This window comes from Anaeromyxobacter soli (assembly GCF_022808855.1).
Lineage (GTDB): Bacteria > Myxococcota > Myxococcia > Myxococcales > Anaeromyxobacteraceae > Anaeromyxobacter > Anaeromyxobacter soli.
Genome location: NZ_JAKZLF010000009.1, coordinates 122285 through 170226 on the forward strand (window position 1 = coordinate 122285; position 47942 = coordinate 170226).

Below are 47942 nucleotides of genomic sequence, written 5' to 3' on the forward strand. Positions count from 1 at the left end.
AGCTGCAGCCCGTCCACGTCCGCCATGCGGATGTCGGAGACGACGAGATCCACCGGCCCGCGCTCGAGCGCCGCGAGCGCGTCCTTGCCGTCCGGCAGCGCCAGCACGTCGTGGCCGCGCGCGACGAGGATCCGCGCGAGCAGCTCGCGGCTCGCGCGATCGTCATCGACGACCAGGATCCTGAAGCGCGCCATCGCCCCCCTCCTCCTCCGCCCCGTCCGCCGCCGGGGTCGGGATCCAAAGCGTGAACGTCGCGCCCGCGCCGGGCGTGCTCTCCACCTCGATGCGTCCGCGCAGGGCCGCCGCGATCTCGCGCGAGATGGCGAGCCCGAGGCCGGTGCCCTTGCCGGAGGGCTTCGTCGTGTAGAACGGCTCGAAGATCCGCTTGCGCTCCTCGGGGCGCAGCCCGGCCCCCGTGTCGCTCACCGAGAGCCCGAGGAGCCCGCCGCGCCGGGCGGCGCGCACCGCCAGCCGGCCGCCCCCCGGCATCGCCTCGACCGCATTCGACACGAGGTTCCCGAGCACGTGGCCGACCAGCGCGGGATCGAGGCGCACCTGGGCGAGATCGGGCGGCACCTCGCGCACGAGCTCGAGGCGCGCCCGGTCGGCCTCCGGCACGTTGAGGGTGAGCGCCTCGTGCACGAGCGCGGCGAGGTCCACCGGCGCCGCCTCGGGCCGCAGGCCGCGGGCCGAGTCGAGGAAGCGCCGGATGATGGCGGTCATCCGCCGCACCTCGCTCTCCACGACCTCGAGCCCGGCGCTGAGCTCGGGCGGGCACGCCGGATCGCGCGCGAGGAGCTGCACGTGGCCGCTGATCGTGTTGAGGGGGTTCCCGAGCTCGTGGGCGATGGTGCCGGAGAGCTGGCCGAGCGCCGCCAGCCGCTCCTTGGAGACGAGGTCCCGGCGCGCCTCGAACAGGAGCCGGTTCAGCTCGGCGAGCTCGCGGTTCTTGCGGGCGAGGTCGGCCGTCGCGTCGGCGACCATGGCGGCGAGGTCGTCGTTGAAGCGGCGCACCCGCTGCAGCATGGCGCGCAGGCCGCGGGCGAGCACGCCGATCTCGTCGGACCGCTCCGGGCCGGGCACCCCCTCCGCGTCGATGGCGCCCGACTGGACGCCCTCGATGGCGACCGCCAGCTGCGACAGCGGCCGCACGAGCATGTGACCGAGGAGGAACGTGAACAGCACGGCGAGGACCGCGGCCCCCACCCCGGCGACGAGGAAGAACTCGCGGCGCTCGGTGCTGGCGATCTCCTCGACCTCCGAGAGCGTCGTCTCGATCCGCAGCGCGCCGAAGGTGGTGCGCCCCTCGTGGAGGGGGAGGTCCACCCGCCAGCCGCGCGACTCGCCGTCGTCGACGAGCGACACCGTCGCCTCGACGGGGAACGCCCGCGCGGCGCGGGTCTCGGCCTCGATCTCGGCGCCCTCGAGCCCGAACGTCACGCGCGCGACGCGCACCTCGCCCTTGTGCCGGATGGCGAGCTCGGCGAAGCGCACGATGCGGCGCGGCCGGAGCTGCTCGGCCAGCGCGTCGGCGGCCTTCTCGATGTCGGTGCCGGGGGAGAGGTCCAGCTCCTCCGCGACCGCCTTCGCGAGGTCGACGCTGCGCTCGCGCAGCGTGGCCTCGATGGCGCGGGTCGCGACCCGCTCGCCGAGGTAGGACGCGACGCCGAGGGTGAGGACCAGCGTCGCGGCGAAGAGCAGGATGATGCGGGCACGGAGGGACATGATCGTTCCAGCTCACGCGCCCGGGGGACCCGGCACCGGCGGCGGGGGGTGAGCCGCCGGTGCCGGGAACCGTTCGGCTACTTCGACGCGGGCGCGGCCGGGGCGGCCTCGGTCTTCGCGGCCGCCTTCTTGGCGGTGTGCTTCTTCGCGGTGTGCTTCTTCTTCGCCGGCTTCGCGGCCGGCGTGGCCTCCGTCTTCGTCTCCGTCGCGGCGGCCGGGGCCTCCGGCTTCGTCTCCTGCGCGAACGCAGGGGCGGCGGAGGCGAAAACGGCGAGGGCCGCGAGGGTGCCGATCATCTTACGCATGTGAGTCTCCTCCGGGCGCCTGAAAGGATTGGGTTGGGCCCGGTGCGCGCGAAGGAGAGCACGGCGCGTGCCGGGCGGCGCGGCGCCCCGGTCGGACCGGATTCCGCGGTGTTGCGGCCCTCGAGGCAGCTCGGGCCGCCGCCGCGCGAGGAGATCCGGGACGGACGGCTCCGGGCGGCGGGGCGATTCTCCTCGAATTGACCCATCCGGATCCCGGCTGTAACTTCGTCGCCGCCTGCCCGGCCGGAGCTCGTCCGGGCGAGGCGCCCCTGGAGGTTCCATGCGTCGTCTGCTGGCGCCCATCGCCGTCGCCGCCGTCCTGTCGCTGCGCCCGGGCCTCGCCCTCGCGGGGGAGCCGCTCGATCTCGATCTCGCCCGGCTGGGCGCGCCGAGCGCCGACGTATGGAAGCGGCTCGCCAAGGTGCAGGACACCCCCTTCACGCTCTCCGACTCGGAGGCGGCGCTCCTCGCCAGCGAGGCCAAGACGCGCTTCGCCATCCTCTCCACCGAGACGGCGCTCGCGCTCTCGTCCGCGATCCTCACCCCCGCCTCCACGACCGGCTACGTCGGCTTCGACGTCGACCTCGAGGCGGCCTACGTCGCGGTGCACCCCGGGACCGTCGGCCGGACCTCGTTCGGCTCGCCGCCCGTGTTCGAGCCGCGCGGCCCGTGGCAGACCCGCTCGATGACGCCCCACGAGCTGTTCCTGCCCTCGGTGCACGTCCGTAAGTCGCTGCCGTTCAGCCTCGAGCTGGGCGGCCGGATGATCTACCTGTCGCAGTCCTCCTACTTCGGCGCGCAGGTCGAGGGGAAGTGGGCGCTCAACGAGGGCTTCCGCGTGCTGCCCGACCTCGCGGTGCGCGTCGCCCACACCCAGCTCTTCGGCCAGCGCGACTGGAACCTCGGCGCGACGGACCTCGACCTCATGGTGTCGAAGCGCTTCGGCGTGAACGGGGTCACGAGCTTCACGCCCTACCTCGCGGGGCGCTTCACCTACGTCGGCGCGTCCTCCGAGACGATGGACTTCGGCCCGCGCCGCGCCGGCGGGACGACCGCGACCGCGCCCGCCGACCTGCGCTCCACGCAGGCCGCGTTCCCGAAGCTGCGCGCCGGCTTCTACCGGACGACCGCGGGCGTGCGCTTCACCGCCCACGTCGTCTCGCTCGCGGGCGAGGTCACGTACTTCGGCGGCGCGACGAAGGACGGGAAGGCCAACCCCGCGGCGGACGAGTACCCGGACTACCGGCTCGCCTCCACGTGGGGCGGCGCGCTCAAGGCGGGCTGGGAGTTCTAGGGGCGAGCGCCGCGCGGATCCGCCCCGGCGCGTTCGTGATGATCGCCGCCGCGCCCAGCGCGGCGAGCCGGCGCGCCTCCTCGGGATCGTCCACCGTCCAGACGTTCACCGCGAGTCCGCGTTTCGCCCAGGCGCGCGCACGGGCGGGGGTGACGAGCTGGCGCTCGGGGTGGATCGCGGCGGGCCGCAAGAGCCGCGTCGCGAGCGCGGTCAGGACGCGGCGCGGACGCTCGGCCTCGACGAGCAGCCCCACCGGGAGCTCCGGCGCGGCGACGCGGAACGCCACCACGAGCCGGTAGTCGAACGACGACACGAGGACGCGGCCGCCGGCGCGCGCGCGGCGGAGGACCCCCGCGACCGCGGTGGCGAGCCCGAGGTCGGCGCGGCGGAGGCGCGACTTGAGCTCCACGTTCAGGACCGCGCCCGGCAGGGCCTCGAGCACCTCCTCGAGGCGCGGGATCCGTTCACCCCGGAAGCGGTCTCCGCGGAGCGCGCCGACGTCGAGCGCCCGCAGCGCCGCGAAGGGCGCGTCGGGGACGGAGAGGGCGACGCCGGTGAGGCGGGCCGCGTCCTCGTCGTGGAAGACGACCAGCTCCCCGGTGGCGCAGCGCCACACGTCCAGCTCGACCCCGTCCGCGCCCTGCTCGAGCGCGAGGCGGAAGGCGGAGAGCGTGTTCTCGGGCGCGTCGGCGCTCGCGCCGCGGTGCCCCAGGACGAGGGGCCGCCCCGCGACCCGCGGCGCATCGGTCATTGCTCCCGGCATGGGCGCGCTCCCCGCGCCTGGCATCGAGGGGGGCGCGCGGCTATTCTACCTCGCTCGCGGCAGCGGCCGCGCTGGATCCCGATGACCGAGCTCCTCCTCGTCCTGTTCGTCACCCTCCTCGTCTTCGGCGCGACGCGCATCCCCGCGCTCGGCGACGCGCTCGGCCGCGCCGTGCGCAACGCGCGCGCGGGCGCCTCCGGCGAGCCGCCGGCGCGCGGGCGGGAGGGTGACTCGCGGCACCCGAGGTGATCGCGAACCACGAGCCGTCGTCTAGAGCGGCCGCGCTTTCGGAGACGACCCGTCGCGGCGGCCCCGCTCCCGCCGGAGCTTCCGGGCGAGGGCGCGGACGAGCGGGTGGATCGCGAGATCCTCCGCCAGCGCGCGCAGGTCCGGCCCGGGGAGCGAAGGGACGAGCTTCAGCGCGAGCTCGGGCTCCGCGTACGGGTTCCGCGCCAGCGCGCGGGCGACCGCGGGCCGGCTGCACCAGCGCGACTCGAAGAGGCGGCGCAGGGTCTCGGGCCGGCACGGGCGGCGCGCCGCGATGCGGACGACGAACGGCTCCGTGAGCTGCGGGTTCCGCAGCAGCTCCTCGACGACGGCGGGATCGCCCTCCGCCGCCAGACGCGCGAGGAGATCGGGATCGCGGCGCCCGCGCGCGAACGCCTTCTTGTGACCCATCGACAGCCCCGCGAGCCGGGGATCCGGCCGGGCGCGCGCGGCGGGGAACGCGCGCAGCGGCGCGGGGGAGACGAGCAGGCTCGTGACCTCGTCGAGGCCGCGCTCGGTGGCGGCCGCGTAGAGCTCGGCGCGCCACGCGTAGGACAGCTCGGGATCGGGATCCGCGAGGGCCTGGCCGACCGCGGCGATGGCGACGCGAGACGCGGGGTCGGGCGCGCGGGCGAGCGCCGCGACGAGCACCGCCGCCGCGGCGGGCGCCTCGGCGCCGAGCGCGCGGCCCGCGGCGCGGGCGCGGATCTCTCCCTCCTCGAGCGCCCCGAGCCGCCGCGCGAGCCGCCGCGCCGCCAGGACCTCCGGCGCGGTCGCGCCCGTCACCTCCGGCGCGCCTCCTCCGGCGCGGCGGAGATGCGCAGCGCCGCCCCGGCGAGCTGCGGCGGGTACTCGTCGATCGCGACGAGGAAGGGCACCTCGTCCCCGGGCCGGATCTCGTCGGGCGCACGCCGGGCGGCGGCGCGGGACGCCCGGGCGAGCGCCTCCGGAGTGGCCGCGCGCCAGAGATCCTCCGGGCCCGGGACCGCCCCCGCGAGCGCCTCCCCGCGCGCGATCACCGTCCCCTCGCGCACCACCTCCACCGCGACCCGGACCGAGCGGACCCGCGCCGGCGCGTGCGAGACGATGGAGCCGCGGACGAACAGGATGGGGGCGGCGCGCTCCCTATCGTAGAGGCCGCTGCGGACGTCGGACGCGACGAACGGGCCCGCGGGCGTGCCGTGGCGGAGGGCGGCGGCGATGGCCGCCGGCCGGAACGCCGCGGCCTCGATGCGCCCGCCGCGCCACACGACGAGCATCGCGAGCGCGATGGCGAGCACGGCCACGAGCGCGACGGCGTTCACGGCGAGCGCGGTCAGCCGCGCGCCGCGCGCCGAGGAGCCTCGCCGCGCCGAGGCGGGCGGGGCCGTGAACGGCGCCGCGCGCACCGGCGCGTGCGGCTCCGGCACCTCGGCGACGGGGATGAAGTCTAGCGTCGTGGGGACGTGCGCCGGGATCGGCAGGGGCGGCGGGCGGAGCGGGGCGCGCGGAGCGGGCGCAGGCGTCGGCTCCGTGGCGAGGGCGAGCGCGGCGGAGGCGTGGTGCGCGGGTGCGAAGGACGGCTCGGGGTGCGAGGAGAGCTCGGACAGCTCGAGGCCCGGCGCACCGAAGGCGAACGCGGGCTCGGAGTCGAGCGCGAGACCCGGCCCGCCGAACGCCGGCTCCGAGCCGCCGAACGCGCCGCGCGAGCGGTCGCGGCCGCCGCCGGACGCACGGAACGCCGCCGGCGTCTCGCGATCCTCGAGCGTCAGATCGGGCCCGGAGGGCGGGGCCGCCTCGCCGGCGGGCTCGGGCGGCGGCTCGGCGGGAGCCGGCGCGGCGCCGAGCAGGTCGGCGAGGTCCGTGAGCGGCAGCCCGCGCGCGCGGCCCGAGGACTCCGCGGGACCGTCCGCCACCTCCGCGAGCGCCGCGCTGCCGGTCGCGGCCCAGGGGTCGGCCCCGAAGGAGGAGGCCTCTTCCTCGGGCGCGCCGGCGGCGTCGCCGGCGCCGGCGGCGAACGGATCGTCGCTCGCCGTCGAGGAGGCGAACGGATCCGCCGCCTGGAAGGGATCGGCCTCGGTCGCGTGCGGCTCGCGCGCGGCGGGCGCCGGGATGGTCCACGCGAAGGGGTCGGCCTCCGGCCCGGCGGGCGCCGCGGGGGCGAACGGATCGAACGAAGGGGCAGCGAAGGTGTCCGGGCGAGCGAACGACGGCTCCGGCGGCGGGGGGAACGCGAAGGGATCGCCGGACGCCGGTGCGGAGGAGCGCGCGGGCGGCTCGAGCTCGACGTCGAGCGCCGGCGCGCGCGGCGCCGGGGCGGGCACCGCGGCGGGCGGCGTCCCGCCGTGCTCACGCTGCACGGCGAAGACCGTCTTGCACTGCGAGCAGCGCACCTTGGCGCCGCGCGGGCCGATCTTCTCGTCCGCGACGCGGAACCTCGCTTGACAGCTGGTGCAGAGGACGATCATGCGGCCCCACTCGGGATCCGCAGATTACACCGCTGCGGCGCTTGACACAAAGCGTCCGCCCCAGAACAATCCTTTGAGTTCGCGCACTTACTCACCTCGGACGGCCCCCATGAACGAAGAACGCCCCGCAGCCAGCGAGCCCTCCGCGGGTGGGCGCGAGCCCAAGGTCATCAAGCGCTACACCAACCGTAAGCTCTACGACACGGTCGAGTCGCGCTACGTGACCCTCGACGAGATCGCCCAGATGATCAAGGCGGGCGCCGAGGTGAAGATCATCGACAACCGGACGAAGGAGGATCTCACGTCCGTCACGCTCGCGCAGATCATCTTCGAGGAGGAGAAGAAGACCTCGAAGATGAGCCTCGACACGCTGCGCGATCTGATCCGCCACGGCGGCGAGGTGGCGCAGCGGCTCGTCGAGGGGACGCAGGCCGAGCTGCGCGGCCGCGTCGAGGCGGTCCGCGCCGCCGCCGAGCAGCGGGTGCAGACCCTGCTCGTGAAGGGTCAGCAGACGAGCGATCGCGCCCGGGAGATGGTGCAGTCGTCGCAGGAGACGATGACCGCGTTCCAGAAGCGGGTCGACGAGCGGGTGCGCACCGCGGTCGAGCAGATGTCCACCGTCTCGGACGCGCGGAAGCAGCTCGACGACATCTCGCGGCGGATCGAGGCGCTCGAGAAGCGGCTCGACGACCTCGCCCCGAAGCCGTAGCGCTCAGGCCGCGGGCGCGCGCGCCAGGATCTCGTCGGCGATCGCGGCGAGGGCCCGCGCGCCCGACGAGCGCGGCGCGTACTCGAAGATCGTGCGCCCGTGGCTCTGGGCCTCGTCGATCTTGACGGACCAGCCGAGCACGTGGGCGGACAGCTCCGCCGGGAAGCGCGCGCGGAGCCGCGCGACGATCTCGTCCGCGAGCTGCGTCTTCCGGTAGAGCGTCGGGACGACCAGGGTGAGCGCGGGCGCCCTGCCGCGCGCCGCGCGCATCGCGTCGAGGCTCTGCACCATCTCCGCGCAGCCGTCGAGCGCCAGGTACGTGAGCGCGACCGGGATGACGATCTCGCTCGCCGCGACGAGCACGTTCTCGGTGACGAGCGACACCGAGGGCGGCGCGTCGATGAGCACCGCGTCGTAGCGGCCCGCCGGGATCGCGTCGAGGCGCCGGGCGAGCCGCTCGGCCCGATCGGGCGACGACGCCACCGCGACCGGGAACGCGGCGAGCTCCTTGTTCGCGGGCAGGAGCTCGAGCCCCTGGATGGGCGTCCGGACGGCGATCGCGTCCATGGGCCGATCGCCCGCGAGGAGGTCGTGGATGGTGGGGGAGAGCCCGCGCACGTCGACGCCCAGCGACTTGCCGGCGTGGCCCTGCGTGTCGAGGTCCGCGACCAGGACGCGCAGCCCGCGCGCGGCGAGGTGCGCCGCCACGTTCACGCAGAGCGTGGTCTTGCAGGTGCCGCCCTTCTCGTTGACGAAGGCGATCCGCCGCATGCTACTCGCGGCCGTCGTCGTCCGCGCCGCGCTCCACCTTGGCGGCGAGGCCGTCGATCATCGACTCGAGCTCGGACAGCTTCTGCTTGAGCGAGGCGACCTCGTCCTTGGAGGGCAGGTTCGCCGCGTGCAGCGCCTGGCGCACGCCCTTGTCGAAGGTCTCCTTGGCCTGCACCGCGGAGGAGAAGAGGGTCTGCAGCCCGGTGGTCACGCGCTCGCTCGCGAGGAGCTTGCCGACGAAACGCCCCATCCTTTCCTCGCTCGCCTCCAGGGCGCGCTTCAGCATGGGGTTCCTGAGCATCTCGTCGAACGGCATGTTGGACTTGTCACCCTCCCCTCGCTAGCTTGTCAAGCCTCGTGCCCACCCCGACCCTTCTCGATCGGAGGCTCGTCGTGGTGACGGGCAAGGGCGGCGTGGGGAAGTCGACCGTGTCGGCCGCCCTCGCCGTGCTCGCCGCGCGCGCCGGGAAGCGCGTGCTCGTCTGCGAGGTGAACGCGCGCGAGCGCATCGCGCCGCTCCTCGGCGCGCCGCCGGCCGGGGCGCAGATCCGCGAGGCGCGCCCGGGCCTCTTCACCTTGAACGTCACCCCGCCCGACGCGATGCGCGAGTACGGGATAATGGTCCTCAAGTTCCGGACCATCTACGACGCCGTCTTCGAGAACCGGCTGGTGCGGCACTTCCTCCGGGTGATCCCCTCGCTCGCCGAGCTGGTCATGCTCGGCAAGATCCTCTTCGAGGCGAAGTCCGAGGAGCGCGGCCGGCCGCGCTGGGACGTCGTCATCGTGGACGCGCCCGCGACGGGCCACGCGGTCCAGCTCCTGCGGGTGCCCTCGGCGCTCCTCGACACGGTGCCCGCGGGGCCGCTGCGCGGCGACGCGGAGTGGATGCAGGCCCTGCTGCTCGACCCGGCCCGGACGGCGCTCGCGATCGTCACGCTGCCCGAGGAGATGCCGGTGAACGAGGCGATCGACCTCGACGCCCAGGTGCGCAGCGAGCTCGGCGTCCCGCGCGCCGCCCTGTTCGTGAACGCGATGCCCGAGGCGCGCTTCACGCACGAGGAGGAGGCGCGCCTCGAGTCGCTCGCGGGTGAGCCGCCCCCCCTCGGGCCCGCCGCCGCCGCCGCCCGCCTGCAGGCGCTCCGCGCCGAGCAGGCGCAGCGCTACCTCGCGCGCGCGCGCGCCGCCCTCGACCTCCCCACCACGGTGCTCCCGCTGCTGCCCGTCGCGGAGTGGGGCGCGGCGGCCGTCGAGCGGATCGCCGACGCGATCGCGGCCGCGCCGCCGGAGCCGGCGCCGTGACGCCCGTGCGCGACACGACGGCGGGCCGGCGCATCGTGGTGTGCGTGGGCTCGGGGGGCGTGGGGAAGACCACCGTCGCGGCGGCGATCGCGCTCGACCGCGCGCTCGCCGGCGGGCGCGTGCTCGTCTGCACCATCGATCCCGCGCGCCGCCTCGCGAACGCGCTCGGCCTCACGTCGCTCGGGAACGTCGAGTCGCGCGTCCCCGATCACAAGTTCGCGGAGGCGGGGCTCCGGGCGAAGGGCGAGCTCCACGCCATGATGCTCGACGTGAAGCGCACGTGGGACGACCTCGTCGCGCGCCACGCGCCGGATCCCGCCCGCCGCGAGCGGATCCTGAAGAACCGGCTCTACCAGCAGATGTCCTCCGCGCTCGCCGGCTCGCAGGAGTACATGGCGATGGAGAAGCTGTACGAGCTCGCCACCGACCGCGACTACGACCTCATCGTCCTCGACACGCCGCCGACCGCCCACGCGCTCGACTTCCTCGACGCGCCGGATCGGATCCTCGACTTCCTCGGCAACGACGCGGCGCGCGTGCTGCTCGCGCCGGCGATCGGCGCCGGCAAGCTCGGGCTCCGGCTCGCGCAGCTCGGCGGCGGCTACGTCGCGAAGACGCTCGCGCGCTTCACCGGGCAGGCCGCGCTGTCCGACCTCGGCGACTTCCTGCAGGGCTTCCAGGGCATGTACGAGGGTTTCAAGGACCGCGCCGGCGCCGTGCGGGCCCTGCTCTCGCGCCCGGAGGTCGGCTTCGTGCTCGTCACCTCGCCGAGCCCGATCTCGATCGACGAGGCGATGGCGTTCCACGAGCGGCTCCACGCCGAGTCGATGCCGGTCGCCGGGCTGGTGGCGAACCGGGTCACCCCGGATCTGTGGCCGGGCGCGGCGCCCCTGCCCTCCCCGGAGGACCTCGCGTCGCCGCTCGGCGAGCGCGGGGGAAACGACCGCGGGTTCGCGCGCCGCCTCGCGGAGACGCTCGCCGAGCACCAGATGCTCGCGGCGGCGGAGCGCCGGGCGCTCGAGCGGCTGTTCGAGGCGGTGTCGGCCCCGTACGCGGTGGTCCCGCGCCTGGAGAGCGACGTCCACGACCTGCGCGGTCTCGCCAGGCTCGCCGAGCGGCTCTGAACGGGGACTGCGCCCCGCCCCGCCGACGGCTGACCGCCGTCGCCCGGGACCCCATCCCTGCTCGCCGGGTCCCGTGCGCCGCCGGGAGCGGCGTCCGTCCCGGCGGCCTCGCTCCGCTCGCGCGTTGTCGAATCCCGCGCGGCCGTTTAGCTTCCCGAGGCCATGCTCCTCCCTCCGCTCGAGATCAAGACCCGCGCCTCGAACGAGCTCGTCGACGTCACCGCGGAGGTGCGGGCGGCGCTCCACCGGAGCGGAGTCGAGAGCGGGGTCCTCGTCGCGTTCGTCCCCCACACCACCGCAGGGATCACCATCCAGGAGAACGCGGATCCGGACGTGCGCACGGACCTCCTCCTCGCGCTCGCGAACGCCGTCCCCGAGCGCCCGCCCGGCGGCGCGTACCGGCACGCGGAGGGGAACAGCGACGCGCACGTGAAGGCGTCGCTGGTCGGCAGCTCCGCCACGATCGTCGTCGAGCGCGGGGAGCTCGTGCTCGGCACCTGGCAGGGCGTCTACCTGTGCGAGTTCGACGGGCCACGAACGCGGAAGATGCTCCTCTCGGTCCTCGCGGGTTAGGCTCCTCCCACGATGCGCCGCGCCCTCCTCGTCTCCGCCACGCTCCTCCTCGCCTGCGCCACCGCCCGCCGCCCGCCCGGAGACCCGGGCGTGACGTTCGCTCCCGAGGCCCCCGCCCGCACCGCCCTCGACGCGGAGCTCGCCGGCAAGAACGACGAGGAGCTCCTCGCGATCGGCAACGCCGCCGCTGGCGCAGCCAGCCCGGGCGACGACGCGCGCGCCGCCGCCGCCTTCGCGGCGCTCGCCGACCGGTACCCGCGCTCGCCGCACCTCGCGGAGGCGCTCCTCGGAGCGGGCGCCGCCTACGCGCGGCAGGCGGAGTGGCGGCTCGCGCTCGAGCGGTTCCGCGCGCTCGAGGCGCGCGGCGGACCCGAGGGGCTCGAGGGGGCATTCCGCGCGGCGGAGGCGCACTACCAGCTCGACGACCTCCCCGAGGCACGGGCCGCGCTCGAGCGGATCCTCGCGCGCCCGGAGCTGCCCGCGGCCGCGCGCGTCCGGGCCCTCGCCGAGCGCGGCGTCGTCGAGATGGACGGCGGCGAGCCGGCGCGGTCGGAGGCCACGCTGCGGGAGGCGCTCGCGGCGTATGCGGCGGCGAGCGCGACGGAGCGGCTCGCGCCGGCGGCCGCCGCCCAGGCCCGCTTCTACCTCGGCGAGCTCCGGCGCGCGGCGCTCCTCGCCGCCCCGCTCGATCCGACGCAGGGCGACGACGGCGCCCTCGCCGCCGAGCTCGAGCGCAAGTCGCAGCTGCTCCTGTCCGCCCAGGAGGAGTACCTCGCGGCCATCCGGCTCGGCGACGAGCGGTGGGCGGTGGCCGCGGGATACCGGGTCGGCGAGCTGTACGACGCGCTGCGCGAGCAGCTCCTCGAGGCGCCGCTTCCGCCCGGGCTCCACGACGAGCAGGCGGCGAGCTACCGCGCGGAGCTCCGCCGCGAGGTCCGCGTGCTCGCCGCCAAGGCGATGACCGCGTACGAGGAGACGCTCGCGCTCGCCCGCCGCGTGCGCGTCGAGGACGTGCGGTTCCTCTCGGACGCGGAGTCGTCGCTCGGGCGGCTGCGCGCCACGCTCGCCGCCGAGTAGCGCGGCGCGCCCTCGCGTCAGGGACCGCGCGGCGGCTCGCGGTACATGGCGTCGAGCTCGGCGCGGTAGCGCTGCTCGACCAGCTTTCGCTTCAGCTTCTGGGAGGCGGTGACCTCCCCCGCGGCCTCGCTGAAGTCGCGCGGCAGGATCGTGAAGCGCTTGACGGTCGCGAAGCGCGGCAGCCCCGCGTTGAGCTGATCGACCGCGCGCTGGACGAGCGCCCTCACCTCGGGGGCGCGCGCGAGCGCGTCGGGAGAGAGGTTCCCCAGGCCGTGCTGCCCGGCCCAGCGGGCGGCCGCCTCCGGCTCGAGCGTCACGAGGGCGGTGACGTAGTTGCGGCGATCGCCGTGGACCAGCACCTGGGCCAGCACCGGGGAGAGCACCTTGAGGCGCCCCTCGAGCTCGGTCGGCGCCACGTACTTGCCCCCCGAGGTCTTGATGAGGTCCTTCTTGCGATCGGTGATGGCGAGGAAGCCGTCCGCGTCGAGGTGGCCGACGTCGCCGGTGTGCAGGAAGCCCTCCGCGTCGAGCGCCTCCGCCGTCAGCTCCGGCAGCCCGCGGTAGCCGCGCATGATCCAGGGGCCGCGCATCAGGATCTCGCCGTCCTCGGCGATCTTCACCTCGATGCCGGGCAGCGCCGGGCCCACGGTCCCGAGCCGCCGCGCGCCGGGCAGGTTCACGTGCGTCGCGGCGGACGACTCGGTGAGGCCGTAGCCCTCCAGGATCACGACCCCCATGGCGTCGAAGAACTCGGCGACGTCCTTGGACAGCGGCGCGGAGCCCGACACGAAGAACCGGAGCCGCCCGCCGAACAGCGCGCGGACCTTCTGGAACACGAGCCGGTCCGCGGCCGCGAACTGGGCGGCGAGCACGGCCGACGGCTGCTTCCCCGCCCGCAGCGCGCGCGAGCGCGCGAGGCCCACGTCGAGCGCCCAGCGGAAGATGGCCGCCTTCACGGCGCCGCCCTCGCGAGCGTTCTGGAGCACCTTGGCGTGGACCTTCTCGAAGATGCGGGGCACCGCGCAGACGAAGGTCGGCCGGATGACGCTCAGGTTCTCGACGATCCGCTCGATGCGCCCGTCGATGGCGGTCGGGAACCCGATGCGCAGCTGCGCCGTCCCGATCATCTTCCCGAAGACGTGCGCGAGCGGGAGCCAGAAGAACTGCAGCGGGTCGGGGTGGCCGAGGATGCCGGTGTCCTGGACCGCCTTCGACTGGGTGATCCAGCAGGCGTGCGTCAGCTCGACGCCCTTCGGCTGGCCCGTCGTGCCCGAGGTGTAGATGAGCGTCGCGAGCGCGTCGCCGCGCAGGGCGGCCGCGCGCTCCTCGAACTCGCCCGGATGCGCGGCGTCGTGGGCGCGCCCCCGCTCCTCGAGCTGTGCCAGCGTGATCACCCAGCCGTCAGCGCTGGGCGGGCCGTCGAAGGTCACCACGTGGCGGAGCGCCGGCAGCTCGGCGCGGCGGGAGGCGAGCTTGGCGATCTGCTCGCCGTTCTCCGCGAACGCGACCACCGAGCCCGAGTCGGCGAGGATGAACGCGCTCTCCTCGGGCGTCGACGAGGGGTAGATCGTGCTCGTCGCCGCGCCCGCGCAGAGCACGCCGAGGTCGGAGAGGACCCACTCGATGCGCGTGGACGACAGGATGGCGCAGACCTGCTCGTTCTCGACGCCGAGCGCGCGCAGCCCGCTCGAGATCGCGCGCACTCGCGCCTCGGTGTCCGCCCAGGTGAGGCTCTTCCACCCTCCGTCCACGGGGTAGCGGAACGCCTCCGCGGCCGGCGTCTTGCCGACGCGCTCCAGGAACAGCTCCGGGACGTTGCGAGGGGAGAGTTCGGCCAAGGGTCGGGTCTCCATGGTGAAAAGGGGGCTGGACTGTACCCCCGAGGCTGGGGAGACGCGACCGCGTCAGCAAGCGCGCAAGGCGGGGACGCGGCTTGACGCCGCGCTTGTCCGCCAAATAGGATGCTCGTCTCACTTAACGGATAACCCCGAGGACGCCGATGACCATCCCCTCCGACCGGAAGCTGCGCTTCGAGACGCTCCAGGTCCACGCCGGACAGGAACCGGCGCCCGGCACGAACGCCCGTGCGGTCCCCATCTACCAGACCACCTCCTACACGTTCGACAGCGCGGACCACGGCGCGAACCTGTTCGCGCTGAAGGAGTTCGGGAACATCTACACGCGGATCATGAACCCCACGACGGACGTCTTCGAGAAGCGGGTCGCCGCCCTCGAGGGCGGCGTCGCGGCGCTCGCGACCGCGTCCGGGCAGGCGGCGCAGTTCCTCGCCATCGCCAACATCGCCCAGGCGGGCGACAACGTCGTCTCCACGAGCATGCTGTACGGCGGTACGTACAACCAGTTCAAGGTGACGCTGCCCCGGCTGGGCATCGGCGTGAAGCTGGTCGACGGCGACGACGTGGGCGCGCTCGCGAAGGCCATCGACGGCCACACGAAGGCCCTCTACGTCGAGTCCATCGGCAACCCGGCCGGGAACGTGCCCGACTTCGAGGAGCTCGCGAAGGTCGCTCACGCGAACGGCATCCCGCTCATCGTCGACAACACCTTCGGCGCCGGCGGCTACCTCGTCCGGCCGATCGAGCACGGGGCGGACGTCGTCGTCGAGTCGGCGACGAAGTGGATCGGCGGGCACGGCACCTCGATCGGCGGCGTGATCGTCGACTCCGGCAAGTTCGACTGGGCGGCGAGCGGCAAGTTCCCGGTCTTCACCGAGCCCTCGCCGGGGTACCACGGCCTCGTGTTCAACGACGTGTTCGGGCCGAAGGGGCCGTTCGGCAACATCCAGTTCATCATCCGCGCCCGCGTCGAGGGGCTCCGCGACCTGGGGCCGGCGCTCTCGCCCTTCAACGCGTTCCTCCTGCTCCAGGGCCTCGAGACGCTCTCCCTGCGCGTGCAGCGCCAGGTGGACAACACGCTCGCGCTCGCGAAGTGGCTCGAGACGCACCGCTCGGTCGCGTGGGTGAACTACACCGGGCTCGAGAAGCACCCCCACCACCAGCGGGCCCGCAAGTACCTCCGGAACGGGTTCGGCGGCGTCTTCACCTTCGGGATCAAGGGGGGGTTCGAGGCGGGGAAGGCGTTCATCAACTCGGTGAAGCTCGCCTCGCACCTCGCGAACGTCGGCGACGCGAAGACGCTCGTCATCCACCCCGCGTCGACCACCCACCAGCAGCTCTCGGAGGCGGAGCAGCAGAGCGCCGGGGTCACGCCCGATCAGATCCGGGTCTCGACCGGCATCGAGCACATCGACGACCTCAAGGAGGACTTCGAGGCGGCGTTCGCCGCGGCGCGCTGACGCCCCCTCGTGCGGCGGGTCCCCCGGGGCCCGCCGCCGCGCGCCGTCGCCTGCCCCGGGCGCCGCGGTCGCGCGTCCTCCACCGCGCCCGCGGCGGACGGGCACCTTCCCCGCTCCCGTCCGCCCGCGGTAGGTTCCGGCGCCATGCCCGTCGGGACCTACGCGGCAGCGGGCCGCACCGCCCTCCTCCTCCTGGCCGTCGCGGCCGTGGTCTCCGGCGTCGCGGGCGCGTACCTCCAGACCGAGGAGGCGCACGCGGAGCGCCGGCTCGTGGAGGGTCGCGCTGGCGCGCTCGCCGAGGCGCTCGAGCGGTCCGTCACGGAGGCCATGGACGAGCACCGGCCGGAGAGCATGGGCGCGATCCTCGCGGCGGTGGCGCGCACCCAGGGCGTGGCCGGCGCGGCGCTCGCCGGCCCCGAAGGCCGGATCCGCTTCGCGGCGGGGGAGACGCCCGCGCGCCTCGACCTGGGCGCCGAGGCGCGCTGGACCGAGCGCCGCTTCGTCCTCTCGAAGCCGATCGCGAACGGCCCCGCGTGCCGCGGCTGCCACGGCGCCGCGACCGTGAACGGGGCGCTCCTCGTGGCGCTCGACACGACCGAGCTCGGGCCCAGGCTCGCCGCCTCGGCGCGACGCATCTGGGCGCTCGTGGGGCTCACCTTCCTCGCCATCGGCATCGCGGTCGTCCTCGTACTGCGGGCGGCGCGGCGCGTGGCCGATCGCACCCAGCGGCTCGCCGAGGCGCTGGCGGCGGCGAACGCGGCGCGCGAGGCCCGGGCCGCCGACCTCTCGCGGCTGCAGGCGATCCTCGACTCCATGGCGGACGGCGTCCTCTTCATCGACGCGGACGAGCGCGTCGCGCTCGTGAACAAGGCGGGCCGCGTGCTGCGCAACCTCACCGGCGGGGCGGGCCGGCCGCTCCGCGACTGCCACCCGAAGGCCTCGCACTCCATGCTCGACCGCGTGCTGCGCTACCTCCGCGACGGGGACGACGCCGGCCCGGCGCACTCGATCATCAAGGAGCGCGAGGGGCGGTTCGAGACGACCTACGCGCCGGTGAAGAACGCGGACGGCGCGTACCTCGGCACGGTCATGGTGATCCGCGACATCGCCGAGCGGCGGACGCTCGAGCGGCGGCTCCTCGACGCGGAGCGGCTGTCCGGGCTCGGGCAGATGTCCGCGCAGATCGCCCACGAGCTCCGGAACCCCCTCAACGCGATCGGCGGCGCGGCGCAGTTCCTCAGCCGGCGCTTCGACGGCGACGCCGAGGTCGCCGAGTACGCCGGCCTCATCGACGCGGAGGTCCAGCGGGTGAACCGCTTCGTCTCCGAGCTGCTCCAGGTCGCGCGCCCGGGCGAGCCGGAGCTGGCGCCGGTGTCCGTCAACCGGCTCCTGCGCGAGGCCGCCCGGAAGGCCGCCGTCGCGCGCGGCCTCCCGGCGGACGCGGTGCGGCTCGAGCTCGCCCCGGAGCTGCCCGTGCTCGACGTGGACGCCCCCATGATCACCGAGGCCCTGGTGAACCTCCTCCAGAACGCGTTCGAGGCGGGCGGCGGCGCGCCGGTCGAGCTCGCGAGCCGCTACGAGACCGCCGGCGGCGAGGGGACCATCCTGGTCGAGGTGCGCGACCGCGGCTGCGGGATCCCCGCCGAGGAGCTCGACGAGGTGCTGCGGCCCTTCGTGACCACGAAGCCGACGGGGACCGGGCTCGGCCTCGTCGTCGTCTCGCGCGCCGTCGAGCAGCACCGCGCCCGCTTCGCCCTCTCGCGCCGCGAGGGCGGCGGCACCGTCGCCGCCATCCGGTTCCCCGTCCGCCGCGCCGCCGCGGGGCCCTCCGATCCCGCGGCAGGCTCCGCCGCTCCGGAGGTGGCGTGAGCGCCCCGGTCGCCGCGGAGGGGCTCGTCCTCGTCGTGGACGACGATCCCGGCACGCGCAAGGTCGCGAAGGCGAACCTCTCCCTCGAGGGCTTCGAGGTGCTCGTCGCCTCCTCCGGCGCGGAGGCGCTCGCGCGGCTCGAGGAGTCGGACCCGCTCGCCGTCGTCTCCGATCTCAAGATGCCGGATCTCGACGGCATCGCCCTCATGGATCGCGTGCACGCGCTCCGCCCCGCGCTGCCGGTCGTGCTCGTCACCGCGCACGCGACGGTGGAGACGGCGGTCGAGGCGATGCGCAGGGGCGCGCTCCACTACCTCACGAAGCCCATCCGCTACGACGAGCTCGCGCTCGTGCTCCGCCACGCGGTGGCGCACGAGCGGCAGCGCCGCGACGTGACGCGCCTGCGCGGGGAGCTCGAGCGGGCGTCCGGGTTCGAGGAGATCGTCGGGACCTCGCCGGCGATGCGCGAGGTCTTCTCGATGGTGGAGCAGGTCGCCGACGCCGACGCGACGGTGCTCCTGCGCGGCGAGACCGGCACCGGCAAGGAGCTCGTCGCCCGCGCCATCCACCACCGCTCGGGGCGGCGGGACCGCACCTTCGTGGCGGTGAACTGCACCGCCATCCCGCGCGATCTCATGGAGAGCGAGTTCTTCGGCCACGAGAAGGGCGCGTTCACCGGCGCCGTCGCGCGGCGGATCGGCCGGTTCGAGCAGGCGCACGGCTCGACCCTGTTCCTCGACGAGGTCGGCGACCTCGATCTCGCCATCCAGGCGAAGCTCCTGCGGGTGCTGCAGGAGCAGGAGCTCACGCGCGTCGGCGCCCAGGACGCCATCCGCGTGGACGTCCGCATCGTGGCGGCGACGAACCGCGATCTCGAGGCGCTCGTCCGCGAGGGCCGCTTCCGGGACGACCTCTACTACCGCCTGAACGTCATCCCGCTCCGCCTGCCGCCGCTGCGCGAGCGGACGAGCGACCTGCCCGCGCTCATGGAGCACTTCCTGGGCTCGTTCGCGAAGCGCTACGGCCGCAGGGCGCCGCTGCCCCCGCCCGACGTCATCGCGGCCGCCCGCGCCTACCCGTGGCCCGGCAACGTCCGCGAGCTGCGCAACCTCTGCGAGCGCGCCGTGCTCATGGGGTGGGCGGCGATCGCCCCGATCCTCGGCGCGGGACCGCGCGCCGACGCGTACGGCGCGGCGGCGCTCGTGGACCCGTCCCTGCCGCTCCTCGAGGCGAAGCAGCGGCTCGTCGAGCGGTTCGAGCGCGAGTACCTGACGCGGCTCCTCAAGGAGCACCGCGGGCGGGTCGGCGAGGTCGCGCGCGCCGCGGGGATCGCCGAGCGGAACCTGTACGAGAAGATGAAGGCGTACGGGCTGTCGCGCGACGACTACCGGTGAGCCCGCCGGTTCGCCTCCCCCGCAAGCGGCCGTTTGCACGTCGTCCCTGGCGGGCGTGCCCCGCATTGGCAGTCCTCGCCGCGGGGAGGCGTGCTGCACAACGGGGCCATGACCGACCGGACCCCCAAGAACCGCCGCGCCGCGCTCGCCCTCGGCCTCGTCGCGCTGCTCGGCGCCGCCGCGACGCTCGCGCGGGCGCAGACCCAGGAGAAGCCCGCGAGGCCCGCCCCCGCCGCCAAGGCGCAGAAGCCCGCCGCGAAGGCGAAGAAGCCGGCCGCGAAGGCCGCGCCCGCCGCCGCCGGCCCGCAGATCACCGACGAGACCGTCGATCCCGCCGTGTGGGGCAAGCAGTATCCGCTCGAGTACGAGACCTACAAGAAGACCGTCGACCAGGTCCGCACGAAGTACGGCGGCTCGGAGGCGCTGCCGCGCACGCCGGACGAGGCGGACCCGCGCTCGGTCGTCTCGCAGGAGAAGATCGAGGAGGACCCCCGCCTCAAGACGATGTGGGCGGGCTACGCCTTCAGCGTCGACTTCCGCGAGGAGCGCGGCCACGCGTACATGCTCGAGGACCAGACCTTCACGAAGCGTCAAGCGGTCGTGAAGCAGCCGGGCTCGTGCATGCAGTGCCACGGCTCCGTGTACGTCCCCTACAAGAAGCTCGGGAACGGCGACCTCGAGGCCGGGTTCCGCAAGATGAACGCGATGCCCTACATGGAGACGCGCAAGCTCGTCGAGCACCCGGTCGCCTGCATCGACTGCCACGACCCGGAGACGATGGCCCTGCGGGTCACGCGGCCCGGCTTCATCAACGGCATGCGCGCCCTCAAGGCGAAGCTGGGCGTGAAGGACTACGACGTGAACAAGCAGGCCTCGCAGAAGGAGATGCGCGCGTTCGTCTGCGGGCAGTGCCACGTCGAGTACTACTTCAAGGGCGACGACAAGCAGCTCACCTACCCCTGGTTCAACGGCATCCGGGTGGACGACATCCTGGCGTACTACGACGAGATCAAGTTCAAGGACTGGGTCCACAAGACGACCGGCGCGCCCGCGCTCAAGGCCCAGCACCCCGAGTTCGAGATGTGGAACCAGGGCATCCACGCCCGGTCCGGCGTCACCTGCGTCGACTGCCACATGCCGGAGATCCAGTACAAGGGCGAGAAGATCACCGATCACCAGGTGAACAGCCCGCTCCTCAAGGTCGAGGCGTCCTGCACGAGGTGCCACGCGGGCGTGAAGCCGGACGAGCTCAAGAACCGCGTCCTCACGGAGCAGGACCGCTTCTACAAGCAGCGGAACATCGCGATGGACGCGCTCATGGATCTCATCGGCGACATCCAGAAGGCGCAGGGCGAGGGCAAGGCCACCCCCGAGCAGCTCGACGCGGCGCGGTACCTCCAGCGGCGCGCGCAGTTCTACCTGGACTTCGTCGAGGCGGAGAACTCCACCGGCTTCCACGCCCCGCAGGAGGCGCTGCGGATCCTCGGCGACTCCGTCGACTACGCGCGCCAGGGACAGCTCGTGCTGCGCGACGCGACGTTCAAGCCCGACGTGAAGGTCGTCGTCGTCCCGACGGCGCAGCCCGGCCCGGCCCAGGCGCCGGGGACGCACCCGGCGGCCGCTCCGCCCGCGCCCGCGCCCGCCCCCGCGCCAGGGAAGCCGGCGGAGAAGGCGAAGTAGCGGGGCGCGGGCGAGGGTACGGCGAGGCCCCGCCGCCTCGAGCGGCGAGCGGGGCCCTCTCGCATCCTTCGCGCGGGGCTACAGGGGGACCGGCAGCGGGAGGCGGTGGACCTTGTCCACCGACTGCGGGCCCTTCACGCCGTGACAGGAGACGCACTGCTCCTTGCCGTTGCCCGTCTCGCGCGCCGCGTGGGAGATCGCGTAGGCGGTGGCGTGGCACGCGGTGCACGCCGCGGCGATCGGGGGCGTCGTCGGCTCGTCCGCCCCGTGAGCGGACGATCCGGCGTGACGGATCGTCGGCGTCTCGTTCGCGACGGTGGGCGGCGAGGTCGCGGGGACCGCCTCGACGCGGTAGGTCCCCTCCAGGTGACAGAGCGTGCACCGGGCGAGGTCTCCGGGGAACTCGCCCATGTCGCGGAAGCGGAAGCTCCCGTAGCGACCGTACGAGACGTACGGGCGGAGGGTCGAGAGCTCCGCCGTGCCCGAGCGCCCGCCCGTGTGGATCCGGTGGATCATCACCTTGAAGTGGATCGAGCGCTCCTCGATCCCGTCGTAGGTGCTCGCGAGGTCCGTGTCGCCCGCGGCGGTCTTGGGGCGGGCGTGCCAGTCCGTCCGCTCCGGGGTGTGGCACGCGGAGCAGTACTCGACGCGCATGCGCATCTGGCCGTGATAGGCGATGCGCACGTGACAGGCGTTGCACTTCGCGACGTCGACGATGCGCCGGCGCGGCGTCGGATTTCCCCCGCCCGTGCCGCCCGCGGCGAGATCGATCCACACCGTCGCGGTGTCGGCGGGCTCGTAGAGGGACTCGCCCGTGTACGGCCAGGCGAACGCGTTCGCGACGGGGTCCCATAGCGGGGTGTAGGCGCCGCGCCGCGTGTCCAGGCCGGCGATCCAGGTGCCGCTCGCGTCGGCGGGGAGCGTCGCCTTGAACGTGTAGCTGAAGCGGCCGTTCACGTCCGCCGCCATGTCCACCGGGACGAGCTCGCTGATCGGGAGCGAGGCCGCGCCGAGCGAGCGGAAGTCCGGATCGGCCGGGCCCGCGATGGTGGCCTCGAAGTAGCCGCTGTGCCCCGGGGCCGCGTCGAAGGCGCCCCGCGGCACCGGGCTCGTGGCGTCGAGCGCCGGCGTCGGCGAGAGCAGGGACGTGAGCAGGCCGTCGCGATCCGAGACCGTGAAGACGATCGTCGGCGACATGCCGGGCAGCGCGTTCTTGACCTCGACGATCTCGAGCGTCGGCCTGTTCAGCCGCGGGCTCCGGAGCGGCGCGACGTGCGCCTCCGCGATGTCCACCTGGTCAGCCGGATCCCCCGGGAGCGACACGTGGCACTTCGCGCAGCCCGTGTCGTCGGGCTGCGGCCCGCCCGAGTGGGCGAAGTGGACCGGGTCCGGCGGCGCGCCCGCCCCGAACCAGACGTCCGCGTGGCAGCCCTGGCAGCTCCGCCGCGAGATCTCGGTCGCGAGCGCCGCCTCGCGCGCCGCCCCCGCGTGGCACGTGGTGCAGTTGCGGAGGTCCACGGGGAACGTGACGCCGCGCGCGACCAGCTTCGCCGGCTGTCCGTTGTCGGTGCGCGCGACCACCTGCCCGAAGATCCGCTCGCGGCTCTCCGCGCCGATCACCGAGAACCTCCGGCCGAGGAGCGGCGTGTTGCGCCCCGTGAAGAACGGCTTCGGGCTCGTCGCGCCGATGGGCGGCGCCTCCACGGCGCTGCTCGCCACGTAGAGCGTCGGCAGGTTCTTCCCGCGGTGGATGCGGTGCACGAGGCGCGACAGCTCGAGCGGGTTCGGATCCGTGTCGGCGGTCGCCGCGGCGGGCGCGGCCGGATCCACCGTCTGCCCGTCCGCGTGCTGGTACGTGTGGCAGGTGACGCAGATGCGGGTACCGGTGCGGGACCCGTCGTGCGCGCGCAGCGTGCCGTGGCAGCTCGCGCAGGCGGTGTCGAGAACGAGCTCGCGCCCCCGGAGCGGCCCGTGGTTCGGCACGAAGTCGAACGTCGAGGTGGTGAGCTGGGTCCCGGCGACGCCGGTCAGGAACGCGCCGACGCGCAGCGTCTCCGCGAGGTCCTGGCCGGCGGGGAGCGGGGCCGCGAGCGTGTACGTGAACGCGCCGCCGCCCTGGTCCGTCCAGGTCCCGGCCGTCTCCGCGCCGGGCTGGCGCGTACCGTGGAGCACCGCTCCGTCGGGCGTGCCCGGCCCTGCCACGGGGAGGTTCGCGAGCGTCTCCGCGCCGGTGAGCAAGAGGCTGCGCCACGCGGGCAGGGCGGTGCCGGGGTTCACGGGATCCGGAGAGAGCGCCGCCAGCGTGAAGGCCGGGCCGAGCGACCGCGCTGCCGCGAGGCCGAGGGGCCGCTCGTCGCGCGAGATCTGCAGGGTGACGACGACGTGCTGGGCAGCGTCCAGCGCCGCGCCGATGATCTCGATCCTCGGCCCGGTCGGCGGGGGCGATCCCACGGCGGCGCCGAGCTTCGGCGCCTGCTGGCATCCGCCGAGCAGCGCGAGCGTGACCGCCGCGGCCCAACCGCTGTTCGTGAACCGGCGACTCATCGATCCTCCCGGCGCGCGCGCCGACGCCTTCCCCGGCTCGCGTCTCGTCGCCATAGCACGAAGCAACCGAGAGGCACATTCCGCTTACCGCCACGCAGTCGCGAGGTGCGCGCGCGTCGGTCACCGGCAGCGCACCGGCGCAGAGGTGCGGACTGCGCCGCGTCAAGGCGACAGCCGCGAAGTTGACACCCACAGGATCTCGGCACGTACCATGCGCGCCGGGACCGACTCCGCGACGGACGAGCCGTCGCGGCGGGGAGGATGGACATGCGAATCGGCCGAGGCCCTGCGGGCCGGCCTCGCATCCTGGAGAGCGGAGCGTGCGCGGAGGCCCTCGGGGGCGCCGGGCGGCGCGGTGCGTCCTCCGGCTGGCTCGAGCCGAGCGGAACTTCGAGCGGGCGGCCGTGACGCGCCAGCTCGCCATGGCGCTCGCCGCCGCCTCCTCCCTCTTCGCCGCGTGCGCGCCCGAGCCGGGGATCGGCGTGCCTCAGCCGATCCAGGTCCCCGGCGGACCGGCCGAGCACTTCTCCACGCTCGAGCTGAACATCCTCGTCCCGCGGTGCGCCACCGCCTCGTGCCACGCCGGCGAGTCTCCGCCGGCGTACCCGCCCCTCGACGCGGGCCTGGCCTACGGCGCGCTCGTCGCGTCCCCCTCGCAGCAGGCCTCGCTGAACCTCGTCGAGCCCTTCGATCCCGCGGGCAGCTACCTCGTCATGAAGCTGCGCGGCACCGCCGGCGACGTCGGCGGGGTCGCGAGCGCGATGCCGATCGGCGACGCCGCCCTCGACGAGGCCGACATCCAGGCGATCGAGGCTTGGATCGCGAACGGAGCGCCGAATGACTAGCCGCAGCGCACCCCGGCGGATCGCAGCCGCCGCCGCGCTCGCCCTCGCCGCCACCCTGCTCGCCTGGGCGCCGCCCGCGCGCGCCAGCGGCGACAACGTGATCGTCTCCGGCTCCGTGTACGTGGACTACTGGGGCATCGAGCGGCGGGACATCGCCGCCCGCACGCCGCGGAGCGTCTCGCCGGACGCGTCGCTGAAGGTCCAGGTCGACATCAACGACGACCTCGCCTTCTCCGCCAAGGCGTGCTTCAGCTGCCACGGCATCGACCTCGAGCACGCCCACCTCGACTACACGCCGAAGACCTGGTTCAACGTCCAGGCCGGGCGCATCGCGGTGCCGTTCGGTGAATACGCGAACCGGGTCGATCAGTCCGGACACAAGACCGTGTCCGCGCCGCTCATCTACGACATGGGCCGCATGGCGTACGGCGAGAAGAACGCGATGAACCTCGGCGTCATGCCCCAGCCCTACTCCGACACCGGCGCCCTGCTGTACGGGATCACCTGGCTCGGCGAGAGCCTGCAGGTCTGGTACGGGCTCTACGGCGTCGCCGGCATGCGCGGCTCGAACGACCTCGACTTCACCTCGCTGCGCACCGTCTATTACACCGACAACAACGACCAGCCCGCCGGCGGCGGTCGGCTCGCCGTCACCTGGGCCTCCTCCGGCAAGGGCTTCTTCGGCGACGTGAGCGTCGGCGCCTCGGCCACCGGCGGCCGCTACGATCGCGCGGCGAAGCTCGACTACGCGGCCGTCGGCGCGGACGCGTCCATGAAGCTCGGCCCGGTCACGCTGCGCGGCGAGTACGCGGCGCGGCGCACCGACATCGACACGGCCGCCAAGGGCTACAAGTGGACGATCGTCGACCCCTTCGTCATGAAGGAGGGCTGGTACGCCGAGATCGAGCACCCGCTCGGCAAGCACGTGGACATGGTCTACCGCTACGACGAGCTCCGTCGTAAAGGCGTACCCCTCCCCGGCTCCACGATCACGCCGGACAGCCTCCTCGTGCGCTACACCGCGGGGCTCGTCCTGACGCCGGCACAGTCCACGTACGTGAAGCTCGGGTGGGAGTACTGGAGCGACAAGACGATGATCGGCACGCCGCCCGGCACGACGCCCTTCCAGGACTTCCACTCCATCCACCTCGGATTCGGAGGAGCCTTCTGATGTCCGTCACCTTCGCCGCCGCCGCCGTCCTGGGGCTCGTGCTCCAGGCCGAGCCCGAGAAGGCGCCCCCCGATCCCCGCGACTTCGGGCCGGGCACCATCGACGTCTCGTCGTATCCGGAGGAGCAGCAGCGCCGGTACGAGATCCTCATCGGGAAGTGCAACAAGTGCCACCCGGCCGCGCGGGCGGTGAACTCGCACTTCAGCTCGCAGCAGTGGAAGCGCTACATGAAGAAGATGCTGCGGCGCCCGAACTCCGGCATCAACGAGGAGCAGGCGCAGCGCATCTACGAGTTCCTGAAGTTCCGCGCGACGCAGGAGGGCCTGGGCTAGGCCCGGACCGCCATGTTCGCCAGGTTCGCCGATCGCACGAAGAGCTCGCTTCGCTTGCGCCTCATGGTGGCGACGCTCGTCCTCGTCGCCCTCGCCCTCGCCATCGCCGCGGTCGCGTTCGAGCGCGTCGCGCGCTCGGTCATCGTCGACGCGGTGCACTCGCACCTCTCCGCCCGCGCCGAGGAGGTCCAGGCCGCGGTCGTCCGGTTCCAGCGGGAGCGCGCGCTCGCCATCCGCAACTGGGCCGAGGCGGAGGCGATGCAGATGACGATCGACTCCGGCGATCCCAAGTTCGCCGAGGACTACCTGCGCAGGACGATCCAGGACCAGGGCGGGACGATCTCGGCGGCGGCGCTCCTCGACATGGACGGCGCCGTCATCGCCGCGGTCCGGGAGGGCGCCGCGGGCGAGCGCCGCGGGCTGCCGGTCGTGACGCTGCGCGGCGTGGTGCTCGGCGACGTGCCGGTGAAGGCCGCGCTGGAGGGCTCAGCCGAGCTCGGCGACGGCGTCGCCGCGGGGACGGTGCCGCTCTCGCGGCTCGATCCCACCGAGGGCAGCGCGCTCGGGGTGATGGTCGCCGCGCCCGTGAAGGACTTCGCCGGCGACCTCGTGGGCGTGGTGGTGGGCGTCCTCTCGCCGCACGGGCTCTCCCGGCTCCTCGGCGGGATCGCGGGCGAGGACGGGCTCTACCAGCCCATCGTCGCCGACGAGCGGCTCACGCTCGTCCTGTCGGTCCCGTCCGCCGACGCGCGCAAGGTGCACGCGCTCGCGGAGGCCGCGTCCGCGGCGCCCGGCGCGCTCGAGACCATCGCGCTCGCCGGCTCGGAGCCGGTGCTCGCCGTCCGCACCGCGCCCGACGCGGGCGTCCCCGGCTGGCGCACGTTCATGGCGGTCCACGAGGCGGACGCGTACGGCCGGCTCTACTGGCTGCGCGCCCTCCTCGGCATCCTGTTCGCGATCGTCCTCGCCGTCGCGGGCGTCGCGAGCATCGGCGCGATCCGCCAGGCCTCGCGGCCGCTCACGGACATCACCCAGTCCATGACCCAGGTCGCGAGCGGCGACCTGTCCACCCGCGTCCCCGAGGCCTACAGCGACGAGCTGGGCCACCTCGTCCACTCGTTCAACGTGATGGTGAGCGAGGTCGAGCGGTCTCGCGACGAGCTTCAGCGCACCGAGGCGCTCCGGCGCGAGGTGGAGATCGCGCACCGGATCCAGACCGCGATCCTGCCCGTGGCGCCTTCGCTCGCGGGCTACGACGTCGCGGCGCGCATGAAGCCGGCCGACGACGTCGGCGGCGACCTCTACGACCTGCTCCCGTTCGACGACACGTTCTGGGTGCTCGTCGGGGACGTCTCCGGACACGGCATCAACTCCGGGCTCGTGATGATGATGGCGCAGGCCGCGGCGTACGCGGCGATCGCCGAGAACCCGCGCGGCTCGCCGAAGACCGTCATCGCCGCCGTCAACCGCGTGGTGCACGAGAACGTCCGCCGGAGGATGCGGCGCGACGACTACCTGACGCTCATGGCAGCGCGCCACATCGGCGACGGGCGCTTCGTCGCTGCGGGCGCGCACCAGCCGATCTTCCTCTCCCGCGGGAGCGGCAAGGTCGACGTCATCGAGCCGGCGGGCCCGTGGTGCGGGCTCGGGCCCAGCGTGGCGCCGCGCGAGTACGAGTTCCAGGTCCACCCCGGGGAGATGCTCTGCCTCATCACGGACGGCATGGTCGAGGCGCCGGACGCCGGGGGCGATCTCTTCGGCGAGGACCGCCTCGCCCAGATGCTGTCCGAGCCCTCCGTCAGCTCCGCGACCGCCTCGCAGGCGCTCGCCGCGATCTTCTCCAGGGTCGAGGCGTTCGCCGCCACGCAGGCGGACGACATGACCGCAGTCGTCCTGAGGCGCCAGCCCCATGCCTGAGCAGAAGCCCGAGCCGCGCCAGCCCATCTACCTCATGCTGCGGATGAAGCCGCCCTGGGTCTTCATCGACGAGATCCGGCGCTTCGTCGAGTCGTTCTGCGCCTGCGCCTGCGAGGTCGCGGTGAACCGCGAGTCGCAGCTCGCGCTGGCGGTGCACGAGCTCATGCAGAACGCGGTGCCGTTCTCGCACGAGGAGGAGGTCGACCTCGTCCTCGAGGTGGATCCCGACGCCGATCGCGTCGAGGTGGCGGTGACGAACCGCTGCACCGAGGCGGAGTTCCAGTCGCTGAGGGAGCGCATCGAGCGCATGAACGAGGAGCCCGACGCGCTCCGCCACTACCTCGCCGAGATGAGCACCTCGCCGGCCACCGTGCGCGGCGGGCTCGGCCTCGCGCGCGTCCGCTTCGAGTGCCAGCTCGAGGTCACCTTGAGCCGCTCGGGTGGCCGCGTCACCGTCCACGCCTCCGGCGCGCTGCGCGCGCCGGCCCTGAAGGTTCCCGGAGGAGCCCATGCCTGAGTTGCCCGTCCCGACGAATCCGCTGCAGGTCGCGGACGACAAGTACTCCGCAGTGCTCGCGAGCGACGTGGAGGGTCCACGCGTCGTCTTCCGCGGCACGATCAGCACCGTCAACCCCGCGGTGATCCTGAACCCCTTCGTCGACGCGGTGCACGGCGAGCTCTCGCGGCTCGGGAGGAGGCGGGTCCGGGTGGATCTCCGCGAGCTGGAGTTCTGCAACTCCTCCGGCTTCAAGTCGTTCATCCACTGGATCGAGCGGATCGGCGCGCTGCCGGAGCCGCAGCGCTACTCGCTGCACTTCCTCTCCAACCCGGCGCGCAAGTGGCAGCGCACGAGCCTGCTCGCGCTCTCCTGCTACGGCGTGAACAGCGTCTCGATGGAGTAGGCGCGGCACCGCGCCGCCCCCGCAGGCGGCGCTCCGAGCTCGCGGCCCGTTCGCCTCCCGGCGGGCGGGCCGCGTCACATTGACGCAGCGTGATCGCCGCGCCGCGAGGCCACGCGCCGCTCCGGTCGGATGGGCGCATCCGAACGCCTGGCGCGGTCATCCGAACGCGCCGCGCGCTCTCGTCCTGCGGACCGCGTAACCCCGCGAGACGCCGTCGGCGAGCGGGGACCGCGCCCGTGGCGCGCGGCTTGCGATGTGAGGGGCCAACTCGTTCACGAGGCCCTTCATGCCCATCGGAAGCTCGCTCCTCTCGTGGCCCCTCGTCCTGGTCGCCGGGACCCTCGGCGTCGCCGCGGGCGTCGGCGGCTACGCCTTCGCGTACGCGAAGGGGACGTCGTACCTCGGCAACGACCCGGCCACGTGCGCCAACTGCCACGTGATGTCCGGCCACTACGAGGGCTGGCAGGAGTCGTCGCACCACGCCTTCGCCACCTGCAACGACTGCCACACCCCCGCCGCGCCCGTCGGCAAGTACGTGACCAAGGCCGAGAACGGGTTCCACCACTCGATGGCGTTCACGGTCGGCGGGTTCCCCGACGTGATCCGCGCGCGGGCTGCGAGCCGCGAGGTCGTCGAGGGCCAGTGCCGGCACTGCCACGCCGCCGTGGTCGACGCGATGACCGCGGGCGGCGAGGTCTCCTGCATCCGCTGCCACGCCTCCGTCGGACACCTCCGCTGAACCGCCTCACGTCACTCAAGGAGAAACGCAAATGACCCCCGAAACCGCCCCGAAGAAGCGCGGGCTCCTCCTCGCCCTCGTCGCGGGCGCCTTCGCGCTCGCCGCCGTGCTGGCCGCCGCCCTCCTCGTGAACGTCGCCGAGAAGAAGAGCGAGGCGAAGAACCCGACCGTGCGCGTGGTCGAGCTCACCGACGACACCGAGGATCCGGCCGTGTGGGGCAAGAACTTCCCGGCCGAGTACGACCTCTACAAGAGGACGACGGACATGGTCCGCACGAAGCACGGCGGCTCCGAGGCGATGCCCCACACGCCGACGGCGCAGGATCCGCGCACAGTGACCTCCCAGTCCAAGACGGACGCGGACCCGCGGCTCAAGACGATGTGGGCGGGCTACGCGTTCGCGGCCGACTTCCGCGAGGAGCGCGGCCACGCGTACACGCTCGACGACCAGATCTTCACGCAGCGCCAGGTCGTCGCGAAGCAGCCCGGCACCTGCGGCCAGTGCCACGCCTCCGTCTACGTGCCCATGAAGAAGCTCGGGAACGGGGACATCTTCAAGGGCTTCGAGGCGCTCAACAAGATGCCGTACTCGGAGGCGAAGCAGCACTTCAAGCACCCGGTCGCCTGCATCGACTGCCACGACTCGCAGACCATGGCGCTCCGCGTGACGCGCCCGGCCTTCCTCGAAGGCATCCGCGCCTTCAAGGCGGCCCAGGGCGTGCCGAACTACGACCCGAACACCATGGCGACGCGGCAGGAGATGCGCGCCTACGTCTGCGGCCAGTGCCACGACGAGTACTACTTCAAGGGCCCGGAGAAGCGGCTCACCTTCCCCTGGTCGAAGGGCATGAAGGGCGACCAGATCCTCTCCTACTACGACGAGGTCGGCTTCCGGGACTGGACGCACAAGGAGACGGGCGCGCCGGTGCTGAAGGCGCAGCACCCCGAGTTCGAGATGTGGAACCAGGGCATCCACGCCCGCTCCGGCGTCGCCTGCGCCGACTGCCACATGCCCTACATGCGCGTCGGCGGCACCAAGGTCTCGGATCACTGGGTGCGCAGCCCGGTGCTGAACCTGAACCGCGCCTGCCAGGGCTGCCACAAGTGGCCGGAGGAGGAGCTCAAGGCCCGGGTCGAGGCGATCCAGGACAAGCACCTCGAGCTCCGCGAGCAGGCGTTCGACGCCCTCGTCGCGCTGATCGGCGACGTCAAGGCGGCGAAGGAGGCCGGCAGGACGGACGCGGAGCTCGAGAAGGCGCGGTTCCTCCAGCGCCGCGCGCAGTTCCTGTTCGACTTCGTCGAGGCGGAGAACTCGACCGGCTTCCACGCGCCGCAGGAGGCCGCCCGCGTGCTCTTCGAGTCGATCGACGCCTCCCGCCAGGGCCAGATCGCGCTGCGCGATCCGTCCTTCAAGCCGACCGTCGCGGTGGTGACGATCCCCCCGCCGCCGGCCGCCCCCGGCGCGCCGGCCCCCGCCGTGCAGCCGGCGGCCCTCACGAGGTGATTCCCCGGGGCCTCCGGACGCGCTCCCCTGCCGCGCCGGAGGCCCTCTTCTCTCCACCGGAGGCCGCCGTGCCGAGACCGCTCTCGTTCCACGCCCGCCGCGAGCTGCTCCAGGCCTCCGCCGCCGCGTCGGCCCTCGCCGGGCTCGGCCTCCCCGTCGACGTGCTCGTCGCACGCGGCAAGGGCTGGTCGCGGCGCAGCGGTGCTCGCTCCGGCGCCGAGCCCCGGCCCCCGTCCGACGCCCGCGACGAGGGGGCGAGCCGTCCGGGCACGGAGGAGCGCCGGGCCCGCGAGCCGTCGGACGTCGAGGGCGACCGGGGCCCGCGATGATCGTCGCCGGCCTCGTCATCGAGACGGTCCCGGGCGCGGCGCCGCGCGTGGCCGCGCGGCTCCTGCACGAGCCCGGCCTCGCCCTCCAGGGCGGCGACGGGGATCGCCGCCTCGCGGCCGTGTTCACCGGCGCGGACGGCGCCGCGCTCGAGGCGCTCGCGGAACGGCTCGTGCGCGCGCACGAGGACCTCCTGGGCGTCTTCCCCACCTACGTCGCGGACGCGGGCGACGGGTCCGGAGATCCCGGGCCGGGCGGCGCCCGCTCGTGACGCTCCGTCATTTGCCGCCAGGCCTCGCGGCCCACTCGCCCGGAGCCACGGCGCTCGCCCGCTCCCGGGCACTTGGGGTTCCCCGCGCGAGGACCCGCGCCGCTCCCCCGGCGGTGGCAGCATCCGCACGCCGCCGCCCCGTTGCACCCGCCGTCACCACGCCGGCGGCGACCCTCACCCCGGAGGTACCATGAAGCTGACGACACGCATCACGCTCGCCGCGGCCCTCGCGCTCCTCGCCGGCCCCGCGGCCGCGCAGAAGAAGCCGGCGCCGGCCGGCAAGCCCGCCGCAACGAAGCCGGCCGCCGGCGGCGCGTGCGTCACCTGCCACGCGAAGGTGAACCCGAGCATCGTGAAGGACTGGGAGCTGTCCCGGCACTCGAAGGTCGAGGTCGGCTGCGTCGAGTGCCACGGCTCGGCGCACAAGACGAAGGACGACTTCGCGAACGCGAAGATGCCGACCCCGGACACCTGCGGCCAGTGCCACGACGCCCAGGTCGCCCAGTTCAAGAAGGGGAAGCACGCCTTCGCCTGGGCGGCGGTGAAGGCCATGCCGACCTTCCACTACCAGCCGGTCGCGATCCGCGAGGGGCTGAAGGGCTGCGGCGGATGCCACAAGCTCGGCCTCAAGACCCCCGAGGAGCAGGCCGAGCTGCGCAAGGTGGCCGGGCCCTACGGGAACGCCTCCTGCGACGCGTGCCACACGCGCCACCTGTTCTCCAAGGCTGAGGCACGCCGCCCGGAGGCCTGCCAGACCTGCCACATGGGGTTCGATCACCCGCAGTGGGAGATGTACAGCGGCTCGAAGCACGGCGTGCGCAACGCGCTCAAGCAGACGGGCGCGATCCCGCAGTACTCGGCCGCGCCGACCTGCCAGGACTGCCACATGCAGGAGGGGAACCACGAGGTCCGCACGGCCTGGGGCTTCCTCGCCGTCCGGCTGCCCTTCCCCGAGGATGACCCGCAGTGGAAGGCGGATCGCGTCACCATCCTGCAGGGCCTCGGCGTGCTCGACCCGTCGGGCAACCCCACCGGCCGCCTCGACGTCGTGAAGGCCGCCGACGTGGCGCGGCTCACCCAGGAGGCGTGGGACGCGGAGCGTACGAAGATGCTGAAGACCTGCAACCAGTGCCACTCGGGCGAGTTCGCGAAGGTCCAGCTCCAGCAGTCCGACGGGATGATCCGCGACGCGGATCACGCCATGGCCGAGGCGATCCGCGCCGTGGCCGGGCTGTACCAGGACGGCATCCTGCCCAAGCCGAAGAGCTACGCCTTCCCGTTCCCGGACCTGCTCACGTTCCACGACGCGCCCACGCCGGTCGAGCAGAAGCTGTTCGTGATGTTCCTCGAGCACCGCATGCGCGCGTTCCAGGGCGCGTTCCACGCGAACCCGGACTATGCCAACTGGTACGGCTGGAGCGAGATGGCGCGCGATCTCGTCGACATCAAGGCGGAGGCGGCCACGCTCCGGCGCGAGCACAAGGCCACGCCCGCCCAGGGTCCCGCGCCCGCGGCACAGCCCACGCCGAAGAAGTAGCGTCACGTAGGGTGATGGACGAGGGGAGGCGTCTCGAGGGCGCCTCCCCTCCTCGCGTCCGGGCGTCACCGCCCGTCCGGGTCCCTCGACGGAAGCCGCGGCGGTCGCTAGAACGGGCGCCATCCTAGGGAGGCCCCATGACCCGGCGGCTCGCCTCGAAGCTCCTCCTCGCCGTCACCGTCGCGACCCTCGGCTGTGCAGGGACGCGGCGTGACGGCGCCGCCGCGGCCGCCGCGCCCGGAAAGGCCGGCGCGCCAGCGGCCGCCGCCGCGCGGCGCGAGGGCCTGCCGCCCATCGTCGACCGGGAGCTCATCTTCGGTGATCCGGAGATCTCCGCCGCGCAGCTCTCGCCGGACGGAGCGTGGATCGCGTTCCTGAAGCCGCTCGACGGCACGCGCAACGTCTGGGTGAAGCCGGTCGACGCGCCCTTCGAGCAGGCGAAGCCGGTCACCGCCGACCAGGCGCGTCCCATCCCGGCGTACTTCTGGAGCTGGGACTCGCGGTTCATCCTCTTCGTGCAGGACCACGCGGGCGACGAGAACTACAACGTCTACGCGGTCGATCCGCGGGCGGCGCCCGCGCCCGGCGCGAAGGTGCCGCCGGCCCGCGGGCTCACCGATCTGAAGGGCGTTCGCGCCGAGATCTACGAGGTCCCGAAGGCGCGGCCCGGAGTCGTGTACGTGGGCCTCAACGATCGGGACGCCCGGTGGCACGACCTGTACGAGGTGGAGATCGCGACCGGCAAGCGGACCCTGCTCCGCCGGAACGAGCAGCGCTTCGTCTCGTGGACGTTCGACCTCTCCGGCCGGCTCAGGCTCGGCACGCGCGTGACCGAGCGGGGCGACACCGAGATCCTCCGCGTCGATCCCGCCGGGATGCAGAAGGTCTACGGCTGCACGGTGCTCGAGGACTGCTCCGCCGCTCGCTTCGATCCGGACGGGCGGGTGTACCTCGTCACCAACGGCGGCGCGGGCGACCTCCTCCGGCTCTCCCTGCTCGACGTCCAGACCGGGGTGGAGGAGGTCCTCGCGTCGGACCCCGAGAAGCGCGTGGACCTCAAGGCGCCGGTGTTCTCCGAGGCGACCGACCGCCTCGTCGGAGCCGTCTACGACGACGAGCGGCTGCGCTTCCGCTGGAGCGACCCCGGCTACCAGGCGGACCACGCCGCGCTGCAGGCCCGCTTCCCGGATCGCGACGTGCTCATCCAGTCCACCACCCGCGACGACCGGCGCTGGCTCGTGTCGGTGACGGCCGACGTCGAGCCGGGCGAGGTCTACCTCTTCGACCGCACGACGAAGGCGGTGACGAAGCAGTACCGCCTGCGCGAACGGCTGCCGCGGCAGGACCTCGCGCACATGCAGCCGATCCGCTACCCGTCGTCCGACGGGCTCGAGATCCCCGCCTTCCTGACCCTGCCCGCGGGCGTGCCCGCGAAGGCGCTGCCGCTCGTCGTCTTCCCGCACGGCGGGCCGTGGTGGCGCGACAGCTGGCGGTGCCACCCGTTCGCGCAGTTCCTCGCGAACCGCGGGTACGCCGTCCTCCAGCCGAACTTCCGCGGCTCGACGGGCTACGGGAAGCGGTTCCTCGACGCCGGAAATCTCCAGTGGGGCGACAAGATGCAGGACGACCTCACGTGGGGCGTCCGGTACCTCGTCGCCCAGGGCGTGGTCGATCCCAGGCGCGTCGGGATCATGGGCGGCTCGTACGGCGGCTACGCGACGCTCGCCGGCGTGACGTTCACGCCCGACCTCTACGCCGCGGCGGTGGCGATCGTCGCGCCGTCGAGCCTCATCACCTTGCTCGAGACCATCCCGCCCTACTGGGAGGCGGGCCGCATCGTGTTCCACACGCGGATGGGCAACCCGACCACGCCGGAGGGCCGGGCGCAGCTCGAGCGGCAGTCGCCGCTGAATCACGTGGCCGCCATCCGCACCCCGCTGCAGATCGTGCAGGGGGCGAACGATCCGCGGGTGAAGAGGTCGGAGTCGGACCAGATCGTCGTCGCGCTGCGCGAGCGCGGGTTCCCGGTGGAGTACCTCGTGGCGCCGGACGAGGGGCACGGCTTCCAGCGGCCGGTGAACAACATGGCGGCCTTCGCCTCCGCCGAGAAGTTCCTCGCGAAGCACCTGGGCGGCCGGTTCCAGGAGGACATGCCCCCCGCGGTGGCGCAGCGCCTCCGCGAGATCACCGTCGATCCGGCGAGCGTCGCCGCGCCGCAGCGCGCCGCGCCGGCGGCTGCCCCGCCGAGGTGACCCGCGAGCGCCGCCGCGTCCCCGCGACCCTTGGGCGCGCGGCGCCGCGGACATGGTCAGGATCCGGGCGGCGTCTCCGCGTCGAGCCTGCCGACGGCGGCCGTCGACGCGACGATCGCGATCGCGCGGAAGAACAGCCCGACGACGGGGATGACCAGGACCGCGCCGACCGCGACGCCCAGCCCGAGCGTCTCGAATCGGTGGCGCTCCGTGAACGCCACCTCCTCGCGCCACGGACGCGTCAGGCGGTCCAGGAACCGCGCCAGCGCCGAGAAGGGCCGCAGGACCCACGCCGCGCGCCCGGCGCGGGCGAGCAGGCGGGAATACCAGGGCGAGGGCCCGCCGGTGCGCGGGCCGGAGAGGACCTCGATCGGCAGCTCCAGCGCGTCCACGACGAGCCAGTAGAAGGCCCACGCGCCCGCGAGCAGGGTCGCCTCGAGCGTGCCGAACGGCAGGATCCGCACGAGGATGAGGAGAGGCGCGATGCCGATCGACACCACGATCGCCTGGCGCAGCGCCTTGGCGCTCTCGGCGACCACGAGGCGGACGTAGCCGACGTCGGCGAAGGCGTCCTCGCCGGGCGGGAGCCCGAGCGCGCGGCGCGCCTCGAGGGCGACGCGCAGCCAGAGCCGCTGGAGCAGCGTCGGAGGCATGGAGGCGAGCGCGACGAACGTGACGAGGAACGCGTGGAAGGTGCCCGCCGGATCCGGATCGTCGGCGCGGGCGGTGGCGAGCGTGGCGAGAAGCGCGCACCCCGCGAAGGTGATCGCCGTCGGCACGAGCGCCGCGCGCCGGAGCGCCGGGTCCCCGGCCACGAGCCGCGCCGCGTGGAGCACCTGCGCGACCCCGTAGAGCGCGCGGTCGAGGCGCGAGACGCGCGGGGCGGCGGCGGGGTTCGACGCGTACCAGGCGATGGCGCGAGCCGCCGCGCGGGGACCGTCGAGCGGCGGGGGCGCGAGAGGGTCCTCCGGGGGAAGCGTCGAGCCCGCCCCCGTCACCGCGCGAGCTCCCCGAGGAAGCTCTTGCCCGTCTCGTGCCGCACGCCGAAGAAGTCCGAGACGGTCGCGCCCAGATCGGCGAACGAGCCGCGCGTGCCGAGCGCCCCGCCGCCTCGTCCGGGCGCGTGGACGACGAGCGGCACGTACTCGCGCGAGTGATCGGTGGAGGGGGTGGTGGGATCGCAGCCGTGGTCGGCGGTGATCGCGGCGACCTCGCCGGGGTGGAGCTTTCCGAGGATCCGCGGCAGGGTCCGGTCCAGCTCCTCGAGCGCGCGGGCGTAGCCCACGGGATCGTTCCGGTGCCCGTACAGCATGTCGAAGTCGACGAGGTTCACGAACACGAGCCCGTGGTCCACGCGGTCGAGGAGCGCCTCGGTCTTCGCGAGGCCGTCCGCGTTCCCGGCCGTGTGCACCTCGTCGGTGATGCCCCGGTGGTCGAAGATGTCCGGGATCTTGCCGACCCCGAACACCGGCACGCGCGCGTCGACGAGCTTCTCGAGGACGGTCGGCCCCGGCGTCGCGAGCGCGAAGTCCTTGCGGTTGTAGGTCCGGACGTACCTGCCCGGCGTGCCGACGAACGGGCGGGCGATGACGCGCGCCACCTTGAACGGATCGAGGATGCGTCGCGCCGCGCGGCACCAGGCGTACAGGGTCTCGAGCGGGACCGTCTCCTCGTGCGCCGCGATCTGGAACACCGAGTCCGCGGAGGTGTAGACGATGGGCTTCCCCGTTCGCTGGTGCTCCTCGCCCAGCTGCTGGATGATCTCCGTCCCGCTCGCGGCCACGTTCCCGAGCACCCCCGGCGCGCCCGTCTCCCGCAGGAAGGGCTCCAGGATCTCGGGCGGGAAGCCGTGCGGGTGAAGCGCGAGCGGCTCGGAGAGGACGATCCCCATCATCTCCCAGTGACCCGTGATGGTGTCCTTGCCCTTCGAGCGCTCCGCCATGCGGCCGTGGAAGGCGACCGGCGAGGGCTCCGGCGGCACGCCGAGGATGGAGGTCAGGTGCCCGAGCCCCATGCGGCCCATCACCGGGAGGGCGAGGCCTCCGACGGCGCGGCTCGTGTTGCCGAGGGTGTCGGAGCCCTCGTCGCCGTACTCGCGCGCGTCGGGGAGCGCGCCGCAGCCCACGCTGTCGGCGACCAGGATGACGAAGCGGCGTCGGTCCATGCCCGGATCCTAACCGGCCGGCGCCGGCGCGACGCTCAGAACGTGCCGAGGACGATGTCCACGCAGGCCGAGGCGCCGACGCGGCTCGCCCCCGCGCGGATCATCGCCAGCGCCTGCGCGGCGCTCCGCACCCCGCCCGACGCCTTGACCCCGAGTGCCCCTCCCACGACCGCCCGCAGGAGGGCGACGTCCTCGACGGTGGCGCCGCCGCCGCCGAAGCCGGTGGAGGTCTTCACGTAGGAGGCGCCGGCGCAGCGCGCGAGCGCGGCGGCGACGACCCGCTGGTCGCGCGTGAGCTTCGAGGTCTCGAGGATCACCTTCACCGGGACCCGCGCGGCGGCGACCACGCCGCGGAGATCCTCGAGCGCCGCCTCGTACCGCCCGGCGAGCACCGCCGGCAGCGGGAGCACGACGTCGATCTCCTCGGCTCCGGCCGCCGCCGCCGCGGCGGCCTCCGCCGCGCGGGCCGCCGGAGTCCCCTCCCCCCGCGGGAAGTCGGCGACCGCGATGGGCTGGACGGCGGTGTCGGCGAGGAGGAGCCGCACCTGCGGGATGTGGGCAGCGTGCACGCAGACGCCGGCGAACCCGTAGGCCCGCGCCTCCGCGCAGACGCGCGCGACGTCGACCTCGGTGGCGCCGGGGGCGAGGAGGGTGTGGTCCAGGTACGGCGCGAGGTCGCGCGGCGTCCGGATCGTCGCGGGGTCGACGGTCCTCATCGATCCTCGCTCGCGCCCGCGAGCTTCACGAGCCCGCTCGCCTCGCCGGGCGCCTCGTCCACGCCGCAGCCGTCCTCGTCCTCCTCCGCGTCGAGCCAGGGATCCTTGCCGGTCGCCGCCGCCACCTTCCCGGCCAGGTCGCGATCGAGGAGGTGCGAGGGGACCACGCGCTTGAGGGCGTGGAGGAGGTTGCCCTTCACCGCGGCGTGCTCTGCCGAGAGCTCCGCGATGAGCCCCTTCACGCGCTTGCGGCGCAGGTTCGGCTGCGAGCCACACAGGTCGCACGGGACGATGGGGAACTGCATCGCCGCGGAGAACGCCGCGATGTCCTCCTCGGCGGCGTACGCGAGCGGACGGATGACCACGTTCCTGCCGTCGTCGGAGCGGAGCTTCGGGGGCATGCTCTTCAGCGCGCCGGAGTAGAGCGCGCTCAGGAGGAGGGTCTCGATGAGGTCGTCGCGGTGGTGGCCGAGCGCGATCTTGGTGCAGCCCATCTCGGCGGCGGCGTTGTAGAGAACGCCCCGGCGCAGCCGGGAGCACACCGGGCAGGTGGTCTTGCCCTCCGGGACGAGCCGGCGCACGACCGAGTAGGTGTCGCGGTGGAGCATCCGGTACGGGACGCCCACCGACTGGAAGTGGCGCTCGACGATCTCGGCGGGGTATCCCGGCTGCCCCTGATCGAGGTTCACCGCCACGAGCTCGAAGTCGATGGGCGCGCGCTCACGCATCCGCATGAGCAGGTGCAGCAAGGTGTAGGAGTCCTTGCCGCCGGAGACGGCGACCATGATCTTGTCGCCGTTCTCGATGAGGTCGAAGTCGCGGATCGCCTCGGCGGCCGCGCGCAGGAGCCTCTTCTCGAGCTTCGACAGGTCGTGCATCGGGCGGACTCTATAGCAGCGATGCGCCGGCGTGCGCACCCCGGGGCCCCCGGAGATTTTCGTTTGACGCCACCGTCGGCCCTGCGATAAAGGCGCGGGTTCCGACAGGAAATATCGAGGGGAGCATGCCTGCGAAGGACCTGGGCACCAAGCACATCTGCTTCAAGTGCGGCACGAAGTTCTACGACCTCAAGAAGCCGGAGCCGCTCTGCCCGAAGTGCGGGGCGGACCAGCGGCAGAGCCCGGCCTTGAAGTCGCCTGCGCCCTCCGAGCGCCGCCAGCGGGCGGCTGCCCGTCCGGTCGAGCCGGAGCCGGTGGAGGCGGACACCGAGCTCGACGAGGAGGTCGAGGAGGCGGAGCCCGACGAGGACGTCGCCGCCGAGGACGAGGACGAGCCGTAGTCCGCGGCGGGCCCGGCGACTACGGGTACGCGATCTCCAGCGTCGCCGGCCCGCTCGCCGGGACGACCACGGTCGCGATCTTCTCCCCCAGCACCTCGTGCCACGCGATCGCCGTGTAGCGGCCCGGCGGCACGCCCGCGATCCCGAAGCGCCCCTCTCCGTCGCTCACCGCGTGGTAGGGCGTGTCCACGACGAGGATCCACGCGCTCATCCAGGCGTGAACGTCGCACCCGACCCTCACCGGGCCCGGTCGCGCGAGCGTCCGCTCCACGCGCTGCCCGGGGCCCGGCATCGGCACGTTGAACGTGGTCGCGACGCCCGACCAGCCGTGCACGTTGTGGAGGATGGGGTCTCCGTTCAGGAGCGCGAGCGTGGAGCCGACGGGGGCCGCCTGCACGTGCGGCACGAACCGGCAGCCGCGCTGGTCGAGGGTCACGGCGCGCGGCTCCTCCTTCGCGCCGGGGGCCACGATCCGGACCACCACGTTCGCGAGCCCGCCCTTCCCGACGAGCACCGACTCGTCGGGCGCGGCCTCGCCGCAGGCGGCGCGGTCCTTCGTGACGGGCTGGGCGGGCCGCGGCGGCGGCGTCGCGCCTGCGTAGCGCACCTGCCCGCGGAGCTCGCCCGCACGAGCGAGCGCGGGCACGAGGGAGGCGGCGGCGAGGAGCAGGCTCGCGGCGACGAGGAGCGGACGGGGAGCGGGCATCAGGGCAGGGGTCCCGGGCAGAGGTGCGACGGAGCGAATAGCCGCCCCGGGGCCCGGCGGCAACGGGCGCGTGCTCCCCGGTCCGGTGATCTTCCGCCACGGCGGCCGGCCCCCGAACGCGACGTTGACCCCCGGGCGAGCCGTCGCTAGGTCCCACTCGCCTGCACTCTCGCAGGCCCCCGGGACCCTCGTGACGATCGCCACCGCCCCCGCCCGCGCGCGCCCCTCCCCCCTGCAGGTCGCGAAAGACGTCCTCCTCCTCGCCAAGCCCCGCCTCTCGGGGCTCGTCATCCTCACCAGCGCCGGCGGGCTCGCGCTCGCGCCGGGCGACATCGGCGCCGCCCGCGCCGTCCTGACCGTCCTCGCGACGGCCGCGGTCGTGGGCGCCGCGAACGCCCTCAACTGCTGGATGGAGCGCGACATCGACGCGCGCATGCGTCGCACCCGCGACCGGCCGCTCCCCGCCGGACGCCTCGACCCGTTCACCGCGCTCGGGCTCGGGATCATGGTCCCGGTCTTCGCGCTCCCCGTGCTCGCGCTCGTCGCGAACCCGCTCACCGCCGCGCTCGCGTTCGTCGCGATCGTGACCTACGTCGCGATCTACACGCCGATGAAGCAGCGCTCGACCCTGGCGCTCCTGGTCGGCGCCGTCCCGGGCGCGATCCCGCCGCTCATGGGCTGGACGGCCGTCACCGGAGCGCTCGACGCGGGCGGGCTCGCCCTCTTCGCCCTGCTCTTCGCCTGGCAGCTCCCGCACTTCCTCGCGGTGTCGCTCTACCTGCGCGAGGACTACGCGCGCGGCGGCCTGCGCGTCTTCTCCATCGTGCACGGCGAGCGGGCGACCCGCGGGTGGATCGCGGCGACCTCGGTCGCGCTCGTGCCGGTGTCGCTCGCGCTCGTGCCGCTCCAGGTCGCGGGGCGGCTGTACGGCGCCTTCGCCGCCCTGCTCGGGCTCGCGCTGGCCGGGTACGCGCTCGCGGGGGTCGGGCGCGAGGGCGGCCGCTGGGCGCGGAACTTCTTCCTCGCCACGATCCTCTACCTGACGCTCCTGTTCGTCGCGCTCTTCCTCGGCGCGCGCTAGCGATGCGCGTGCCCGCCGCTCGCCCGGCCACTCCGCCCGCGCGCCTCGCGATCGAGGGCGTCGCCGTGCGGCGCGGCCACCGCGAGGTCCTGCGGGGCGTCTCGCTCGAGGTGCGCCCGGGCGAGATCTTCGGCCTGCTCGGGCCGAACGGCGCCGGGAAGTCCACGCTGTTCGCCATCCTCGCCGGCCTGCTCCGCCCCGACGCGGGGCGGTTCCTCCTCGACGGGCGCGCGATCGCCCCCGGCGCGCGGAGCCTCCGCAGCGCCGCCGGGATCGTGTTCCAGGATCCCGGCCTCGACGGGAAGCTCACCGCCGCGGAGAACCTCCGGCTGGGCGCGGCGCTCCACCGCGTCCCGCGGCGCGAGGTGGGCGCGCGCGTCGCCGCGCTGCTCGAGGAGGCGGCGCTCGCGGACCGCGCCCGGGAGCCCGTCGACCGGCTCTCCGGCGGGATGCGGCGCCGGCTGGAGCTCGCCCGCGCGCGGATCCACGAGCCGCCGCTGCTCGTCATGGACGAGCCGACGAGCGGGCTCGACGCCGCGGCCTTCCGGGCGTTCTGGGCGCGGGTCGCCGCGCTCCGCCGCGAGGCGGGGACGACGGTGGTGCTCACGACGCACCGTCCGGACGAGGCCGAGCGCTGCGACCGCCTCGCGGTGCTCGCGCGCGGCCGGATCGTGGCGTGCGACACGCCCGAGGCGCTCCGCGCCCGCGTATCGGGAGACGTGGTCGTCGTCGAGGCGGACGACCCGGAGGCGATCGCCGCGGACATCGGGCGGCGCCTGGGGCTCCCCGCGCGTGTCCGCGCCGACGGCGTTCACGTCGAGCGGGAGGCGGCCCACGAGCTCGTGCCACGCATCGTGGAGGCGTTCCCGGCGGGGAGGCTGCGCAGCGTCTCGGTCCGGCGCCCGACGCTCGCCGATGCATACCTCGCCATCACGGGCGAGGCGCTCGAGGAGCAGCCCGCGGCAGAGGAGGACGCGGCCGGACGGACGGACCGGAGGAGGGCGGTGCGCGCGGTCCCGGCTGCGACCTCGACCGCGACCTCGACCTCGACCTCGACCCCGACCGCGACCGCGACCGCGACTCCTAGGCCGGTCCCCCGCGCCCCCGGCCTCCCCATCCTCCGCGCCCTCGCCTTCGATCTCGCCACGGTCGCCGTCCTCGCCCGGCGCGACCTCGTCCGGTTCTTCCGCCAGCCGTCGCGCCTCGTGGGGGCGCTCGGGCAGCCCGTGATCTTCTGGCTCGTGATCGGCTCCGGCTTCGGCGAGACGTTCCGGATGCCGGGCTCGAGCGTGCCGTACCTCGCCTACTTCTTCCCGGGCGTCGTCCTCATGGTCGTGCTGTTCGCGTCGATCTTCACGACCGCCTCGGTGATCGAGGACCGGCACCGCGGCTTCCTCCAGTCCGTGCTCGCCGCGCCCGGCTCGCGCGTCGCGCTCGCCGTCGGCAAGACGCTCGGCTCGGCCGCGGTCGCGCTCACGCAGGCCGCGCTCTTCCTGGCGCTCGCGCCGCTCGCCGGCTTCGGGTACGCGAGCGTCCACTGGCCGCTGCTCCTCGGGGCGCTCGCGCTCGCCGCGGTCGCGCTGGCCGCGCTGGGCTTCGCCGTCGCGTGGGGCCTCGACAACGTGCAGGGCTACCACGCGATCCAGATGACGCTGCTCGTGCCGCTCTGGGTGGTGTCGGGCGCGATGTTCCCCGCCCCCTCGGGCACGGGCGCGCTCGCCGCGGTGATGCGCGCGAACCCCCTCGCCTACGCCGTCTCCGCCGCGCGCCGCGCCCTCGGCGGCCCCGCGGCGCCGGGCGCGCTCGCGGGCTCCGGCGCGCGGGACCTCGCGGTCTGCGCGCTCTTCACCGCCGCCGCCCTCGCGCTCGGCGCGCTCGCCACCCGGAGGGCCCCGCGATCATGAGCCTCGGCGAGGTGCTGCCCAGCGTGAACGCCACCCTGAACGGCCTCGCGTTCGTCCTCCTCCTCCTCGGCTACGTCGCCATCCGCCGGGGCCACCGCGAGCGGCACCGGGCGCTCATGCTCTCCGCCTGCGGCGCGTCCGCGCTGTTCCTCGTCGGCTATCTCACCCGCATCGCGCTCACGGGCACCCACAGGTTCCCCGGCGGGGGCCCGCTCCGCGCGGCGTACCTCGCGGTGCTCACGAGCCACACGATCCTCGCGGCCCTCGCGGCGCCCCTCGTCCTGCGCACGCTGTTCCTCGGCCTCCGGGCGCGCTTCCCGAACCACCGCCGGATCGCCCGCTGGACGCTGCCGATCTGGATGTACGTGTCGGTGACCGGCGTGGTCGTGTACGTGATGCTCTACCACCTCGCCCCGCGGGCCGGCTGAGCCGGGAACGCGTCGCGGGGCTCGCGCTGCGCTAGCATCGCAGCCATGCGCGTCCGCTCCCTCCTCGCCCTCCTCGGCCTCCCGCTTCTCCTCGCCGCCTGCGAGAAACCCGCCCGCGTCGACGTGGAGCCCACCTCGCTCCGCTTCGGGCTCCGCGGCCAGACCGCGCCGCTGCACGCGACGCCGCGGCTTCGCGACGGCAAGCCCGTGCCGAAGGAGGCCTGCCGCTGGTCGTCCTCCGACGAGAAGGTGGCGACCGTCACCGGCCCCGCCAACGATGCGATCGTCACCGCGGCCGGACCGGGAACCGCGACGATCCGCTGCACGATCGGCGAGGCGAAGGGCGAGGTCCCGGTGATCGTCCGCGTGGTCTCGCGCATCGCCGTGAAGCCCGCCTCGGTGGAGGTCCGGATGGAGGACGAGCCGCGGCCCGTGGCGCTGCAGGTCGAGGCGTTCGACGACGCCGGCGCGCCGGTGCTGGGCCGCGTCGCCTACACCCGCTGCGCCGACGAGGGCGTCTGCCGCGGCGACGGTCGCGGCCAGCTCTGGGGAGTGAGCGCCGGCAGCTCGACCGCGATCGTCGAGGTCGAGGGAGCGCGCGCGGAGATCCCGGTGAAGGTGGTGGACGCCCGCACGGCGGAGGGAAAGCCGAAGCGCGTGACCGGGAACCCGATGGACGCCATCGAGAAGGAGGTCCGGCAGCGGGAGGCGGAGGAGGCGAAGAAGAAAGGAAAGTGAGGAAGGGCGCGGCGGCGGGGCGACCCCGGCCGCAGCACTGAGTCCGACCCCGACCTCGCCGTCGACAGCGACCTCGACCCCGACCCCGACCTCGACCTCGACCTCGTCGTCGACCCCGACCTCGACCGGCCGGCTCGGTCTCGACCTCGCCGACGCGCCGTCCAGAAAGCAATCGCCCCGCCCGCTTCGCGCGGACGGGGCGAACGGGGCTCCGAAAGCGGAGGAGGCTACCTCGAGAGCGCCGCCGCCTCGCTCGCGTGCGAGCCGCGCGGGCAGAGCTTCGCGTACGCGCCGAGCCGCTGCTTCGCGCGCTCGGTGCGCTGCACGTCCGCCTCGAGCTTGCCCGAGCCCCACAGCGCCTCGCAGCTCGCGGGATCGCGCTCGAGCGCCTTCTCGTAGAGCTCGACGAGCACCTCGCGCTTCGCGCCGCGGGCGCGCTCCGCCTCGGCCATCTCCACGTAGGCGACCGCCGCACCGCCCGCGCCGCCCTGGCCGTACTCGTCGATCGCCTGCGTGAGCTCGACGAGCGCGCCGGGGATGTTGTCCTTCGCGCGGTGGAGCTTCGCGAGCGAGACGCGCGCGTCGGGGAACGGGCGGCCGAGCTGGATCGCCTTCTCGTACTGGCCACGCGCGAGGTCGGCGTCGCCGGCGGCGCGGTAGGCGTCGCCGAGCAGCAGCGCGAGGCGCGGGCTCTCGCCCACGCGCGCGACCGCGCGCTTCAGGGTCTCGAGCGCCTGCTGCGCGCCGCCCTCGCGCGCGAGCTGCGCGCGGACGAGGTCGGCGTAGAGCGACACGCGCTGCGGATCGATCGACACGGCGCGCTGGAGCGCCTCCACCGCGCCGGCGGCGTCGCCCTCGCGGAGCTTCCGCTGGCCGACGAGGTGCGGAATCTCGGGGCTCGAGGGATCGAGCTTCGCCGCCTGCGCCTCGGCCGCGGCGGCGTCCGTCGCCTTGCCGGACGCGGCGAGCACCGCGCCGCGCAGGGCGTACGCGAGCGCCTGCTGCGGCCGCGACGCGGCGGCCTGCGGCGTGAGGACGAGCTCCGCCGCCTTCCCGCCCTCCTCCACCTGGCCACGGGCGACGAGCACCTCCGCCTTCCCGAGGATCGACCAGACGTGGTCCTTCTGGATGCGGAGCGCGTAGTCGTAGAAGCCGGTCGCCGAGAGCTCGTAGCCCTCGCCGCGGCGGCGGAACTGCTCGCCGAGCAGGTACGCGATGCGCACGTCGCCGGGGCTCGCCTTCTGCGCCTTGCCGAGCACGTCGCGGGCGCCGTCGAGGTCGCCCTCGCGCAGCAGGATCGCGCCGAGCACGCCCTGCAGGAACGGGCTCTGGTTGCCCTCGCCGCCCTGGAGCACGGCGTTCACGACCTCCTTCGCGCCGGCGGCGTCCCCGCCGTACAGCTTCAGGTACGCCTCCGCCGCGACGAGGTGCGAGTGGCGCTGCCCGAGCTGGCGCGCCGCGTCGACGTGCTTCACTGCCTCGGCGCGGATCGCGTCGCCGTCGCCGTGCTCGCCCGCGCGGAGCGCGTCGACGTAGGCGAGGAACGCATGGCCGGCGATCGACTTGTCGTCGTGCTCGAGGATCTGCTGGAGCTTGCCCGCGGCCTCGACGTAGCTCGCGTGCGCGTCCTTGTCGAGCAGCGGCAGCGTGTCCTTGAGGAGCCGGTCGATCGCCTCGATCCGCTCCTTCCGCGCGCGGTTGAAGAGCACCCAGCCGCCGAGCGCCACCGCGAGCACCATGAACAGCGCGACGGTGGTCACGAACGTGCCGCGCTTCGCCCGCTTCCGCGGCGCCGCGCCGGGCGAGAGCTGGAACTCCTGCGTCGCGTACTTGTCGGCGAGCTCCTGGGCGTAGACCGCGCCGCGGGCGCGTGTCGCCGGAACCGGCGTCGGGGTGGGGACCGGGACGTCCTCCTCGAGCATGGACGCCGCCGGGCGTGCCGCGGTCACGCGGGCGGTGGTCGCGGCCGGACGGCCCAGGGCGGGCGGCGCGACGCGCGGGGCCACGGGCGGCGCGTCCGGCCCCGTACGGGGCCCGGCCGGGGGCGCGGCGGCGGGAGCGGGTCTGGCGACGGCGCTGATGCCGTACTTCTGGAGCATCTCCCGGATCTCGGGATCGTTGGGCGCGGCCTCGGCGGCACGGCGCAGCGCCGCCTCGCCCGCCTCCCGCTCGCCGAGCCGGAGGTGCAGGCCGCCGGCCATGCGCAGCGCCGCCACGAAGGTCGGGAAGGCGGCCAGGACGCCCTGGAGCTCCTCGAGCGCCTTCCGGTCCTTCCCCTGATCGGCGTAGACCTGCGCGAGCAGCACGCGGGCCGAGGGGTCGTCCGGATGGGCCTTCACGCCCTTCTTGCAGACGACCATCGCCTCCATGTACCGGCCCATGGCGAGGTAGGCCTCGGTCAGCGGGCGGTACGCGTCGGAACCGGGATCCGCGGCGAACGCGTGCTCGAGGGCGGAGAGCTCGGCGGGCGTGAGTTGCTTGGCGGGGTTGGGCATGGGGGCGGGTCGGGTCTAGCAAGGGTACCCGGGCGAGTCAAACGGTGCTTGACACGTCCCGGGCGCAGCCGCTATGAAGCGCGTCCTCGACGGCGACGAAAGTTTTCGTGGGGCTGTAGCTCAGCTGGGAGAGCGCTAGAATCGCACTCTAGAGGTCGTCGGTTCGATCCCGATCAGCTCCACCACTCCGAGAGGGCCCGGCGGAAACGTCGGGCCCTCTCCCTTTTTCACTCACATCATCGGCGCTCTCCCGACCCGCGCGCACGCGCGGGTCCGCCGCCGGCGCCGTCCACGAGGTGGAGCGTGCGCGTCGGGAAGGCGAACGAGGTGCCCGCCCGCTCCACCACCTCCATGAAGCCGAGGAGCAGGTCCTGGCGGATGGCGGTGAACTCGCCGAAGTCCGCGGTCTGGAACCAGGCCACCACCTCGACGTTCAAGGCCGACTCGCCGAGCGCGGTGAAGCGGACCGAGACCGCGTCCGGCCAGATCTTCGGGTGCGCCCGCAGGAGGCCCTCGATCCCGGCGAGCACCTCGCGAAGCTGCGCCGCCGTCGTCGCGTAGGCGAGGCCGAGGTTCGCGAGGAGCCGGATCCGGTCGCGGGGGGCGAACGTCTCGGTGCGCAGATCCGCGAGCTTGCCGTTCGGGATCGTCACGATCGTGCGGTCGAGCGTCCGGATGCGCGTAGAGCGCATCCCGATGTTCTCGACGGTCCCGAGGACGTCCTCGACCTTGATGAAGTCGCCGGTCCGGAACGGCTGGTCCACGCCGATGGAGAGCGAGCCGAAGAGGTTCTCCACCGTCTTCTGCGCCGCGAGCGCGAGCGCGATGCCGCCGATGCCCAGGCCGGCGAGCAGGCTCGCGACCTGGAACCCGAGCTCGTTCATCACGGCGACGACGCCGAGGGCGAGCAGCACCACCTTGGAGACCTTGCGGCCGACCGGCAGCATTCCCGCGAGGCTCGGGCTCGCCCGCGTCCAGGGGGACGCCGCCATGACCGCGAACGCCACGTTCACGGAGCGGAATCCGGCCCAGAAGAACGCGAGGTAGGTCGCGGCGCGGAGCAGGTGGTGCAGGACGAGCTCGGGGCCCTCGGGGAGCGCGAGCCAGGACTGGAGGACCGTCACGACCGCGATCGCCCACAGCGCGGTGAGCGGCGCGGCGACGCGCTCGAGGAGCACGTCGTCCCAGGTCGTGCGCGTGCGCGCCGCGAGGTGGCCGAGGACGAGGCGCGTGAGCCAGCCGAGCAGCGACCCGAGGATGACCGCGAGGAGGAAGAGCGCGGGGAGCGCCAGCCACTGCCACCAGAGCAGGCCGCGAGGACCCTCGGCGAGCAGCGGCGCCGGGAGGTGCTCCTCGAAGAACGGGCGCGCCGCCTCGCGCTCGACCGCGGCGCGGGCGGCCTGCGCGGCCCGCTCCGCGCGGGCGGCGCGCTCCGCGGCGCGGCGCTCCGCGGGCGGCGCCGAGGGCGCCTGCGCCA

At 74.0% G+C, this 47942-nt stretch carries 45 protein-coding genes and 1 tRNA gene (1 of these 46 cut by a window edge); 29 read left to right on the forward strand and 17 right to left on the reverse strand.

Annotation, left to right across the window (positions count from 1 at the left end; translation table 11 throughout):
* From MLV88_RS09160 to MLV88_RS09170, 3 genes are all read right to left on the reverse strand, one after another.
* Window positions 1–194 carry the 5' portion of a sigma-54-dependent transcriptional regulator gene (locus MLV88_RS09160; RefSeq protein ID WP_242356303.1) on the reverse strand. The gene continues 1159 nt to the left of window position 1, outside the view, so the window shows 194 of its 1353 coding nt (coding positions 1–194); its start codon is at window positions 192–194; its stop codon lies beyond the left edge, outside the window.
* Window positions 163–1725, reverse strand: coding sequence for a sensor histidine kinase (locus MLV88_RS09165; protein WP_242361518.1), 1563 nt, complete (start codon window positions 1723–1725; stop codon window positions 163–165). Before MLV88_RS09165 ends, MLV88_RS09160 begins: the two co-directional genes overlap by 32 nt.
* Window positions 1726–1802: 77 nt before the next feature.
* On the reverse strand, window positions 1803–2030 hold the full coding sequence (locus MLV88_RS09170) for a hypothetical protein (RefSeq protein ID WP_242340355.1): 228 nt from the start codon (window positions 2028–2030) through the stop codon (window positions 1803–1805).
* A gap of 280 nt (window positions 2031–2310) precedes the next feature.
* Here MLV88_RS09170 and MLV88_RS09175 point away from each other — a divergent pair, with 280 nt between their 5' ends.
* The gene (locus MLV88_RS09175; RefSeq protein WP_243337329.1) at window positions 2311–3324 is read left to right on the forward strand and encodes a hypothetical protein; all 1014 of its coding nucleotides are present in this window, start codon (window positions 2311–2313) and stop codon (window positions 3322–3324) included.
* Here the strand turns inward: MLV88_RS09175 and MLV88_RS09180 are convergent.
* A complete protein-coding gene (locus MLV88_RS09180; protein WP_242356302.1) occupies window positions 3302–4075 on the reverse strand; it encodes a glycerophosphodiester phosphodiesterase in 774 nt (257 codons plus the stop codon). The two genes, MLV88_RS09175 and MLV88_RS09180, sit on opposite strands and share 23 nt — an antisense overlap.
* 93 nt (window positions 4076–4168) lie before the next feature.
* Here MLV88_RS09180 and MLV88_RS09185 point away from each other — a divergent pair, with 93 nt between their 5' ends.
* A complete protein-coding gene (locus MLV88_RS09185) occupies window positions 4169–4336 on the forward strand; it encodes a twin-arginine translocase TatA/TatE family subunit (protein ID WP_242340352.1) in 168 nt (55 codons plus the stop codon).
* A 21-nt stretch (window positions 4337–4357) separates the two neighbouring features.
* On the opposite strand, the gene MLV88_RS09190 is transcribed toward MLV88_RS09185, so the two are convergent.
* Together MLV88_RS09190 and MLV88_RS09195 are read right to left on the reverse strand one after the other, a co-directional pair.
* Complete coding sequence (locus MLV88_RS09190) at window positions 4358–5140, reverse strand: hypothetical protein (protein ID WP_243337330.1); 783 nt, start codon at window positions 5138–5140, stop codon at window positions 4358–4360.
* Window positions 5137–6801, reverse strand: coding sequence for a zinc-ribbon domain-containing protein (locus MLV88_RS09195; RefSeq protein ID WP_242360876.1), 1665 nt, complete (start codon window positions 6799–6801; stop codon window positions 5137–5139). The genes MLV88_RS09190 and MLV88_RS09195 overlap by 4 nt, the downstream gene beginning before the upstream one ends.
* 109 nt (window positions 6802–6910) lie before the next feature.
* Here MLV88_RS09195 and MLV88_RS09200 point away from each other — a divergent pair, with 109 nt between their 5' ends.
* The gene (locus MLV88_RS09200; protein WP_242338792.1) at window positions 6911–7510 is read left to right on the forward strand and encodes a polyhydroxyalkanoate synthesis regulator DNA-binding domain-containing protein; all 600 of its coding nucleotides are present in this window, start codon (window positions 6911–6913) and stop codon (window positions 7508–7510) included.
* Window positions 7511–7513: 3 nt separating this feature from the next.
* On the opposite strand, the gene MLV88_RS09205 is transcribed toward MLV88_RS09200, so the two are convergent.
* Together MLV88_RS09205 and MLV88_RS09210 are read right to left on the reverse strand one after the other, a co-directional pair.
* Window positions 7514–8281 carry a ParA family protein gene (locus tag MLV88_RS09205; RefSeq protein ID WP_243337332.1) on the reverse strand — a complete coding sequence of 256 codons (768 nt, stop codon included), beginning with the start codon at window positions 8279–8281 and terminating at the stop codon, window positions 7514–7516.
* A gap of 1 nt (window position 8282) precedes the next feature.
* Window positions 8283–8597, reverse strand: coding sequence for a hypothetical protein (locus MLV88_RS09210; RefSeq protein WP_242338789.1), 315 nt, complete (start codon window positions 8595–8597; stop codon window positions 8283–8285).
* 41 nt (window positions 8598–8638) lie between these two features.
* On the opposite strand from MLV88_RS09210, the gene MLV88_RS09215 reads away from it, so the two are divergent.
* From MLV88_RS09215 to MLV88_RS09230, 4 genes are all read left to right on the forward strand, one after another.
* Complete coding sequence (locus MLV88_RS09215; protein ID WP_242338787.1) at window positions 8639–9580, forward strand: ArsA-related P-loop ATPase; 942 nt, start codon at window positions 8639–8641, stop codon at window positions 9578–9580.
* Window positions 9577–10704: an ArsA family ATPase gene (locus tag MLV88_RS09220; RefSeq protein ID WP_242338785.1), complete on the forward strand. Its 1128-nt coding sequence runs from the start codon at window positions 9577–9579 to the stop codon at window positions 10702–10704. Before MLV88_RS09215 ends, MLV88_RS09220 begins: the two co-directional genes overlap by 4 nt.
* Window positions 10705–10866: 162 nt before the next feature.
* A complete protein-coding gene (locus tag MLV88_RS09225; RefSeq protein ID WP_242338783.1) occupies window positions 10867–11277 on the forward strand; it encodes a secondary thiamine-phosphate synthase enzyme YjbQ in 411 nt (136 codons plus the stop codon).
* A gap of 12 nt (window positions 11278–11289) precedes the next feature.
* The gene (locus MLV88_RS09230; protein WP_242338781.1) at window positions 11290–12354 is read left to right on the forward strand and encodes a hypothetical protein; all 1065 of its coding nucleotides are present in this window, start codon (window positions 11290–11292) and stop codon (window positions 12352–12354) included.
* 17 nt (window positions 12355–12371) lie between these two features.
* On the opposite strand, the gene MLV88_RS09235 is transcribed toward MLV88_RS09230, so the two are convergent.
* Complete coding sequence (locus tag MLV88_RS09235; RefSeq protein WP_242355480.1) at window positions 12372–14192, reverse strand: AMP-dependent synthetase/ligase; 1821 nt, start codon at window positions 14190–14192, stop codon at window positions 12372–12374.
* Between the two features lie 161 nt (window positions 14193–14353).
* Between MLV88_RS09235 and MLV88_RS09240 the strand changes: the two genes are divergently transcribed.
* The 4 genes from MLV88_RS09240 (at window position 14354) to MLV88_RS09255 (ending at window position 20613) form a co-directional block, all read left to right on the forward strand.
* Window positions 14354–15670, forward strand: a complete 1317-nt coding sequence (locus MLV88_RS09240; RefSeq protein ID WP_242360878.1) for an O-acetylhomoserine aminocarboxypropyltransferase/cysteine synthase family protein — start codon at window positions 14354–14356, stop codon at window positions 15668–15670.
* Between the two features lie 144 nt (window positions 15671–15814).
* A complete protein-coding gene (locus MLV88_RS09245; protein WP_242338775.1) occupies window positions 15815–17539 on the forward strand; it encodes a two-component system sensor histidine kinase NtrB in 1725 nt (574 codons plus the stop codon).
* Window positions 17536–18933: a sigma-54-dependent transcriptional regulator gene (locus MLV88_RS24565; protein ID WP_242338773.1), complete on the forward strand. Its 1398-nt coding sequence runs from the start codon at window positions 17536–17538 to the stop codon at window positions 18931–18933. Before MLV88_RS09245 ends, MLV88_RS24565 begins: the two co-directional genes overlap by 4 nt.
* A gap of 108 nt (window positions 18934–19041) precedes the next feature.
* The gene (locus MLV88_RS09255; protein WP_242338771.1) at window positions 19042–20613 is read left to right on the forward strand and encodes an ammonia-forming cytochrome c nitrite reductase subunit c552; all 1572 of its coding nucleotides are present in this window, start codon (window positions 19042–19044) and stop codon (window positions 20611–20613) included.
* A 78-nt stretch (window positions 20614–20691) separates the two neighbouring features.
* Here the strand turns inward: MLV88_RS09255 and MLV88_RS09260 are convergent, their stop codons facing one another.
* Window positions 20692–23157 (reverse strand): OmcA/MtrC family decaheme c-type cytochrome, encoded by a 2466-nt coding sequence (locus MLV88_RS09260; RefSeq protein WP_242338769.1) that lies wholly within the window; start codon window positions 23155–23157, stop codon window positions 20692–20694.
* Between the two features lie 404 nt (window positions 23158–23561).
* On the opposite strand from MLV88_RS09260, the gene MLV88_RS09265 reads away from it, so the two are divergent.
* From MLV88_RS09265 to MLV88_RS09320, 12 genes are all read left to right on the forward strand, one after another.
* Window positions 23562–24002, forward strand: coding sequence for a hypothetical protein (locus MLV88_RS09265; protein WP_242338767.1), 441 nt, complete (start codon window positions 23562–23564; stop codon window positions 24000–24002).
* The gene (locus tag MLV88_RS09270) at window positions 23995–25173 is read left to right on the forward strand and encodes a hypothetical protein (protein ID WP_242338765.1); all 1179 of its coding nucleotides are present in this window, start codon (window positions 23995–23997) and stop codon (window positions 25171–25173) included. The genes MLV88_RS09265 and MLV88_RS09270 overlap by 8 nt, the downstream gene beginning before the upstream one ends.
* A complete protein-coding gene (locus tag MLV88_RS09275) occupies window positions 25173–25505 on the forward strand; it encodes a hypothetical protein (RefSeq protein WP_242338763.1) in 333 nt (110 codons plus the stop codon). The genes MLV88_RS09270 and MLV88_RS09275 overlap by 1 nt, the downstream gene beginning before the upstream one ends.
* A gap of 12 nt (window positions 25506–25517) precedes the next feature.
* Complete coding sequence (locus MLV88_RS09280; RefSeq protein WP_242338761.1) at window positions 25518–27422, forward strand: PP2C family protein-serine/threonine phosphatase; 1905 nt, start codon at window positions 25518–25520, stop codon at window positions 27420–27422.
* Window positions 27415–27939, forward strand: a complete 525-nt coding sequence (locus MLV88_RS09285) for an ATP-binding protein (RefSeq protein WP_242338759.1) — start codon at window positions 27415–27417, stop codon at window positions 27937–27939. Before MLV88_RS09280 ends, MLV88_RS09285 begins: the two co-directional genes overlap by 8 nt.
* Window positions 27932–28324: a hypothetical protein gene (locus MLV88_RS09290; protein WP_242338757.1), complete on the forward strand. Its 393-nt coding sequence runs from the start codon at window positions 27932–27934 to the stop codon at window positions 28322–28324. Before MLV88_RS09285 ends, MLV88_RS09290 begins: the two co-directional genes overlap by 8 nt.
* 286 nt (window positions 28325–28610) lie before the next feature.
* Window positions 28611–29063, forward strand: a complete 453-nt coding sequence (nrfH, locus tag MLV88_RS09295) for a cytochrome c nitrite reductase small subunit (protein ID WP_242338755.1) — start codon at window positions 28611–28613, stop codon at window positions 29061–29063.
* 31 nt (window positions 29064–29094) lie between these two features.
* Entirely contained in the window at window positions 29095–30567 is a 1473-nt protein-coding gene (locus tag MLV88_RS09300; protein WP_242338753.1) for an ammonia-forming cytochrome c nitrite reductase subunit c552, read from the forward strand.
* Window positions 30568–30635: 68 nt separating this feature from the next.
* Window positions 30636–30896: a hypothetical protein gene (locus MLV88_RS09305; RefSeq protein ID WP_242338751.1), complete on the forward strand. Its 261-nt coding sequence runs from the start codon at window positions 30636–30638 to the stop codon at window positions 30894–30896.
* On the forward strand, window positions 30893–31165 hold the full coding sequence (locus tag MLV88_RS09310; protein ID WP_242338749.1) for a hypothetical protein: 273 nt from the start codon (window positions 30893–30895) through the stop codon (window positions 31163–31165). The genes MLV88_RS09305 and MLV88_RS09310 overlap by 4 nt, the downstream gene beginning before the upstream one ends.
* Window positions 31166–31355: 190 nt before the next feature.
* The gene (locus MLV88_RS09315; RefSeq protein ID WP_277957014.1) at window positions 31356–32702 is read left to right on the forward strand and encodes a multiheme c-type cytochrome; all 1347 of its coding nucleotides are present in this window, start codon (window positions 31356–31358) and stop codon (window positions 32700–32702) included.
* 137 nt (window positions 32703–32839) lie between these two features.
* Window positions 32840–34954 carry a S9 family peptidase gene (locus MLV88_RS09320; RefSeq protein WP_242338747.1) on the forward strand — a complete coding sequence of 705 codons (2115 nt, stop codon included), beginning with the start codon at window positions 32840–32842 and terminating at the stop codon, window positions 34952–34954.
* A 56-nt stretch (window positions 34955–35010) separates the two neighbouring features.
* Here the strand turns inward: MLV88_RS09320 and MLV88_RS09325 are convergent, their stop codons facing one another.
* Genes MLV88_RS09325 through ttcA form a run of 4 tightly spaced genes read right to left on the reverse strand, consistent with a single transcriptional unit; the run spans window position 35011 to window position 38712 of the window.
* Window positions 35011–35952, reverse strand: a complete 942-nt coding sequence (locus MLV88_RS09325; RefSeq protein ID WP_242338745.1) for an EI24 domain-containing protein — start codon at window positions 35950–35952, stop codon at window positions 35011–35013.
* Window positions 35949–37118 carry a phosphopentomutase gene (locus MLV88_RS09330; RefSeq protein WP_242338743.1) on the reverse strand — a complete coding sequence of 390 codons (1170 nt, stop codon included), beginning with the start codon at window positions 37116–37118 and terminating at the stop codon, window positions 35949–35951. The genes MLV88_RS09325 and MLV88_RS09330 overlap by 4 nt, the downstream gene beginning before the upstream one ends.
* A 35-nt stretch (window positions 37119–37153) precedes the next feature.
* The gene (gene deoC / locus MLV88_RS09335; RefSeq protein WP_242338741.1) at window positions 37154–37834 is read right to left on the reverse strand and encodes a deoxyribose-phosphate aldolase; all 681 of its coding nucleotides are present in this window, start codon (window positions 37832–37834) and stop codon (window positions 37154–37156) included.
* Window positions 37831–38712, reverse strand: coding sequence for a tRNA 2-thiocytidine(32) synthetase TtcA (gene ttcA, locus MLV88_RS09340; protein WP_242338740.1), 882 nt, complete (start codon window positions 38710–38712; stop codon window positions 37831–37833). Before ttcA ends, deoC begins: the two co-directional genes overlap by 4 nt.
* 125 nt (window positions 38713–38837) lie before the next feature.
* On the opposite strand from ttcA, the gene MLV88_RS09345 reads away from it, so the two are divergent.
* Complete coding sequence (locus tag MLV88_RS09345) at window positions 38838–39113, forward strand: TIGR02300 family protein (RefSeq protein WP_242338738.1); 276 nt, start codon at window positions 38838–38840, stop codon at window positions 39111–39113.
* A 19-nt stretch (window positions 39114–39132) separates the two neighbouring features.
* On the opposite strand, the gene MLV88_RS09350 is transcribed toward MLV88_RS09345, so the two are convergent.
* Window positions 39133–39819, reverse strand: coding sequence for a carboxypeptidase regulatory-like domain-containing protein (locus MLV88_RS09350; protein WP_242338736.1), 687 nt, complete (start codon window positions 39817–39819; stop codon window positions 39133–39135).
* A 190-nt stretch (window positions 39820–40009) separates the two neighbouring features.
* Between MLV88_RS09350 and cyoE the strand changes: the two genes are divergently transcribed.
* The 4 genes from cyoE to MLV88_RS09370 are packed head-to-tail and all read left to right on the forward strand — an operon-like array spanning window position 40010 to window position 43970.
* Entirely contained in the window at window positions 40010–40900 is an 891-nt protein-coding gene (cyoE, locus tag MLV88_RS09355; protein ID WP_242338734.1) for a heme o synthase, read from the forward strand.
* An 8-nt stretch (window positions 40901–40908) separates the two neighbouring features.
* Entirely contained in the window at window positions 40909–42804 is a 1896-nt protein-coding gene (locus MLV88_RS09360) for an ABC transporter ATP-binding protein/permease (RefSeq protein WP_242338733.1), read from the forward strand.
* The gene (locus MLV88_RS09365; RefSeq protein ID WP_242338731.1) at window positions 42801–43232 is read left to right on the forward strand and encodes a DUF420 domain-containing protein; all 432 of its coding nucleotides are present in this window, start codon (window positions 42801–42803) and stop codon (window positions 43230–43232) included. The genes MLV88_RS09360 and MLV88_RS09365 overlap by 4 nt, the downstream gene beginning before the upstream one ends.
* Before the next feature lie 45 nt (window positions 43233–43277).
* The gene (locus MLV88_RS09370; RefSeq protein WP_242338729.1) at window positions 43278–43970 is read left to right on the forward strand and encodes an Ig-like domain-containing protein; all 693 of its coding nucleotides are present in this window, start codon (window positions 43278–43280) and stop codon (window positions 43968–43970) included.
* Window positions 43971–44197: 227 nt separating this feature from the next.
* Here MLV88_RS09370 and MLV88_RS09375 read toward each other — a convergent pair whose 3' ends face one another.
* Window positions 44198–46465, reverse strand: coding sequence for a tetratricopeptide repeat protein (locus MLV88_RS09375; protein WP_242338727.1), 2268 nt, complete (start codon window positions 46463–46465; stop codon window positions 44198–44200).
* A gap of 109 nt (window positions 46466–46574) precedes the next feature.
* On the opposite strand from MLV88_RS09375, the gene MLV88_RS09380 reads away from it, so the two are divergent.
* Window positions 46575–46650: transfer RNA gene (locus MLV88_RS09380), tRNA-Ala, on the forward strand.
* 51 nt (window positions 46651–46701) lie between these two features.
* Here the strand turns inward: MLV88_RS09380 and MLV88_RS09385 are convergent.
* A partial coding sequence (locus MLV88_RS09385; protein WP_243337334.1) for a mechanosensitive ion channel family protein occupies window positions 46702–47942 on the reverse strand: 1241 nt, incomplete at its 5' end.

What these genes read in the sequence shown, in the direction of transcription:
- deoC (WP_242338741.1), bottom strand. Translation starts at nt 37,834, where the DNA reads ATGAGGACCGTCGACCCCGCGACGATCCGGACGCCGCGCGACCTCGCG.
- MLV88_RS09255 (WP_242338771.1), top strand. Translation starts at nt 19,042, where the DNA reads ATGACCGACCGGACCCCCAAGAACCGCCGCGCCGCGCTCGCCCTCGGC.
- MLV88_RS09300 (WP_242338753.1), top strand. Translation starts at nt 29,095, where the DNA reads ATGACCCCCGAAACCGCCCCGAAGAAGCGCGGGCTCCTCCTCGCCCTC.
- nrfH (WP_242338755.1), top strand. Translation starts at nt 28,611, where the DNA reads ATGCCCATCGGAAGCTCGCTCCTCTCGTGGCCCCTCGTCCTGGTCGCC.
- MLV88_RS09275 (WP_242338763.1), top strand. Translation starts at nt 25,173, where the DNA reads ATGTCCGTCACCTTCGCCGCCGCCGCCGTCCTGGGGCTCGTGCTCCAG.
- MLV88_RS09200 (WP_242338792.1), top strand. Translation starts at nt 6,911, where the DNA reads ATGAACGAAGAACGCCCCGCAGCCAGCGAGCCCTCCGCGGGTGGGCGC.
- MLV88_RS09245 (WP_242338775.1), top strand. Translation starts at nt 15,815, where the DNA reads ATGCCCGTCGGGACCTACGCGGCAGCGGGCCGCACCGCCCTCCTCCTC.
- MLV88_RS09205 (WP_243337332.1), bottom strand. Translation starts at nt 8,281, where the DNA reads ATGCGGCGGATCGCCTTCGTCAACGAGAAGGGCGGCACCTGCAAGACC.
- MLV88_RS09260 (WP_242338769.1), bottom strand. Translation starts at nt 23,157, where the DNA reads ATGAGTCGCCGGTTCACGAACAGCGGTTGGGCCGCGGCGGTCACGCTC.
- MLV88_RS09370 (WP_242338729.1), top strand. Translation starts at nt 43,278, where the DNA reads ATGCGCGTCCGCTCCCTCCTCGCCCTCCTCGGCCTCCCGCTTCTCCTC.
- MLV88_RS09185 (WP_242340352.1), top strand. Translation starts at nt 4,169, where the DNA reads ATGACCGAGCTCCTCCTCGTCCTGTTCGTCACCCTCCTCGTCTTCGGC.
- MLV88_RS09175 (WP_243337329.1), top strand. Translation starts at nt 2,311, where the DNA reads ATGCGTCGTCTGCTGGCGCCCATCGCCGTCGCCGCCGTCCTGTCGCTG.
- MLV88_RS09270 (WP_242338765.1), top strand. Translation starts at nt 23,995, where the DNA reads ATGACTAGCCGCAGCGCACCCCGGCGGATCGCAGCCGCCGCCGCGCTC.
- MLV88_RS09240 (WP_242360878.1), top strand. Translation starts at nt 14,354, where the DNA reads ATGACCATCCCCTCCGACCGGAAGCTGCGCTTCGAGACGCTCCAGGTC.
- MLV88_RS09375 (WP_242338727.1), bottom strand. Translation starts at nt 46,465, where the DNA reads ATGCCCAACCCCGCCAAGCAACTCACGCCCGCCGAGCTCTCCGCCCTC.
- MLV88_RS09320 (WP_242338747.1), top strand. Translation starts at nt 32,840, where the DNA reads ATGACCCGGCGGCTCGCCTCGAAGCTCCTCCTCGCCGTCACCGTCGCG.
- MLV88_RS09290 (WP_242338757.1), top strand. Translation starts at nt 27,932, where the DNA reads ATGCCTGAGTTGCCCGTCCCGACGAATCCGCTGCAGGTCGCGGACGAC.
- MLV88_RS09330 (WP_242338743.1), bottom strand. Translation starts at nt 37,118, where the DNA reads ATGGACCGACGCCGCTTCGTCATCCTGGTCGCCGACAGCGTGGGCTGC.
- MLV88_RS09195 (WP_242360876.1), bottom strand. Translation starts at nt 6,801, where the DNA reads ATGATCGTCCTCTGCACCAGCTGTCAAGCGAGGTTCCGCGTCGCGGAC.
- MLV88_RS09315 (WP_277957014.1), top strand. Translation starts at nt 31,356, where the DNA reads ATGAAGCTGACGACACGCATCACGCTCGCCGCGGCCCTCGCGCTCCTC.
- MLV88_RS09210 (WP_242338789.1), bottom strand. Translation starts at nt 8,597, where the DNA reads ATGCCGTTCGACGAGATGCTCAGGAACCCCATGCTGAAGCGCGCCCTG.
- MLV88_RS09280 (WP_242338761.1), top strand. Translation starts at nt 25,518, where the DNA reads ATGTTCGCCAGGTTCGCCGATCGCACGAAGAGCTCGCTTCGCTTGCGC.
- ttcA (WP_242338740.1), bottom strand. Translation starts at nt 38,712, where the DNA reads ATGCACGACCTGTCGAAGCTCGAGAAGAGGCTCCTGCGCGCGGCCGCC.
- MLV88_RS09170 (WP_242340355.1), bottom strand. Translation starts at nt 2,030, where the DNA reads ATGCGTAAGATGATCGGCACCCTCGCGGCCCTCGCCGTTTTCGCCTCC.
- MLV88_RS09350 (WP_242338736.1), bottom strand. Translation starts at nt 39,819, where the DNA reads ATGCCCGCTCCCCGTCCGCTCCTCGTCGCCGCGAGCCTGCTCCTCGCC.
- MLV88_RS09165 (WP_242361518.1), bottom strand. Translation starts at nt 1,725, where the DNA reads ATGTCCCTCCGTGCCCGCATCATCCTGCTCTTCGCCGCGACGCTGGTC.
- MLV88_RS09310 (WP_242338749.1), top strand. Translation starts at nt 30,893, where the DNA reads ATGATCGTCGCCGGCCTCGTCATCGAGACGGTCCCGGGCGCGGCGCCG.
- MLV88_RS09365 (WP_242338731.1), top strand. Translation starts at nt 42,801, where the DNA reads ATGAGCCTCGGCGAGGTGCTGCCCAGCGTGAACGCCACCCTGAACGGC.
- MLV88_RS09225 (WP_242338783.1), top strand. Translation starts at nt 10,867, where the DNA reads ATGCTCCTCCCTCCGCTCGAGATCAAGACCCGCGCCTCGAACGAGCTC.
- MLV88_RS09345 (WP_242338738.1), top strand. Translation starts at nt 38,838, where the DNA reads ATGCCTGCGAAGGACCTGGGCACCAAGCACATCTGCTTCAAGTGCGGC.
- MLV88_RS09180 (WP_242356302.1), bottom strand. Translation starts at nt 4,075, where the DNA reads ATGACCGATGCGCCGCGGGTCGCGGGGCGGCCCCTCGTCCTGGGGCAC.
- MLV88_RS09285 (WP_242338759.1), top strand. Translation starts at nt 27,415, where the DNA reads ATGCCTGAGCAGAAGCCCGAGCCGCGCCAGCCCATCTACCTCATGCTG.
- MLV88_RS09230 (WP_242338781.1), top strand. Translation starts at nt 11,290, where the DNA reads ATGCGCCGCGCCCTCCTCGTCTCCGCCACGCTCCTCCTCGCCTGCGCC.